At 71.4% G+C, this 53,449-nt stretch carries 58 protein-coding genes and 1 tRNA gene; 32 read left to right on the top strand and 27 right to left on the bottom strand.

Going from position 1 to position 53,449, the window contains the following annotated elements; translation table 11 throughout:
- The first annotated feature begins 138 nt into the window (after positions 1 to 138).
- Positions 139 to 270, top strand: coding sequence for a hypothetical protein (locus KBY90_RS04790; protein WP_254967328.1), 132 nt, complete (start codon positions 139 to 141; stop codon positions 268 to 270).
- 83 nt (positions 271 to 353) lie between these two features.
- Positions 354 to 548, top strand: coding sequence for a hypothetical protein (locus KBY90_RS04785; protein WP_254967327.1), 195 nt, complete (start codon positions 354 to 356; stop codon positions 546 to 548).
- Between the two features lie 105 nt (positions 549 to 653).
- Here the strand turns inward: KBY90_RS04785 and rfbD are convergent, their stop codons facing one another.
- Entirely contained in the window at positions 654 to 1,646 is a 993-nt protein-coding gene (gene rfbD / locus KBY90_RS04780) for a dTDP-4-dehydrorhamnose reductase (protein ID WP_254967326.1), read from the bottom strand.
- Positions 1,647 to 1,735: 89 nt separating this feature from the next.
- Here rfbD and KBY90_RS04775 point away from each other — a divergent pair, with 89 nt between their 5' ends.
- Together KBY90_RS04775 and KBY90_RS04770 are read left to right on the top strand one after the other, a co-directional pair.
- On the top strand, positions 1,736 to 1,927 hold the full coding sequence (locus KBY90_RS04775) for a type II toxin-antitoxin system HicA family toxin (protein ID WP_254967325.1): 192 nt from the start codon (positions 1,736 to 1,738) through the stop codon (positions 1,925 to 1,927).
- Entirely contained in the window at positions 1,924 to 2,136 is a 213-nt protein-coding gene (locus KBY90_RS04770; RefSeq protein ID WP_254967324.1) for a type II toxin-antitoxin system HicB family antitoxin, read from the top strand. The genes KBY90_RS04775 and KBY90_RS04770 overlap by 4 nt, the downstream gene beginning before the upstream one ends.
- Before the next feature lie 6 nt (positions 2,137 to 2,142).
- On the opposite strand, the gene rfbC is transcribed toward KBY90_RS04770, so the two are convergent.
- Together rfbC and rfbA are read right to left on the bottom strand one after the other, a co-directional pair.
- Positions 2,143 to 2,745, bottom strand: coding sequence for a dTDP-4-dehydrorhamnose 3,5-epimerase (gene rfbC / locus KBY90_RS04765; RefSeq protein WP_254967323.1), 603 nt, complete (start codon positions 2,743 to 2,745; stop codon positions 2,143 to 2,145).
- Positions 2,735 to 3,667 (bottom strand): glucose-1-phosphate thymidylyltransferase RfbA, encoded by a 933-nt coding sequence (gene rfbA / locus KBY90_RS04760; protein WP_254967322.1) that lies wholly within the window; start codon positions 3,665 to 3,667, stop codon positions 2,735 to 2,737. Before rfbA ends, rfbC begins: the two co-directional genes overlap by 11 nt.
- A 43-nt stretch (positions 3,668 to 3,710) precedes the next feature.
- On the opposite strand from rfbA, the gene KBY90_RS04755 reads away from it, so the two are divergent.
- The gene (locus tag KBY90_RS04755; protein ID WP_254967321.1) at positions 3,711 to 4,175 is read left to right on the top strand and encodes a GNAT family N-acetyltransferase; all 465 of its coding nucleotides are present in this window, start codon (positions 3,711 to 3,713) and stop codon (positions 4,173 to 4,175) included.
- On the opposite strand, the gene ribH is transcribed toward KBY90_RS04755, so the two are convergent.
- Positions 4,153 to 4,632: a 6,7-dimethyl-8-ribityllumazine synthase gene (gene ribH / locus KBY90_RS04750; RefSeq protein ID WP_254967378.1), complete on the bottom strand. Its 480-nt coding sequence runs from the start codon at positions 4,630 to 4,632 to the stop codon at positions 4,153 to 4,155. The genes KBY90_RS04755 and ribH overlap by 23 nt on opposite strands.
- 82 nt (positions 4,633 to 4,714) lie before the next feature.
- Positions 4,715 to 4,903 carry a photosystem II reaction center protein PsbZ gene (psbZ, locus tag KBY90_RS04745; RefSeq protein WP_254967320.1) on the bottom strand — a complete coding sequence of 63 codons (189 nt, stop codon included), beginning with the start codon at positions 4,901 to 4,903 and terminating at the stop codon, positions 4,715 to 4,717.
- Positions 4,904 to 5,027: 124 nt separating this feature from the next.
- On the opposite strand from psbZ, the gene KBY90_RS04740 reads away from it, so the two are divergent.
- Positions 5,028 to 5,303, top strand: a complete 276-nt coding sequence (locus tag KBY90_RS04740) for a hypothetical protein (RefSeq protein ID WP_254967319.1) — start codon at positions 5,028 to 5,030, stop codon at positions 5,301 to 5,303.
- A gap of 6 nt (positions 5,304 to 5,309) precedes the next feature.
- Positions 5,310 to 8,216, top strand: coding sequence for a DNA mismatch repair protein MutS (gene mutS, locus KBY90_RS04735; protein WP_254967318.1), 2,907 nt, complete (start codon positions 5,310 to 5,312; stop codon positions 8,214 to 8,216).
- Here mutS and KBY90_RS04730 read toward each other — a convergent pair.
- Complete coding sequence (locus tag KBY90_RS04730) at positions 8,180 to 8,908, bottom strand: precorrin-8X methylmutase (protein ID WP_254967317.1); 729 nt, start codon at positions 8,906 to 8,908, stop codon at positions 8,180 to 8,182. The genes mutS and KBY90_RS04730 overlap by 37 nt on opposite strands.
- A 212-nt stretch (positions 8,909 to 9,120) precedes the next feature.
- Between KBY90_RS04730 and KBY90_RS04725 the strand changes: the two genes are divergently transcribed.
- Genes KBY90_RS04725 through KBY90_RS04715 form a run of 3 tightly spaced genes read left to right on the top strand, consistent with a single transcriptional unit; the run spans position 9,121 to position 12,798 of the window.
- Positions 9,121 to 9,858: a type II toxin-antitoxin system Phd/YefM family antitoxin gene (locus KBY90_RS04725; RefSeq protein WP_254967316.1), complete on the top strand. Its 738-nt coding sequence runs from the start codon at positions 9,121 to 9,123 to the stop codon at positions 9,856 to 9,858.
- The gene (gene holA / locus KBY90_RS04720) at positions 9,858 to 10,874 is read left to right on the top strand and encodes a DNA polymerase III subunit delta (RefSeq protein ID WP_254967315.1); all 1,017 of its coding nucleotides are present in this window, start codon (positions 9,858 to 9,860) and stop codon (positions 10,872 to 10,874) included. Before KBY90_RS04725 ends, holA begins: the two co-directional genes overlap by 1 nt.
- A 55-nt stretch (positions 10,875 to 10,929) precedes the next feature.
- A complete protein-coding gene (locus KBY90_RS04715) occupies positions 10,930 to 12,798 on the top strand; it encodes an aspartate kinase (protein ID WP_254967314.1) in 1,869 nt (622 codons plus the stop codon).
- 44 nt (positions 12,799 to 12,842) lie between these two features.
- On the opposite strand, the gene uvrB is transcribed toward KBY90_RS04715, so the two are convergent.
- The 3 genes from uvrB to KBY90_RS04700 all read right to left on the bottom strand — a co-directional run bounded on the left by uvrB (position 12,843) and on the right by KBY90_RS04700 (position 16,200).
- The gene (uvrB, locus tag KBY90_RS04710) at positions 12,843 to 14,852 is read right to left on the bottom strand and encodes an excinuclease ABC subunit UvrB (protein ID WP_254967313.1); all 2,010 of its coding nucleotides are present in this window, start codon (positions 14,850 to 14,852) and stop codon (positions 12,843 to 12,845) included.
- A 54-nt stretch (positions 14,853 to 14,906) separates the two neighbouring features.
- Entirely contained in the window at positions 14,907 to 15,335 is a 429-nt protein-coding gene (locus KBY90_RS04705) for a phage holin family protein (RefSeq protein WP_254967312.1), read from the bottom strand.
- Positions 15,336 to 15,423: 88 nt separating this feature from the next.
- Positions 15,424 to 16,200, bottom strand: coding sequence for a DUF561 domain-containing protein (locus KBY90_RS04700; protein ID WP_254967311.1), 777 nt, complete (start codon positions 16,198 to 16,200; stop codon positions 15,424 to 15,426).
- Between the two features lie 19 nt (positions 16,201 to 16,219).
- On the opposite strand from KBY90_RS04700, the gene tilS reads away from it, so the two are divergent.
- Both tilS and KBY90_RS04690 read left to right on the top strand, forming a co-directional pair.
- Positions 16,220 to 17,260 (top strand): tRNA lysidine(34) synthetase TilS, encoded by a 1,041-nt coding sequence (tilS, locus tag KBY90_RS04695; protein ID WP_254967310.1) that lies wholly within the window; start codon positions 16,220 to 16,222, stop codon positions 17,258 to 17,260.
- Entirely contained in the window at positions 17,257 to 17,844 is a 588-nt protein-coding gene (locus tag KBY90_RS04690; protein ID WP_254967309.1) for a hypothetical protein, read from the top strand. The genes tilS and KBY90_RS04690 overlap by 4 nt, the downstream gene beginning before the upstream one ends.
- A 13-nt stretch (positions 17,845 to 17,857) precedes the next feature.
- Here KBY90_RS04690 and KBY90_RS04685 read toward each other — a convergent pair whose 3' ends face one another.
- From KBY90_RS04685 to KBY90_RS04675, 3 genes are all read right to left on the bottom strand, one after another.
- Positions 17,858 to 19,882, bottom strand: coding sequence for a ribonuclease J (locus tag KBY90_RS04685; protein ID WP_254967308.1), 2,025 nt, complete (start codon positions 19,880 to 19,882; stop codon positions 17,858 to 17,860).
- A gap of 113 nt (positions 19,883 to 19,995) precedes the next feature.
- A complete protein-coding gene (dapA, locus tag KBY90_RS04680) occupies positions 19,996 to 20,886 on the bottom strand; it encodes a 4-hydroxy-tetrahydrodipicolinate synthase (protein WP_254967307.1) in 891 nt (296 codons plus the stop codon).
- Positions 20,883 to 21,959: an aspartate-semialdehyde dehydrogenase gene (locus KBY90_RS04675; protein WP_261353065.1), complete on the bottom strand. Its 1,077-nt coding sequence runs from the start codon at positions 21,957 to 21,959 to the stop codon at positions 20,883 to 20,885. Before KBY90_RS04675 ends, dapA begins: the two co-directional genes overlap by 4 nt.
- 426 nt (positions 21,960 to 22,385) lie before the next feature.
- On the opposite strand from KBY90_RS04675, the gene tig reads away from it, so the two are divergent.
- The 5 genes from tig to KBY90_RS04650 all read left to right on the top strand — a co-directional run bounded on the left by tig (position 22,386) and on the right by KBY90_RS04650 (position 28,818).
- Positions 22,386 to 23,777, top strand: coding sequence for a trigger factor (gene tig, locus KBY90_RS04670; protein WP_254967306.1), 1,392 nt, complete (start codon positions 22,386 to 22,388; stop codon positions 23,775 to 23,777).
- Between the two features lie 146 nt (positions 23,778 to 23,923).
- Positions 23,924 to 24,547, top strand: a complete 624-nt coding sequence (clpP, locus tag KBY90_RS04665) for an ATP-dependent Clp endopeptidase proteolytic subunit ClpP (RefSeq protein ID WP_254967376.1) — start codon at positions 23,924 to 23,926, stop codon at positions 24,545 to 24,547.
- A 174-nt stretch (positions 24,548 to 24,721) separates the two neighbouring features.
- Positions 24,722 to 26,083 carry an ATP-dependent protease ATP-binding subunit ClpX gene (gene clpX, locus KBY90_RS04660; protein WP_254967305.1) on the top strand — a complete coding sequence of 454 codons (1,362 nt, stop codon included), beginning with the start codon at positions 24,722 to 24,724 and terminating at the stop codon, positions 26,081 to 26,083.
- A gap of 6 nt (positions 26,084 to 26,089) precedes the next feature.
- On the top strand, positions 26,090 to 26,836 hold the full coding sequence (locus KBY90_RS04655; protein ID WP_254967304.1) for a lecithin retinol acyltransferase family protein: 747 nt from the start codon (positions 26,090 to 26,092) through the stop codon (positions 26,834 to 26,836).
- A gap of 68 nt (positions 26,837 to 26,904) precedes the next feature.
- Entirely contained in the window at positions 26,905 to 28,818 is a 1,914-nt protein-coding gene (locus KBY90_RS04650; protein ID WP_254967303.1) for a DNA polymerase III subunit gamma/tau, read from the top strand.
- A gap of 10 nt (positions 28,819 to 28,828) precedes the next feature.
- Here the strand turns inward: KBY90_RS04650 and KBY90_RS04645 are convergent, their stop codons facing one another.
- Together KBY90_RS04645 and KBY90_RS04640 are read right to left on the bottom strand one after the other, a co-directional pair.
- Positions 28,829 to 30,169: a glycosyltransferase family 2 protein gene (locus tag KBY90_RS04645; RefSeq protein WP_254967302.1), complete on the bottom strand. Its 1,341-nt coding sequence runs from the start codon at positions 30,167 to 30,169 to the stop codon at positions 28,829 to 28,831.
- A 151-nt stretch (positions 30,170 to 30,320) separates the two neighbouring features.
- The gene (locus KBY90_RS04640; RefSeq protein ID WP_254967301.1) at positions 30,321 to 31,901 is read right to left on the bottom strand and encodes a SpoIID/LytB domain-containing protein; all 1,581 of its coding nucleotides are present in this window, start codon (positions 31,899 to 31,901) and stop codon (positions 30,321 to 30,323) included.
- Positions 31,902 to 32,038: 137 nt separating this feature from the next.
- On the opposite strand from KBY90_RS04640, the gene rpmI reads away from it, so the two are divergent.
- Genes rpmI through KBY90_RS04625 form a run of 3 tightly spaced genes read left to right on the top strand, consistent with a single transcriptional unit; the run spans position 32,039 to position 33,220 of the window.
- The gene (gene rpmI, locus KBY90_RS04635) at positions 32,039 to 32,236 is read left to right on the top strand and encodes a 50S ribosomal protein L35 (RefSeq protein ID WP_254967300.1); all 198 of its coding nucleotides are present in this window, start codon (positions 32,039 to 32,041) and stop codon (positions 32,234 to 32,236) included.
- Positions 32,237 to 32,270: 34 nt separating this feature from the next.
- Positions 32,271 to 32,618 (top strand): 50S ribosomal protein L20, encoded by a 348-nt coding sequence (rplT, locus tag KBY90_RS04630; protein ID WP_254967299.1) that lies wholly within the window; start codon positions 32,271 to 32,273, stop codon positions 32,616 to 32,618.
- A gap of 38 nt (positions 32,619 to 32,656) precedes the next feature.
- On the top strand, positions 32,657 to 33,220 hold the full coding sequence (locus KBY90_RS04625) for a tetratricopeptide repeat protein (RefSeq protein WP_254967298.1): 564 nt from the start codon (positions 32,657 to 32,659) through the stop codon (positions 33,218 to 33,220).
- A gap of 71 nt (positions 33,221 to 33,291) precedes the next feature.
- Here KBY90_RS04625 and KBY90_RS04620 read toward each other — a convergent pair whose 3' ends face one another.
- Positions 33,292 to 33,921 (bottom strand): hypothetical protein, encoded by a 630-nt coding sequence (locus KBY90_RS04620; protein WP_254967297.1) that lies wholly within the window; start codon positions 33,919 to 33,921, stop codon positions 33,292 to 33,294.
- A gap of 67 nt (positions 33,922 to 33,988) precedes the next feature.
- On the opposite strand from KBY90_RS04620, the gene KBY90_RS04615 reads away from it, so the two are divergent.
- The 4 genes from KBY90_RS04615 (at position 33,989) to KBY90_RS04600 (ending at position 37,668) form a co-directional block, all read left to right on the top strand.
- Positions 33,989 to 34,822, top strand: coding sequence for a thiazole synthase (locus KBY90_RS04615; protein WP_315858707.1), 834 nt, complete (start codon positions 33,989 to 33,991; stop codon positions 34,820 to 34,822).
- A 138-nt stretch (positions 34,823 to 34,960) separates the two neighbouring features.
- Positions 34,961 to 35,131, top strand: coding sequence for a photosystem II assembly protein Psb34 (gene psb34 / locus KBY90_RS04610; RefSeq protein ID WP_254967296.1), 171 nt, complete (start codon positions 34,961 to 34,963; stop codon positions 35,129 to 35,131).
- A gap of 159 nt (positions 35,132 to 35,290) precedes the next feature.
- Positions 35,291 to 36,493: an NAD-dependent epimerase/dehydratase family protein gene (locus KBY90_RS04605; protein WP_254967295.1), complete on the top strand. Its 1,203-nt coding sequence runs from the start codon at positions 35,291 to 35,293 to the stop codon at positions 36,491 to 36,493.
- Between the two features lie 26 nt (positions 36,494 to 36,519).
- Positions 36,520 to 37,668 carry a glycosyltransferase family 1 protein gene (locus KBY90_RS04600; protein ID WP_254967294.1) on the top strand — a complete coding sequence of 383 codons (1,149 nt, stop codon included), beginning with the start codon at positions 36,520 to 36,522 and terminating at the stop codon, positions 37,666 to 37,668.
- 1 nt (position 37,669) lies between these two features.
- Here the strand turns inward: KBY90_RS04600 and mrdA are convergent, their stop codons facing one another.
- The 5 genes from mrdA to cbiD form a co-directional block, all read right to left on the bottom strand.
- The gene (gene mrdA / locus KBY90_RS04595; protein WP_254967293.1) at positions 37,670 to 39,427 is read right to left on the bottom strand and encodes a penicillin-binding protein 2; all 1,758 of its coding nucleotides are present in this window, start codon (positions 39,425 to 39,427) and stop codon (positions 37,670 to 37,672) included.
- Positions 39,428 to 39,433: 6 nt separating this feature from the next.
- Positions 39,434 to 39,853, bottom strand: coding sequence for a hypothetical protein (locus KBY90_RS04590; protein ID WP_254967292.1), 420 nt, complete (start codon positions 39,851 to 39,853; stop codon positions 39,434 to 39,436).
- Between the two features lie 56 nt (positions 39,854 to 39,909).
- Positions 39,910 to 40,533, bottom strand: a complete 624-nt coding sequence (locus tag KBY90_RS04585; RefSeq protein WP_254967291.1) for a hypothetical protein — start codon at positions 40,531 to 40,533, stop codon at positions 39,910 to 39,912.
- A gap of 63 nt (positions 40,534 to 40,596) precedes the next feature.
- Positions 40,597 to 42,186 (bottom strand): glutamine-hydrolyzing GMP synthase, encoded by a 1,590-nt coding sequence (gene guaA / locus KBY90_RS04580; protein ID WP_254967290.1) that lies wholly within the window; start codon positions 42,184 to 42,186, stop codon positions 40,597 to 40,599.
- Between the two features lie 26 nt (positions 42,187 to 42,212).
- The gene (gene cbiD / locus KBY90_RS04575) at positions 42,213 to 43,352 is read right to left on the bottom strand and encodes a cobalt-precorrin-5B (C(1))-methyltransferase CbiD (RefSeq protein ID WP_254967289.1); all 1,140 of its coding nucleotides are present in this window, start codon (positions 43,350 to 43,352) and stop codon (positions 42,213 to 42,215) included.
- A 114-nt stretch (positions 43,353 to 43,466) separates the two neighbouring features.
- Between cbiD and KBY90_RS04570 the strand changes: the two genes are divergently transcribed.
- Positions 43,467 to 44,618, top strand: coding sequence for an alanine--glyoxylate aminotransferase family protein (locus KBY90_RS04570; protein WP_254967374.1), 1,152 nt, complete (start codon positions 43,467 to 43,469; stop codon positions 44,616 to 44,618).
- Between the two features lie 44 nt (positions 44,619 to 44,662).
- A tRNA-Gly gene (locus tag KBY90_RS04565) sits at positions 44,663 to 44,734 on the top strand.
- A gap of 145 nt (positions 44,735 to 44,879) precedes the next feature.
- Here KBY90_RS04565 and KBY90_RS04560 read toward each other — a convergent pair.
- From KBY90_RS04560 to KBY90_RS04550, 3 genes are all read right to left on the bottom strand, one after another.
- Positions 44,880 to 45,122 (bottom strand): hypothetical protein, encoded by a 243-nt coding sequence (locus KBY90_RS04560; protein WP_254967288.1) that lies wholly within the window; start codon positions 45,120 to 45,122, stop codon positions 44,880 to 44,882.
- Between the two features lie 380 nt (positions 45,123 to 45,502).
- The gene (locus KBY90_RS04555) at positions 45,503 to 45,649 is read right to left on the bottom strand and encodes a hypothetical protein (RefSeq protein ID WP_254967287.1); all 147 of its coding nucleotides are present in this window, start codon (positions 45,647 to 45,649) and stop codon (positions 45,503 to 45,505) included.
- 262 nt (positions 45,650 to 45,911) lie between these two features.
- The gene (locus tag KBY90_RS04550; RefSeq protein WP_254967286.1) at positions 45,912 to 46,283 is read right to left on the bottom strand and encodes a chemotaxis protein; all 372 of its coding nucleotides are present in this window, start codon (positions 46,281 to 46,283) and stop codon (positions 45,912 to 45,914) included.
- Here KBY90_RS04550 and KBY90_RS04545 point away from each other — a divergent pair.
- From KBY90_RS04545 to KBY90_RS04535, 3 genes are all read left to right on the top strand, one after another.
- A complete protein-coding gene (locus KBY90_RS04545) occupies positions 46,218 to 46,883 on the top strand; it encodes an AbrB family transcriptional regulator (protein ID WP_254967285.1) in 666 nt (221 codons plus the stop codon). The two genes, KBY90_RS04550 and KBY90_RS04545, sit on opposite strands and share 66 nt — an antisense overlap.
- 110 nt (positions 46,884 to 46,993) lie before the next feature.
- Entirely contained in the window at positions 46,994 to 47,416 is a 423-nt protein-coding gene (locus KBY90_RS04540; protein ID WP_315858706.1) for a DUF6554 family protein, read from the top strand.
- 16 nt (positions 47,417 to 47,432) lie between these two features.
- The gene (locus KBY90_RS04535; protein WP_254967284.1) at positions 47,433 to 47,816 is read left to right on the top strand and encodes a hypothetical protein; all 384 of its coding nucleotides are present in this window, start codon (positions 47,433 to 47,435) and stop codon (positions 47,814 to 47,816) included.
- Here KBY90_RS04535 and KBY90_RS04530 read toward each other — a convergent pair.
- Entirely contained in the window at positions 47,779 to 49,410 is a 1,632-nt protein-coding gene (locus KBY90_RS04530) for a DEAD/DEAH box helicase (RefSeq protein ID WP_254967282.1), read from the bottom strand. The genes KBY90_RS04535 and KBY90_RS04530 overlap by 38 nt on opposite strands.
- A 31-nt stretch (positions 49,411 to 49,441) precedes the next feature.
- Between KBY90_RS04530 and KBY90_RS04525 the strand changes: the two genes are divergently transcribed.
- Positions 49,442 to 49,879: an HNH endonuclease gene (locus KBY90_RS04525; RefSeq protein ID WP_254967281.1), complete on the top strand. Its 438-nt coding sequence runs from the start codon at positions 49,442 to 49,444 to the stop codon at positions 49,877 to 49,879.
- On the opposite strand, the gene KBY90_RS04520 is transcribed toward KBY90_RS04525, so the two are convergent.
- Positions 49,825 to 50,172 carry a hypothetical protein gene (locus KBY90_RS04520; RefSeq protein ID WP_254967280.1) on the bottom strand — a complete coding sequence of 116 codons (348 nt, stop codon included), beginning with the start codon at positions 50,170 to 50,172 and terminating at the stop codon, positions 49,825 to 49,827. The two genes, KBY90_RS04525 and KBY90_RS04520, sit on opposite strands and share 55 nt — an antisense overlap.
- A 30-nt stretch (positions 50,173 to 50,202) precedes the next feature.
- Here KBY90_RS04520 and KBY90_RS04515 point away from each other — a divergent pair, with 30 nt between their 5' ends.
- Both KBY90_RS04515 and pdxA read left to right on the top strand, forming a co-directional pair.
- Positions 50,203 to 51,192: an SDR family oxidoreductase gene (locus KBY90_RS04515; protein WP_254967279.1), complete on the top strand. Its 990-nt coding sequence runs from the start codon at positions 50,203 to 50,205 to the stop codon at positions 51,190 to 51,192.
- 90 nt (positions 51,193 to 51,282) lie between these two features.
- Positions 51,283 to 52,311 (top strand): 4-hydroxythreonine-4-phosphate dehydrogenase PdxA, encoded by a 1,029-nt coding sequence (gene pdxA / locus KBY90_RS04510; RefSeq protein WP_254967372.1) that lies wholly within the window; start codon positions 51,283 to 51,285, stop codon positions 52,309 to 52,311.
- Here the strand turns inward: pdxA and accB are convergent.
- Positions 52,298 to 52,789 carry an acetyl-CoA carboxylase biotin carboxyl carrier protein gene (gene accB, locus KBY90_RS04505; RefSeq protein ID WP_254967278.1) on the bottom strand — a complete coding sequence of 164 codons (492 nt, stop codon included), beginning with the start codon at positions 52,787 to 52,789 and terminating at the stop codon, positions 52,298 to 52,300. The two genes, pdxA and accB, sit on opposite strands and share 14 nt — an antisense overlap.
- A 5-nt stretch (positions 52,790 to 52,794) precedes the next feature.
- Positions 52,795 to 53,355: an elongation factor P gene (gene efp, locus KBY90_RS04500; protein ID WP_254967277.1), complete on the bottom strand. Its 561-nt coding sequence runs from the start codon at positions 53,353 to 53,355 to the stop codon at positions 52,795 to 52,797.
- Positions 53,356 to 53,449 lie beyond the last annotated feature (94 nt).

Raw genomic sequence — 53,449 nt, 5'->3', positions numbered from 1 at the left:
TACGGGAGCGGCGGCCATGGAGGGCGTTGAGCGGGTCACAGACAGGAGGACAGGCTGCGCACAGCGGTACACATGTACTAGAGGGGCGTTGCTTCCTGGGGGCCTGGACTTCTTAGGGTGGATGGATCATCTGGTGGTGTGGATTCGGCAACAGCTGCCCATGGGGCGGTTCCCAAGGCCTGGCGCTGGCTGGGCTTCGACATCCAGGCCGTCGTGGAAACCCTGTTTGGCGCCGTCGTTGGCCTGATTGCCCTGTTCTCCTCCTATTGACCACATCAACGTCCCCCACCGCCGAATCGTCCTGCCCCAGCAATGGGGCGTCTGGCTCATCGCGCTCTCGCTTCCGCTCGTTCTTGTCGACGCTCAACTGGCGTCGCGATCCCGACGTCGAGATGAGGCTTGCCGAAGCCAGGAAGCAAGCCGAGCAGCTGAGGAAAGACAACGCAATTCTCGCCTGGATCGAATCCGAGCTCGACTTGATCGAGGCCGGCTTGCCTTCGAGCTCGACCCCAGCCCCAACAACCGACGCAAGCTCCAACGACTGCTGAACCTGCTCAACAGCCCGGAGTTGGCTGATCTCTACCGCCAGCCAGGCCTGTGATGCACCTGGCAGCAACCTGGATCTCGACACAGCGCTGATCATCCCACCGCGTTCATGGCAACGCCCCCAGCACCTGCCGCAGCACCTCCCGCAGGGCGACACGCCAGTGCAGGGGATCCAGCTCCAGCAGTTGCCGCGTGCCGCTGCAGTCCAGCAAGGAGTAGCTGGGGCGCGGTGCCGGCAGCGGATACTCGGCGGTCGTGATCGGCTTCACCGGCGCGGCCTGCTCCAGCAGCCCCAGCTCCAGCCCCAGGTCGCCCACCGCCACGGCCACGTCATACCAGCTGGCGGCACCGGCGTCGCTCCAGTGCAGCACCGGCGGCAGGGTCGCGCCAGCCTGGGTGGCGGCAAGCGACTCGGCACGCGTGATCAGCCGCCAGCAGGCCTCAGCCAGGGTGAGGGTGCTGGTGGGACAGCCCACCTGGTCGGCCACCACGCCGATCGGCGGGCCACCGGCACCCCGCTCGCGGTGCAGCCGCAGCAGCGTGCGCGCGAAGTTCTTCCCCACCGGACCCATCACCCAGCTGGTGCGCAGGATCACGCCCCGGACTCCACCACCGGCATCGGCACTCCCCCCCAGCACCTGCTCCACCGCCTCCTCGCCGGCCGCCTTGCTGGCGCCGTACACCCCCAGGGGCCGGCGCGGCTGCTCCGGCCGGTAGGGGCTGCCCTGGCGGCCGTCGAACACGAAGTCGGTGCTCACCTGCAGCAGCCGGCCGCCCGTCTCCGCCAGGGCTTCGGCGAAGGCCCGCGGCGCGCCGGCGTTCACCGCCCGGGCCAGCTCCGGTTCGCTCTCGGCCCGGTCCACCGCCGTGTAGGCGCCGGCGTTGAGCACCCAGTCGGGGCGGTGCTTCCGCACCGCCGCCCGGCAGGCGTCGGCATCGGCCAGATCCAGCGGCAGCAGTTCATTCCCGAGTGCAGTCCCGCCGCCCGTGCCGTCAGCCCCGCCATTCCGGCTGGTGGCGATCAGCTCCACCCCCTCCGGAACCCGCTGGCGCAGGGCCTGGCCGAGCTGGCCGGCGGCGCCGGTGAGCAGGACTCTCATCGCTGGTTCCCCCAGCGAAGCCTCGGTGATTTCACGGTTGTGACTGCCACCTGGCCACAGGGAAGCTGACGGGGTCTGGGCAGACCGGGATGAAGGTCGGGGAGGTCATCCGGCGGCTGGAACGCGAGGGCTGGTTTGTGGTGGGCACGCGAGGCAGTCATCGGCAGTTCAAGCATCCCCAGCGCCCAGGTCGCGTTACGGTTGCGGGGAAGCTCAGCGATGAGCTGGCACTCGGCACTCTGAAAAGCATCGCGAAACAATCTGGTCTGTCTCTGCCATGAGCCAATCCTTTGCCGTTGTGATCGAGCGGGCTGAGGGCAACTTTTCGGCCTATGTGCCGGATTTGCCTGGATGTGTGGCCACTGGAGAAAGCCAGGAGCAGGTGCTGGACCAGATCCGCGCCGCGATTGCGTTCCACCTCGAAGGCCTCGAAGACGATGCCCAACCGACGCCGGTGCAGCGCACCAGCGTGACCACCGTGACGGTGTAGACGAGCTCACGCGAACACCTCCCCGGCCGCCACCACCTCGGCGAAACTTGGCGCCTCGGCGTCCTTGGCGCTCAGCTGGGGGCCAATGGACTGGGCGGAGGTGCCGGCCAGGCGCTCCAGGGGCCAGGCGATCGCCAGCTGCGGGTCGTCCCAGCGCAGCGAGCGCTCGCAGTCGCGGCTCCAGAAGTCGGTGGTCTTGTAGAGCACCTCGGCGTGCTCGCTGAGGGTGAGGAAACCGTGGGCGAAGCCCGCCGGCACCCACAGCTGGGCCCGGTTCCCGGCGCTCAGCTCGGCCCCCACCCACTGGCCGAAGGTGGGCGAGGCGCGGCGGATGTCCACCGCCACATCGAAGATCGCGCCCAGCACGCAGCGCACCAGCTTGCCCTGGGGATGGGGCGGCAGCTGGTAGTGCAGGCCCCGCAGCACGCCCGCCGCCGAGCGCGAGTGGTTGTCCTGCACGAACTCGGTGGGGCCCGCGGCGGCGGCGAAGGCCCGCTGGTTCCAGCTCTCGTAGAAGAAGCCGCGCGCGTCGCCGAACACCTGCGGCGTGAGCAGCAGCGGCCCCTCCAGCTCCACCCCGGCCGCCGTCCTCAGCCGTTCAGCCTCCATGACCCACCTCCAGACTCGCCTGCAGGGCGCGGTGGTCGCTGCCGCACTCGTTCAGGCAGCGCAACAGGTAGTCGCCGTAGCCGCTCTTGCGCAGCGGCTCGGCCAGCCGCTCCAGCTGGACGCCGTCGATCCAGCCCATCCGCCAGGCCACCTCCTCCGGGCAGCCCACCTTCAGGCCCTGGCGGTGCTCCAGGGTGCGGATGTAACTGGCTGCCTCGTGCAGGGAGTCGCAGGTGCCGGTGTCGAGCCAGGCCATGCCCCGGCCCATCAGCTCCACCCGCAGCAGCCCCTCCTCCAGGTACTGGCGGTTGAGGTCGGTGATCTCCAGCTCCCCCCGCGCCGAGGGCCGCACCCGCCGCGCCCGCTCCACCACCGAGGCGTCATAGAAGTAGAGCCCCGTCACCGCATAGCGCGACTTGGGCCGGGCCGGTTTCTCCTCGATGCTCAGCACGCGGCCGTCGGCGGCGAACTCCACCACCCCGTAGCGCTCCGGGTCACGCACCGGATAGGCGAACACCGTGGCGGCGTCGCCGCAGCCGTTGCTGCCCTGCAGCTGGGGCACGAGGTCGTGGCCGTGGAAGAGGTTGTCGCCCAGCACCAGCGCCGCCGGCGCGCCGGCGAGAAACTCGGCGCCGATCAGGAACGCCTGGGCCAGCCCGTCCGGGCTGGGCTGCACCGCGTAGCGGATGGTCATCCCCCAGGCGCCGCCGTCACCCAGCAGCCGCTCGAAGGCCGGCTGGTCGTGGGGGGTGGTGATGATCAGCACCTCGCGGATGCCCGCCAGCATCAGCGTGCTCAGCGGGTAATAGATCATCGGCTTGTCATACACGGGCAGGAGCTGCTTGCTCACGCCCACCGTGATCGGGTGCAGCCGGGTGCCGCTGCCGCCGGCCAGGATGATTCCCCTGCGTTGCTGAGCCAAGGCGCCGGTGTGGCTGGGAGGATGCTGCCATGAGCCGCGTCTGATGGCCGCGATCCGACTCCTGCGTCACGCCCCCGGCGCCCCCGGCCTGCGCTGGCTCGGCCTCGGCCCCGGCCTGCGGCCCACCCGGGGGCTGTTGAAGCTGCAGCGGCTGTTCAACCACCACGCTTTCTGGGCCCGGCAGCGCAGTTACTCCCAGCTGCGCCGCCTGTTGGGCGGCAGCCCGGTGGTGGTGAGCCTGTGGCGGGGCAAGCGGCTGGTGGGCTTCGGGCGGGCCAGCACCGATGGTGAATGCCGCGCCGTGCTCTGGGATGTGGTGGTGGCCGGCGACCTCCAGGGCCGCGGCCTCGGCCGCCGGGTGGTGGAGGGCCTGCTCAGCCACCCGCGCGTGCGCCAGGTGGAGCGGGTGTATCTGATGACCACCAACAGCGCCGGCTTCTACGAACAGCTCGGCTTCCGCCGGGCGGACAGCCAGGTGCTGCTGGTCAGGCAGGCAGAGCGGCCATGAGCGAGCCCATCTCGATCGCCTGCAGGGCGTAGCTCCAGCCCAGGTTGCTCTTGATCCCGGCCCGCTCCAGGGCCTGCTGCATGGTGTCGGTGGTGAGCACCCCGAAGATCACCGGCACGCCGGTGGATCGGCTCACCGCCGCCACGCCCTTGCTCACCTCAGCCACCACCACATCGAAGTGGGGGGTGTCGCCGCGGATCACGGCCCCCAGGGTGATCACCACCTGGTACCGGCCGCTGGCCGCCAGCTTCTGGGCCACCAGCGGGATCTCGAAGCTGCCCGGCACCCATGCCAGATCCAGCTGGGTGCTGGCAGCGGAGGTGTCGATGCCGTGGCGGTGCAGGCAGTCGAGGCAGCCGCTCAGCAGCTTGCCGGTCACCAGATCGTTGAAACGGGCCACCACGATCGCCAGTCGCAGACCGGCCGCGCCGCTGAACGTTCCCTCGAATGTGGCCACGGGCACCCGCCACTGCCGTGGCGCTGATCGGATGGCCCGAGCCTAGAAGCCGCCCTCCGGGACCATCCCTCGGGGCTGCGCTTCAGACCACGAACAGGCTCATGCCCCAGTTCACCAGCACCAGGGCCAGCCAGGCGATGCCGCCCAGCAGGATCAGGCGGTTGGAACGGCCGCTGTCCTCGCTGCTGGCGTACAGCACCGGCACCGCCACGATCAGGGCGAACGACATCACCACCAGGGCCAGAACGGTGAGGGTGTTGAGGATCTGCATGGATCAGCGGGCAGGCCGGCCGGTCAGTTTCGGGATTCTCACACGTGGCTCCCGGCTCCCCGGCGCACCCCGGGACGTTCCTTCACAAGTTGTCGGGCAGCCGCCCCCGACCAGCCGTGGCCAGGTGGCGGTGGCGGTGGCGGTGGCGGTGGCGGTGGCGGTGGCGGTGGCGGTGGCGGTGGCGATGGCGATGGCGATGGCGATGGCGATGGACCGTGAGCGGAGAGGATCGAGTTCTGTACAGCCTGTACACAACTCGAAAACACCCGCACACCCCCTTCGCTCCCGGGAGCCCGCAGCGCTCAGCCGTGCACGCGACCAGACGCTCAGCCCGGCGCTCAGCCAGACGCTCGGCCAGGCTGCCGACTGCGCCTACGATCCCAGCCTGAGAGTCCTGTGAGCGCCCGTGGCCGCGGAAGCCGAGCAGCAGCTTTCGCTCGTGTCCGAAGCCGCCGTGCAGGGCAGCCTCTTCGGCGACATCCCCGGACCGGCGCGCCGCGCCGCCCCGCAAGCCGCGGCAAAACCAGCCGCCACCAGCGATGGCCTCGATGCCGAGGCCCTGGCGGCCGATGCCGCCGCCCGCCCCCGCCGGCGCCGCCAGGCCAGCCCTGCCGCCGCCGGCCCGTCCTCCCAGTCCGGTGCGCCGTCCGCAGCCTCCGGCGAAACCGCCGCCAACGGCCCCGGCAGCCCCGACTCCGACCTCCCCCCCTGGCACCACCACCGCCTGGTGGAGCCGGATCAGCTCACGCCGATGCTGCGCCACTACGTGGAGCTCAAACGGGCGCATCCCGAGCGGCTGCTGCTCTACCGGCTGGGGGATTTCTTCGAGTGCTTCTTCGAGGACGCGATCGCCGTCTCGCGCCTGCTGGAGCTCACCCTCACCGGCAAGGAGGGCGGCAAGGCGATCGGCCGGGTGCCCATGGCCGGCATCCCCCACCATGCCGCCGAGCGCTACTGCGGCGAGCTGGTGCGCCGCGGCCTCAGCGTGGCCCTCTGCGATCAGCTGGAAACCACCCCCGCCCGGGGCGAGCTGCTGCGCCGCGACATCACCCGCGTGCTCACCCCCGGCACGGTGCTGGAGGAGGGCATGCTCGCCGCCCGCCGCAACAACTGGCTCTGTGCCGTGGTGCTGGACGGCCCCGCCCAGGGCTCGGCGGCCCGCTGGGGTCTGGCCGTGGCCGACGTGAGCACCGGCGAGTTCCGGGTGAGCGAGCGCCGCGGCAGCGACGCCCTGCACCAGGAGCTGCTGCAGCTGGAGGCCGCCGAGGTGCTCTGGCCCGGCGGCGGCGCTGACGGCGCGCCCCATGACACCGCCGCGGCGCCGGCCTGGTGTCCCGCCGGCCTGCGGCTCACGCGGCTGCCCCGCACCCCCTTCGAGCTGCCGGAGGCCAGCGCCACCCTCAAGGAGCGCTTCGGCCTGGCCAGCCTCGATGGCCTCGGGCTGGGGGAGGTGCCCCTGGCCCTGCGCGCCGCCGGCGGCCTGGTGCACTACCTGGACGGTACCCAGAACGGCAGCCAGTACGGCAGCCAGAACAGCTCCGCAGGCGGCGGCAGCGGCGACCCGCCCCGGGTGCCCCTCGACCTGCCCACCACCTGGCACGCCGGCGACGCCCTGGTGCTCGACGCCGCCACCCGCCGCAACCTCGAACTCACCCGCACCCAGCTGGGCGGCAGCCTGCACGGCTCGCTGCTGTGGGCGATCGACCGCACCCACACGGCCATGGGCGGCCGCTGCCTGCGGCGCTGGCTGGAGGCGCCGCTGGTGGAACGCGCCGCCATCCTCGAGCGCCAGGGCAGTGTGAGCGAGCTGGTGGCGGCCCGTCCCCTGCGCCTGGCGGTGCGCCGGCTGCTGCGGCCGATGGGCGACCTGGAGCGTCTCGCCGGCCGGGCCGGCGCCGGCAGCGCTTCGGCCCGCGACCTGGTGGCCCTGGCCGACGGCCTCGAGCGCCTCCCCCAGCTGGCCGCCCTGCTGGCCGGCGCCACCAGCGCACCGCTGCAGGCCCTGGCCCGCCCCTGGCCGGAGCTCGAGGCGCTGGCCGCACACCTGCGCCACACCCTGGTGGAGAGTCCGCCCCTGGCCCTGAGCGAGGGCGGCCTGATCCACGACGGCGTCGACGCCCAGCTCGACGGCCTGCGCAACCAGCTCGACGACCAGGACGCCTGGCTGGCCGGCCAGGAGGCCGACGAGCGCCGGCTCAGCGGCATCAGCACCCTGCGGCTGCAGTACCACCGCACCTTCGGCTACTTCCTGGCGGTGAGCCGGGCCAAGGCCGGCGCCGTGCCTGAGCACTGGATCCGCCGCCAGACCCTGGCCAACGAGGAGCGCTTCGTCACCCCCGAGCTCAAGGCCCGCGAGGGCCGCATCCAGCAGCTGCGGGCCCGCGCCGCCCAGCGCGAATACGAGCTGTTCTGCGCCCTGCGCGGCCGCGTCGGCGAGCAGGCCGCGGCGATCCGCACGGCGGCCCGGCTGGTGGCCGAACTCGATGCCCTCGCCGGCCTGGCCGAGGTGGCCGCCACCGGCGGCTACTGCTGCCCGGAGATCACCGACCCCGGCGGCGCCGACGCCCGCGTGCTGCAGATCGAGGCCGGCCGCCACCCGGTGGTGGAGCAGCTGCTGGTGGAGGAGGGCTTCACCGCCAACGGCATCGCCCTGGGAAGCAGCAGTGACACCGGGGGGGCCCCCGACCTGCTGATCCTCACCGGCCCCAACGCCAGCGGCAAGAGCTGCTACCTGCGCCAGAACGGCCTGCTGCAGCTGCTGGCCCAGATGGGCAGCTGGATCCCGGCGGCGTCCGCCCGCCTCGGCATCGCCGACCGCATCTTCACCCGCGTCGGCGCCGGCGACGACCTGGCCGCCGGCCAGTCCACCTTCATGGTGGAGATGGCCGAGACGGCCAACATCCTTCACCACGCCACGGCCCGCTCCCTGGTGCTGCTCGACGAGATCGGCCGCGGCACCGCCACCTTCGACGGCCTCTCGATCGCCTGGGCGGTGGCCGAGCACCTGGCCACCGCCATCGGCGCCCGCTGCGTGTTCGCCACCCACTACCACGAGCTCAACGAACTGGCCGCCGTGCTGCCCAACGTCGCCAACGCCCGGGTGCTGGTGGAGGAGACCGGCCACGACCTGCGCTTCCTGCACCGCGTGGTGCCCGGCGGCGCCAGCCGCAGCTACGGCATCGAGGCAGCCCGCCTGGCCGGCGTGCCGGCGCCGGTGGTGCTGCGCGCCCGCCAGGTGCTGGGCCGCATCGAGGCCAACAGCCAGATCAGCCTCGGTCAGCCGGAGAAGGGGGACGGGGCGCTCGCCGCCTGAAGCCAGCCGGCCCGCAGCAGGGCGTTGCAGGCCGCGGCCACCAGACCGGCTCCGCCCTTGGAGCCCTCGAGCCGGATGTGGGCCAGGCCACTCGCCGCCAGGCGGCGCTTGCTCTGCTCCACCCCCACGAATCCCACCGGCATGCCGATCACCAGGGCCGGGGCCTCCACCGCGCCGGCCGCCACCCGCTCCAGCAGCACCTCCAGGGCGGTGGGGGCGCTGCCGATCAGCACCACCGGCGCGACGGCCGGCGTCCCGGCACCTCTGCCGCCGGCACCCAGCTCCGCGAGGGCCGCCGCCATGCCGGCCGCCGCGCGCGTGGAGCCCGCGGGCGCCTGCGCCGGGGCCCAGGCCAGGGCGCACGCCACCCGGTTGGCGAAGGTGCGCCCCGCCATCGGCGCCACCGCCGCCGCGGCCATGGCCGTGTCGGTGAGGATCGGCGCCCCGGCCCGCAGCGCCGCCACCCCGGCCGCGCAGGCCTGCGGGGTGAAGCCGAGATCGGCCGCGATCGCCGGATCGCCGCTGCTGTGCACGCAGCGCTCCAGCACATCGCGCTCCTGGCCATCCAGCCCCGCCAGCGTCCGCGCCAGGTGGGCATCGCCGCGGGCCTGATCCGCCAGCAGCTGCCGGATCAGAACGATGCTCTCGCTGAAGATCGGATGGTCGAACCGGTGGTCAGGCAGTGGGTCCAAGCGGAAAGGGGGGTGGCAGTGGCGTCGCCTGGCGGATCCGGGCAACCGACGCCCTGTTTCAGCACCAGTTTCGGCCCGGTTGCAGCTCAGGTTTCAGCCCGACCCTGTGACGACCGGATCGCGCTCCGGCCGAATCGCGTTGAAGCCGGATCCTGATTCTGTACAGCGTGTACAGAATTGGAACAGCCCGCACCACCCTCACCGCTGCGCCGATGACCGAGTCCCTGGGGGTGCAGGAGGCCAGGCGGCGCCTGCCCGAGCTGCTCAGCCGGGCCGAGGCCGGCGAGCAGCTGGTGATCAACCGTCACGGCCAGCCTGTGGCGGCCCTGGTCCCGCTCTACCAGCGGCAGGTGCCCCAGCGCCGGCGGCTGCTGGAGCTGCGCGGCAGTGGCCGCGGATACTGGCCGGATTCGGCAGCAGTCCCTTCGGCCTCCGGGAGCCCGTTTGACCCTCACCAGCTGGCCCATGGGGCCCTGATCGGCTTCGAGGCCTCGGCGCTGATCGCCTTTCTCAGCGGTGCAGCCGACAAGGGCGGGCTGCTCACCCAGCTGCTGGAGGGCATCGGCCGGGGAATCTGGCGCGGGCAGATCAGCAGCCTCTGCCTGATGCGGCTGCTGGAGGGGCCCCTCAGCCGGGGCCACGAGGGCCGGGCCCAGAGCTACCGCCAGGTGTTCGCCGACGGCCAGGCCTGGCAGGTGATGGCGGTGGATGGGGCCGTCGCCGAGGCCGCCGCCCGCCTGCGCCGGCCCCGTCTACGGGCGACCCAGCCATGGGCGACCCAGCCATCCGGAACCCAGCCATGCGGGGGCCACCTCAGCGCCGGGGCCGCCCTGGAACTGGCCGCGGCCATCCAGGCCGGAGCGGCGGTGCTGGTGAGCGACGATGCGGAGCTGCTGCACGGCCGGGCCCTGCTGCCCGCCCTCGACCTGCCCGTGGTGCCCAGCGTCTGATGCCCATCCACCTGCTCTGGGGCGACGACGAAGCGGCCCGCGGCCGGGCGGTGGAGGCCCTGATCGCTGAGCTGGTGGATCCGGCCTGGGCCGCCATCAACCTCAGCCGCCTGGACGGCAACGACCCCGACCAGGCGGCCCGGGCCCTGGAGGAGGCGCGCACGCCGCCCTTCGGGGCCGGCGCCCGGGTGGTGGCGCTGCAGCGCAGTCCCTTCTGCAACCAGTGCCCGGCGGAGCTGGCCGACCAGCTGGAGGCGGCGCTGGAGCTGATCCCCGAGAGCTGCCATCTGCTGCTGGTCAACCCGGCCAAGCCGGACGGCCGCCTGCGCACCACCAAGGCCCTGCAGAAGCTGGTCAAGGCGGGCCAGGCCAGCGAGCGCAGCTTCCCGCTGCCGGCGGTGTGGGACGAGGCCGGACAGGTGGACCTGGTGGCCCGCACCGCCCGCGAGCTGGGGCTGGCGCTGGAGCCGGCCGCCGCCGAGGCCCTGGCCGAGGCGATCGGCAGCGACAGCGCCCGCCTGGCCAGCGAGCTGGAGAAACTCAGCCTGTTCGCCGCCGCCGAGGCCGCCCCCCCGGCGGGCACAGCACCGGCGATCACCGCGGCGGCGGTGCAGGCCCTGGTGGGCGGCCACAGCACCACCGCCCTGGCGGTGGGGGATGCCCTGCTGGCGGGGCGGCCGGCCGAGGCCATCGCCCTGCTCGACGCACTGCTGGCGTCCGGGGAGCCGGCGCTGCGCATCGTCGCCACCCTCAGCGGCCAGATCCGCGGCTGGCTGTGGGTGGCCCTGCTCGATCGCCAGGGGGAGCAGGACGTGACTGCCATCGCCCAGGCCGCCGGCATCGGCAACCCCAAGCGCGTCTACGTGCTGCGCCGCCAGATCCGCGGCCGCCAGCCGGAGCGGTTCCTGGGACTGCTGGGCCAGCTGTTGGAGGTGGAGGTCCAGCTCAAGCGCGGCGCCGATCCCGGCGCCGCCTTCCGCGACGGCTTCCTGCTGGGCACCGCCGGCGCGGGGTGAGGGCAGATAATCGCTGCGATCGATGTGCAGACCGCGGGGGCGCGGTCCCGGTGCCATGGCCCTGCTGGTTCAGAAGTTCGGGGGCACCTCGGTGGCCGACGTGGAGCGCATCCAGGCGGTGGCCCGGCGCATCGCCCACTGCCGGGAAGAGGGCCACGAACTGGTGATCGTGGTGTCGGCCATGGGCCACACCACCGACGAGCTCACCGGCCTGGCGCGGGCGATCTGCAGCGACCCGCCCCAGCGCGAGATGGACATGCTCCTCTCCACCGGTGAGCAGGTGTCGATCGCGCTGCTGTCCATGGCCCTGCACGCCCTGGGGGTGCCGGCCGTGTCGATGACCGGCACCCAGGCGGGCATCGTCACCGAGTCGGCCCACGGCCGGGCCCGCATCCTGGAGATCCGCACCGAACGGCTGCGGCGCCTGCTCGACGACGGCCAGGTGGTGGTGGTGGCCGGCTTCCAGGGCACCAGCAGCGGCGCCGCCGGCACCCCGGAGATCACCACCCTGGGCCGCGGCGGCTCCGACACCTCGGCCGTGGCCCTGGCGGCGGCCCTCGGCGCCGAGGCCTGCGAGATCTACACCGATGTGCCCGGGGTGCTCACCACCGACCCGCGCAAGGTGGCCGATGCCCAGTTCCTGGAGACGGTGACCTGCGACGAGATGCTGGAGCTGGCCAGCCTCGGGGCCGCCGTGCTGCATCCGCGGGCGGTGGAGATCGCCCGCAACTACGGCGTGCCCCTGGTGGTGCGCTCCAGCTGGAGCGAGGCCCCGGGCACCCGGCTCACCAGCGGCGCGCCCCAGGCGATCGGCAGCGGCGGCCTGGAGCTGGGCAAGCCCGTGGACGGCGCCCAGCTCGAGACCCACCAGGCCGTGGTGGCCCTCTCCCACGTGCCCGACCGGCCCGGAGTGGCCGCCCAGCTGTTCGAGGCGCTGGGCGCCGCCGGCCTGAACGTGGACCTGATCGTGCAGGCCACCCACGAGGGCAGCGGCCGCGGCGGGGACGGCTACACCAACGACATCGCCTTCACCCTGCCGGAAACGGACCTCGACCAGGCCCTGCTGGTGAGCCGGGAGGTGCTGATCGGCATGGGCGCCGAGCCGGTGGAGCAGCTGGCGGATGGCGTCGACGGCGGGGCCTGCCTGCGGGGGGAGGGCGGCCTGGCCAAGCTGAGCATCTCCGGCGCCGGCATCATGGGCCGTCCGGGGGTGGCCGCCCGCCTGTTCGACACCCTGGCCCGCTGCGGCATCAACGTGCGCCTGATCGCCACCAGCGAGGTGAAGGTGAGCTGCCTGGTGGCCGGCGAGCAGGGCCAGCGGGCCCTGCGGGCCGCCGCCGAGGCCTTCGAGCTGCACGAGAGCCAGCTGCAGCACAACCCCGAGCTCTGCCGGCTGGAGGCCCCGCCGGTGCGCGGCGTGGCCCTGGACCGCGACCAGGCCCAGGTGGCCGTGCGCCGGGTGCCCGATCGTCCCGGCACCGCCGCCGCCGTCTGCCGCGCCCTGGCCGATGCGGGCATCAGCCTCGATGCGATCGTGCAGTCGGAGCGCACCCACGGCGAGGGAAGCCAGCTCAGCCGCGACATCAGCTTCACCCTCAAGCGTGACGAGCGCACCCGGGCCGAGCGGGCCCTGGCACCGGTGCTGCGCCAGTGGCCGGGCTCGCGCTTCGAGGAGGGTCCGGCCATCGCCCGCGTCAGCGCCGTCGGCGCCGGCATGCCCTGCACCCCGGGCACGGCGGCGCGCATGTTCCGCTGCCTGGCGGAAGCGGGGATCAACATCGAGATGATCGCCACCAGCGAGATCCGCACCAGCTGCGTGCTGGCCGAAGGCGACGGCGTGCGCGCCCTGCAGGCGGTGCACGCCGCCTTCGCGCTGGGTGGCGCCATCACCCACAGGGCCGAAGGCACGGAAGCCCCGGTCTGAACCCGGTCGCTCAGGTCTTGGCGCTCAGGCCTGGTCCTGGTCGCTCAGGCCCTGCCCACCAGCTTCTGGCGCAACCCCTTGATGCGGTCGCGCAGGTTGGCGGCCTCCTCGAACTCCAGATTCTTGGCGGCGGCCTTCATCTTGTCTTCGAGCTGCTGGATCAGCTCGGGCAGGGAATCGAGGGGCACCGCGTTGTGCTCAGCCTGCTCGGTGGCCTGCTCCAGCTGCTCGTCGTTGAGCCGGCGCGACACCTCCAGGAAGGCGAGGATCGAATTGCCGGCCCGCTTGCCCGCCGGGGTGGGGGTGATGCCGTGCTTCTCGTTGTAGGTCTGCTGGATGGCCCGGCGGCGTTCGGTTTCGGAAATCGCCTTGGCCATCGAATCGGTGAGGTTGTCGGCATAGAGCAGGGCCACCCCCTCCACGTGGCGGGCGGCCCGCCCGATGGTCTGGATCAGGGAGCGCTCCGCCCGCAGGAAGCCCTCCTTGTCGGCATCGAGGATCGCCACCAGCGACACCTCCGGTAGATCCAGGCCCTCCCGCAGCAGGTTCACGCCCACCAGCACGTCGTATTCGCCGTTCCTGAGGTCCTGGATGATCTCGATGCGCTCGATCGAGTGGATCTCCGAGTGCAGGTAGCGCACCCGCACGCCGTTCTCGGCCAGGTAGTCGGTGAGGTCTTCGGCCATGCGCTTGGTGAGGGTGGTCACCAGCACCCGCTCCTGCTTCTCGGCCCGCACCCGGATCTCCCCCAGCAGGTCGTCCACCTGGCCGTCGGTGGGGCGCACCTCCACCACCGGATCGAGCACGCCGGTGGGGCGGATCACCTGCTCCACCACCTGTCCCTTGCTCTCGGCCAGCTCCCAGGTCCCCGGGGTGGCGCTCACGAAGATCGTCTGGCGTGCCTTCTGCCAGAACTCTTCCCCCTTGAGCGGCCGGTTGTCGGCGGCGCTGGGCAGGCGGAAGCCGTGCTCGATCAGCACCTGCTTGCGCGATTGGTCGCCGTTGTACATCGCCTGCAGCTGCGAGCACGTGACGTGGCTCTCATCCACCACCAGCAGCCAGTCGTCGGGGAAGTAGTCGATCAGGCACTCGGGCGGCGTGCCCGCCTCGCGGCCAGCCAGGTGGCGGGCGTAGTTCTCCACGCCGTTGCAGTAGCCCACCTGCTCCAGCATCTCCAGGTCGTAGGTGGTGCGCTGCTCCAGCCGCTGGGCCTCCAGCAGCCGGCCCTGGGCGTTGAGCACATCCAGCCGCTCGCGCAGCTCGAGCCGGATCGCCTTGATCGCCTCCTGCAGCCGCTCCTTGGGTGTGACGAAGTGCTTGGCCGGGTAGATGTTGATGGTGTCGAGGCTCTGCAGGATCTCGCCGGTGGTGGGATCCACGTAGCGGATCGCCTCCACCTCGTCGCCGAACAGCTCGATCCGCACCAGCCGGTCCTCATAGGCCGGGCCGATCTCCAGCACGTCGCCGCGCACCCGGAAGCGGCCGCGGGAGATCTCCACGTCGTTGCGGGAATACTGATTGTTCACCAGCTCCCGCAGGGAGCCCCGCAGGTTGAGCGTCTCGCCCACCTGGAACTTCACGGCGGCCTTGAGGTATTCGCTGGGAATCCCCAGGCCGTAGATGCAGCTGATCGAGGCCACCACGATCACATCGCGCCGCTCAAACAGCGACCGGGTGGCCGAGTGGCGCAGCATGTCGATCTCCTCATTGATCGACGCCGTCTTGGCGATGTAGGTGTCGGAGACGGGCACGTACGCCTCCGGCTGGTAGTAGTCGTAGTAGGAGATGAAATATTCGACGGCGTTGTTGGGGAAGAACTCCCTCAGCTCGTTGCAGAGCTGGGCCGCCAGCGTCTTGTTGTGGGCCAGCACCAGCGTGGGCCGGCCGGTGCGGGCGATCACATTGGCGATCGTGAACGTCTTGCCGGTACCCGTGGCCCCCAGCAGGGTCTGGTAGCGCTCGCCGCCCTCGACACCCGCCACCAGCCCGTCGATCGCCTCGGGCTGGTCGCCCTTGGGCTCATAGGGGGCGTGGAGCTGAAAGGGACTGGCCATAGGGCCATTGTCGGCCAGTCCGGCCAGCGGCCGCGAGCCGCACGGCCCCGGGACTCAGCCCACCAGCGATCCGGCCATCAGCGCCGAGGCGCGGGTGAAGTCCACGTCCAGCCCCAGCAGGCGCAGGAGCACCGTGGAGAGCACGGCATACACCACGGCACCCAGGGCGGCGCTGAGCAGGCCCCGCCGCAGCCGGAAGCCCTGAATCAGCCAGGCCGCCAGGCCGAACAGGATCACGGTGATCAGCCAGTTGTAGAGCCAGCTGATCGGCGTGATGATTCCGCCGAGGCTGGTGATCGCCCAGGGCACAGCCATCAGGGCTCTGAGGGGCCAGAGCAGCAGGGTGCCCAGCAGGCCGATCACCACGGCAGCCAGCAGGGCGATGGGGAAGCTGTCCAGCTCCACGCCGAGGGGAAGCCAGGCCACGATCAGCAGCACAATCGCGCGAATCGGCCACTGCAGCAGCCAGACGAGAGAACCCATGACCTCAATAGGGGGCAGGCGCAGTCAAGCTAGGCACAGTTGCCGCACCCGCAACCCCACGGCGGGGCGTCGTTACAGAGGCCTGTCGTTACGGACGCGACGGGACCGAGACGAGCTCACCGAGCGCCTCACGCAGGCCGCGCACCACGGCCACCATGGCAAGCTCGTCGGTCAGCCGGTTGATGGCCGAGCCCACGCCCACGCCGGCGGCGCCGGCGGCGATCGCCATCGGCACGGTGACGGCCGAGAGACCGGAAGCGCAGAGCACCGGAGCCGGAACCGCAGCGGCGGCCAGGGCCCGGCTGATGCCGTGGGCGGCGGCCAGGGTGGGGGCGGCCTTCTCGATCAGGCCGAGGCTGCCGGCGCTGAAGGGGCGGGCGCTGGTACCGCCCTCGGTCTGGATCAGGTCGGCGCCGGCGGCCACCAGATCGATGGCCAGCTGCTCCTGCTGATCCAGGGGCAGCACGTGGGGCACGGTGACGCTCAGCACCACCTCGGGCAGCAGCGAGCGGGTGCGGCGGGTGAGCTCCAGCACCTCGGCGGCGTCGAAGATGCGGCCCAGGGGGTAGAAGGCGTCGTAGTTGCCGATCTCCACCAGGGCAGCGCCGGCCTCCACGGCGGCGGGGAACAGCTCGGGATCCACGGCGCTGACGCAGATCGGCAGGCCGCTCACCCGGGCAGCCAGCCGCACCAGCTCCGGATCACAGGCCACGTCGATCAGGTCGGCGCCACCGCGGCCGGCGGCGCGGCTGATGCGCTCGACTGCAGCGGCGTCGTGGTTGGTGAGGCCGGCGATCACCTTCAGCAGGCGGCCCTGGGCGAGGGCGGAGCGCAGCGGGGCAGGCAGGCGATCGAGACGCGACATGCCGGGGGAAGCACAGTGGATGGGATTCTCCCACCCCAAGCCAACGGCCTCCTGGAGCGGCGACCACCACCGCCTGCACCGCCTGCTGCAGCGCCATCCGCAGCTGCTGCCGGCCGGCGCGCCGCTGCTGCTGGCGGTGTCCGGCGGGCAGGACTCCATGGCCCTGCTGGGGCTGCTGCTGGATCTGCGCGCGCGGCACGGCTGGCGGCTCAGCCTCTGGCACGGCGATCACCGCTGGCGGCCGGAGTCGGCGGAGCAGGCTGCGGCGCTGAGCCGCTGGGCCGCAGACCGCGACCTGCCGATCCTGGTGGAGGGCTGGCAGCGCAGCGCGGAGGAGGTCCCCAGCGAGGCCGCGGCGCGGCGCTGGCGCTACGACCGGCTGGCCCGGCGGGCCCGGGAGCTGGGCTGCACCCGGGTGGTCACCGGCCACACCGCCACCGACCGGGCCGAGACGCTGCTGCTCAACCTGGCGCGGGGCAGTCACCGCCGGGGTCTGGGCAGCCTGCGCCGCCGGCGCACGCTCGAGCCGCCGGTCGAGCTGGTGCGGCCGCTGCTGGACTTCGACCGCGCTGACACGGCGCGCCTCTGCCGCAGCCTGGCGCTGCCGGTGTGGAGCGACGCCAGCAACAGCGATCCGCGCTTCAGCCGCAACCGCCTGCGGCTGGAGGTGGGGCCGGTGCTGAACAGCCTGCACCCCGGTGCGGACCGCCGCATCGCCAGGGCTGCGGAACAGCTGGCAGAGGCGGAGGATGCCGCGGCCGAGCTGCTGCGGCTGGCCCTGGAGCCCCTGCAGGCGCCGGCCCCGCCGGGGGCCGTCGGCGCCGGCCTGCGGCGCGGACGCCTGGCCGGCCTGGGGCGCGGCAATCAGAGCCAGCTGCTGCAGAGCTGGCTCGAGCAGGCCAGTGGCCGGCGCTGGCCGGCCCGCAGCCTCGAGGCCGTGCTCGATCGCCTGCCTCCCGAGCGCGGCCCCGGAGGGGCCGATCTGGGCCACGGCTGGCACCTGCACTGGCAGGGCACCACACTGTGGCTGTGCCGTGACCGCGACCCCTCAGCCCCATGAGCCTCAGTCCCGAGATCCTGCAACAGCGCTACGCCACGATCGAACGGCTCTACAGCGAGCGCGAGTGGCCCCAGGTGGAGGCCCTCGGCGAGGCGCTGCTGAGGGACCTGCCGGCCGATCCGGCCGACCCGGTGCGGCTGCGGGTGGAGCTGCTGCTCGGGCACACCCGGCTCTATGGGATGGGAGCGGTGGGCGATGCCCGCACCCACTACCAGACCGTGCTGGAGAACTGCAGCGAGGTGACCCTGCGCGACATCGCCGAGCAGGGCCTGCAGCAGTGCCTGCAGGTGGAGCAGGGCAACAATCCGGACATGGCCGGAGCCGCCCCCGGCCAGCCCAGCACCGCGGCCATGCCCTGGATGGAGGAGCTGGCGGTGGAGGTGGTGGAGGAACCGGAACAGCTCGATGTGGCCCAGGCCGACCCGGGCCGCCGGCAGGAACTGGAGCTGCAGGAGGTGGGCTCCCTGGGTGCCGCCGGGCGGACGCCACGGGCGGTGGACCCGCTGGCCTTTGATCCCACCCGCCTCAGCGCCCGGGAGATGGAGGAACTCAGCCGGGGGCTGTTGCGGGTGAGCCTGACCTGAACCGCGAGCTCCCTCAGCCCGCCGCCGCCGCTGAACGGCGGCGGCGGGTGCGGCCGCTGAACTCCCGTTCCGGCACGGCGGCGGCGGGCGCGCTGGAGCCGTTGCTGCCGCTGGCACCGTTGCTGCCGTTGCCGCCGTTGGCGGTGGCGCCCACGGTGGCCAGCTGGCGCTGCTGGCGGGGCGCCGCCTCGGTGCGCGCACCAACCGGACGGTCGCTGCGCGCCGGGCGGGCCCCATCACGGCCGCCGCGTCCACGGGGTGCCGGGCGGTTGTCCGGCTCGACGTCGGCACGGCCCTTGTAGACCGGGGTTCCGGCGGGGGCGGGCTGCACCAGGCAGAGGATCAGCGGTTCGACCTGGAGTTCGCGCCGCAGCCGGCGCTGCAGGCCGAGTTCCACCTCGCGCTGCACGCCCACCCAGTCCACGTCGGGGGCCTGGCCGCCGGTGTTGCGGCACAGCTGCTTCCAGCGGTTCTCCAGCACCCAGGTGATCTCCCGCTCGGCCCAGAGGCTGAGCTTGCGGGCATCGGCGCTGGTGACCACACCGCGCAGGTTCACCCGCGGTGGAGCCACCATGGCGCCGTCGGTGCTGATCGCCGCCAGCAGGGTGATCACACCGTCCTCAGCCAGCTGCTGACGCTCCTTCAGCACGCGGGCATCGACGATGCCGTTGCGGGAGGCGTCCAGCAGCTCGATGCCGGCCTTCACCGGTTCGCCCCGGCGGATCGACTCCGGGGTGAGCTCCACCACGTCACCGTTGTCGATGATCAGGATGTTGTCGGCCGGCACCCCCATCGACTGGGCCGTGCGGCTGTGGCACACGAGCATGCGGTGCTCGCCGTGCACCGGCACGAAGAACTTCGGCCTGGTGAGGGCCAGCATCAGTTTCTGGTCCTCCTGGAAGCCGTGGCCGGACACGTGGATGCCCTCGCCCTTGCCGTAGACCACCTTGGCGCCCAGCATCATCAGCCGGTCGATGGTGTTCACCACCGAGATGGTGTTGCCGGGGATCGGGCTGGCGGAGAAGATGATCGTGTCGGTGCTCTTCACCTGCACCTGGGGATGTTCACCGCGGGAGATGCGGCTCAGCGCCGCCAGCGGTTCGCCCTGGCTGCCGGTCATCAGCAGCAGCGTCTCCCGGTCGGGCAGATCGCGGATCTGCTTGATCGGCACGAACAGATCGTCGGGGGCGCGCATGTAACCGAGCTCGCGTGCCTTGGCGATCACGTTCAGCATCGAGCGGCCCAGCAGGCCCACCTTGCGGCCGTTCTTGAGCGCCAGCTCCAGGATCATCGCCACCCGGTGAATCGAGCTGGCGAAGGTGGTGATGATCACCCGGCCCTCTGCCTGGGCGATGTGGTGATCCAGCATGGGGAACACCGAGCGCTCGGGCGGGCAGTGGCCCGGCACCTCGGCATTGGTGGAGTCGCTGAACAGACACAGCACCCCCTGCTCGCCGTAGTGGGCCAGGCGGGCCATGTCGAAGTGCTCGCCGTCCACCGGCGTGTGGTCGAACTTGAAGTCGCCGGTGAAGATCACCGTGCCCACCGGCGTGGTGATGGCCAGCGAGAAGCTGTCGGCCATCGAGTGGGTGTTGCGGATGAACTCCACCGAGAAGTGCTGGCCCACCTTCACCACATCGCGGGGAGCCACGGTCTTGAGGATGGTGCGGTCCATCACGCCCGCCTCCTCCATCTTGCCGGTGAGCAGGGCCAGGGCCAGGCGCGGCCCGTGGATCACGGGGATGTTGAAGTTCTTGAGATGGTGGGCAATGCCACCGATGTGATCTTCGTGACCGTGGGTCACGATCATGCCGCGGATGCGTTTCTGGTTCTCCTTCAGATAGCTCGTGTCGGGCATCACCACGTTGACGCCGTGCATGCCGTCACTGGGGAAGGCCAGGCCGGCGTCCACCAGCATCAGGTCGTCGCCGTACTCGAAGACGCAGGTGTTCTTGCCGATCTCATGCAGGCCGCCGAGGGGAATCACCCGCAGAGCGGGCTGTCTGGAACCGTTGCTGCTGCCGTTGGAACTGGACATGTGGGACTTCAGGAAAAGAGGGGAATGAATGAACGTGAACGGAGACGATCGGGGGGAAACCCGGAAGACGGCACCAGGGCGTTGGCGTTGCCCTCGGCTCAACAGCCTTGGCGTCAGGTCGGACGCAGGGCGGCCAGGGTTTCGGAGAGGCGTTGTCTCACGGCGTCGTCAGCGGGAAGGAGGGGAAGTCTTGGGGCACCCACGGGCCAGCCGCTGAGCTCCAGGGCGGCTTTCACGGGGATGGGGTTGGTGGTGCAGAACAGCGCCCGGCAGAGCGGCAGCAGCTGGTCGTGGAGCTGCAGGGCCGTGGCCTGATCGCCGGCGCAGAAGGCCCGCACCATGGCGCTGATGCGCTCGCCCACCAGGTGACTGGCCACGCTCACCACGCCCACGGCCCCCACGGCGAGCATCGGCAGCGTCAGCGCGTCGTCGCCGGAGTAGATGGCCAGGCGGTCACCGCAGACGGCGCGCAGGGCGCTCACTTCATCGCTGGTGCCGCTGGCCGCCTTGAAGCTCACCACGTTGGGCAGATCCAGCAGCCGCGCCACCGTGTCGGGCGCCAGGCTGGCGCCCGTGCGGCCGGGGATGTTGTAGAGCATCAGGGGCAATTCGGGAGCCGCCCCGGCAACCGCCCGGAAATGGGCCTCCAGACCGTCCTGTGGCGGCTTGTTGTAGTAGGGCACCACCACCAGGGCACCATCGGCGCCGAGGGCCGCGGCCTCGCGGGTGGCCTCGACCGCCTCGGCGGTGCAGTTGCTGCCGCTGCCGGCCAGCAGGCTGGCCCGGCCGCCCACGGCCTCACGCACGGCGGCGAACAGCTGGTGCTGCTCATCCCAGCTGAGGGTGGGCGACTCGCCGGTGGTGCCGCAGATCACCAGCCCATCGGAACCGGTGCTCACCAGATGGTCGGCAAGACGGGCGGCCAGATCCAGATCCACCGCACCGTCACCCCGGAACGGAGTGACCATGGCGGTGAGCACGCGGCCGAAGGGAGCGGCGCTCACCCGTCACCTCCTCCGGCTCCGTCCCCGCGCTGCAGCAGCTCGGCGATCTGCACGGCATTGAGGGCCGCCCCCTTGCGGATCTGGTCGCCGCAGAGCCAGAGCTCCAGGGCGTTGGGGTCGCTGAGATCCTGGCGGATCCGGCCCACGGCCACCGGATCCCGGCCCGTGACGTCGGTGGGCATGGGGAAGCGGTTGTCCTCGAAATTCTCCAGCAGTTCCAGGCCGGGAGCCTGGCCCAGCAGTTCGCGGGCCTCGTCGAGCGGGAAGGGTTCGTGGAACTCGATGTTCACGGCCTCGGAATGGGCCCGCAGCACGGGCACCCGCACGCAGGTGGCCGTCAGACGCAGATCGGGGGCGTCCATGATCTTGCGCGTCTCGTTGAGCATCTTCAACTCCTCCTCGCAGTAGCCGTTGGGCTGCAGGGGCGAGTTGTGCAGGAACAGGTTGAAGGCCAGCGAGTGGGGCAGCACCGCGCTGCGCGCCTCACCGCCGTCGAGCACGGTGCGGCTCAGCTGGCGCAGCTCCTCCATGGCGCGGGCGCCGGCGCCGCTGGCGCTCTGGTAGGTGCTCACCACCACGCGCCGGATCGGTCGCCGGTGGTGGAGGGGCGCCAGGGCCAGGGTGAGCAGGATCGTGGTGCAGTTGGGGTTGGCGATGATTCCCCGATGGCCGAAGGCCGCCTGAGGGTTCACCTCCGGCACCACCAGCGGCACGGCCGGATCCATCCGGAAGGCGCTGGAGTTGTCGATCACCACCGCACCGGCCACCACCGCCACCGGGGCCCACTGCCGGGAGGCGGCACCACCGGCGGAGGCCAGCACCAGATCCACGCCCTCGAAGGCCTCGGCGCTCACCTCGGCGATCGTGAGGTCCCGGTCCTGCCAGCGCAGGCTGTGGCCGGCCGAGCGGGCCGAAGCCAGGGGGCGCAGCTCGGCCACCGGGAAGCGACGCTCGTCCAGCAGCTGCAGCAGCTCCTGACCCACGGCGCCGGTGGCGCCGAGGATGGCCACCCGCAGGGGACGGCGGGGAAGAGCGCTGGGAGCTGGAGCAGGGGCGGTCCGGGCGGTGATCAAGGGAGCGGAAGGGTGGGGATGGCAGCTGGGCCTGGGAGGTGAGCGCGAAGGTGGCCGGTGCGGATCTGCTGGTGCGGATTGCCTGGGCCGAAACGGATTGCCTGGGCCGAAAGGAAAAAGCTGTGAGGAGAGGCGCGACGACCGGTGGCGCTGGGATCCGTCCGTGGTGCGGGTCCGTTAGTGGGGGTGGATGCTGTGGTGGACAGCTGGGGTGGTGGACAGCTGGGGCCTGTAGGAGGCCGGTTCAGGTGCGTCGCCACCGCGCGATGCCCGGAGGTGCCCAGCTGACCCGTCGAGACGGCGAGGTCGAGACGGCCGGGTCGCGAGGGCCGGATTGCGCGGCCTGGTCATCAGATGCACGCACAATACCGCCCGGCGAGGGGGCTGCGACCGCTTTCTTAGGATCGGGGGCTGCGTCGCCCTGTCATGAGTCCAGCCGCCCAAGCCTCCTCGTCGGATCCGGCCGCCAGCGGGGCGTCCGCCCTGAAGGTCACCTCCTCTCCCCGGCCCGGCAGCCGGGTGGCGCTGGAGGTGGCCATCCCCGGCAGCCGCAGCCAGGCCAGCTACGAGGCGGCCGTGGAGCGGCTGAGCCGCAGCGTGAGACTGCCGGGCTTCCGCAAGGGCAAGGTTCCCCGGCCCGTGCTGCTGCAGCAGATCGGCCCGCTGCGCATCCGCGCCACCGCCCTGGAGGATCTGGTGGATGCCGCCTGCCGCGACGCGCTGGAGCTCGAGAAGGTGGCCGCCATCAGCCGGCCCGAGCTGAGCGAGGGCTTCGAGCTGGTGCTGGAGCGCTTCGAGCCCGGCAGCGACCTCACGATCACCGTGGAGCTCGACGTGGAGCCCACCCCGACGCTGAAGCAGACCAGGGGCCTCAAGGCCGAAGCCGAGGCGGTGGCCTACGACCCGGCCCGCGTGGATGAGCTGATCGAGCAGTCGCGCCGGCAGCTGGCCACCCTGGTGCCGGTGGAGGACCGCCCCGCCGCGAGCGGCGATGTGGCGGTGCTCAGTTTCCAGGGGGTCTACGTCGACACGGGCGAGGAGATCCAGGGCGGCAGCAGCGACGCCAGCGAGGTGGAGCTGGAGGAGGGCCGCATGATCCCCGGCTTCGTGGAGGGCGTGATCGGCATGGGCGTGGGCGACACGAAAACGGTGGAGTGCCAGTTCCCCGAGAACTACCCCCAGCAGGATGCCGCCGGCCGCAGCGCCCGCTTCACGATCACCCTCAAGGACCTCAAGACCCGCGAGCTGCCCCCCCTCGACGACGCCTTCGCCCAGCAGGCCAGCGACAAGCAGACCCTGGCCGAGCTGCGGGACGACCTCGAGACCCGGCTGAAGGAGGACGCCGAACGGCGCGCCCGGGCCGCCCGCCACGACGCCCTGCTGGAGGCCCTGGTGGAACAGCTGGAGGTGGAACTGCCCGAAACCCTCATCCAGCAGGAGGTGCGCAACCTGATCGAGCAGACCGCCGGCCAGATCGCCCAGCAGGGCATGGACGTGAAGAAGCTGTTCAGCCCAGATCTGGTGCGCTCGCTGATGGACACCTCCCGGCCGGAGGCGGAGCAGCGTCTGCGCCGCAGCCTCGCCCTGCAGGCCCTGGCCGCGGCCGAGGCCATCGAGGTGGCGGCCGAGGAGCTCGAGGCCAAGGTGAAGGATGTGAGCCGGGGCATCAGCCAGGAGGGACGGATCGATCCGGACCGTCTGCGCCGGGTGGTGGCCGACGACCTGCTGCGCGAGAAGCTGCTGGCCTGGCTGGAGGAGAACAGCACGATCGCCGAGAAGGCCCCCGAGCCCGAGGCCGGTACCCAGACCCCGGCCTGAGCGCCGAGCCCCATAGATTGACGATCCCAGCCCACGCGCGCGTGATCGACGCCTACCCGCTGATCCCCGAGCCCACCGCCCTGTGCCCCCACCCGGTCCACAGCCGCTGGGCAGGGGCGCCGCCTCAGGCGATCACGGGCCGGCCGATGGCCGCCCCCGGCGTGCTGCCCACCGTGGTCGAGCAGTCCGGCAAGGGCGAGCGTGCCTTCGACATCTATTCCCGCCTGCTGCGCGAGCGGATCATCTTCCTGGGCACCGGCATCGACGACGCCGTGGCCGACGCGGTGGTGGCCCAGCTCCTGTTCCTGGAGGCCGAGGACCCGGAGAAGGACATCCAGATCTACCTCAACTCCCCGGGCGGTTCGGTGACGGCCGGCCTGGCCATCTACGACACCATGCAGCAGGTGGCGCCGGATGTCGTCACCATCTGCTACGGCGTGGCCGCCTCCATGGGGGCGTTCCTGCTCTCCGGCGGCACCAGGGGCAAGCGCCTCGCCCTGCCCAACGCGCGGATCATGATCCACCAGCCGCTCGGTGGCGCCCAGGGCCAGGCCGTGGACATCGAGATCCAGGCCCGGGAGATCCTCTTCCTCAAGGACACCCTCAACGGTCTGCTGGCGGAGCACACCGGCCAGCCGCTGGAGAAGATCGCTGAAGACACCGACCGGGACTACTTCCTTTCCCCGGCCGAAGCGGTTGAATACGGCCTCATCGACCGGGTGGTGACCGACACCGGAGCCGCGGCCGCCTCCCTGGCCGCCCCGGCCTGAATCAGGACCGGTCCTTTCCTGGCCTGGTCCCGGAGGTGATCCTTAAGGACGGCTGACGAAGCCGGCGATCGGGGCAATCCTGGTCCTTGGGACTCCCGCGGAGTTCCCCTCCACTCCACCGCCCGACCCAGCGCCCCAGCCCGTCCGGGCTCACCTCTCCGGCTCCCTCACCCAATGGCCAAGTTCGACGCCCACCTGAAGTGTTCGTTCTGCGGCAAGTCGCAGGACCAGGTGCGCAAGCTGATCGCCGGGCCGGGCGTCTACATCTGCGACGAGTGCATCGATCTCTGCAACGAGATCCTCGATGAGGAGCTGGTGGATGGCCACGGCCACGGCGGCGGCGGCGGCAGCCACAGCCACGGCCGCGGCAAGCCGCCCGCCCGCAAACCCTCCAAGCCGGCCCCGACCCTGGCCCAGGTGCCCAAGCCCCAGGAGATCAAGGCCTATCTCGATCTCCAGGTGGTGGGCCAGGACGAGGCCAAGAAGGCGCTCTCGGTGGCCGTCTACAACCACTACAAGCGGCTCGCCTGGCAGGGCGACGGCAACGGCGAAGCCGCCGACACCGCCACCCGCCTGCACAAGAGCAACATCCTGCTGATCGGCCCCACCGGCTGCGGCAAGACCCTGCTGGCCCAGACCCTGGCCGAGCGCCTGGAGGTGCCCTTCGCCGTGGCCGACGCCACCACCCTCACCGAGGCGGGCTACGTGGGGGAGGACGTGGAGAACATCCTGCTGCGGCTGCTGCAGAAGGCCGATCTGGACGTGGAGCAGGCCCAGCGGGGCATCATCTACATCGACGAGATCGACAAGATCGCGCGCAAGAGCGAGAACCCCTCGATCACCCGCGACGTGTCCGGTGAGGGGGTGCAGCAGGCGCTGCTGAAGATGCTGGAGGGCACGGTGGCCAACGTGCCCCCCCAGGGCGGCCGCAAGCATCCCTACCAGGACTGCATCCAGATCGACACCAGCCAGATCCTGTTCATCTGCGGCGGTGCCTTCGTGGGCCTGGAGGACGTGGTGCAGCGGCGTCTGGGCCGCAACGCCATCGGCTTCATCAGTCCCGACGGCAGCAGCCGCCCGCGGCAGCCCCGTGAGCGGCAGGCCACCGAGGTGCTGCGCCACCTGCAGCCCGAGGATCTGGTGAAGTACGGCCTGATCCCCGAGTTCATCGGCCGCCTGCCGGTGAGTGCCGTGCTGGAGCCCCTCGACACCGAGGCGCTGCAGGCGATCCTCACCGAACCCCGGGACGCCCTGGTGAAGCAGTTCCAGACGCTGCTGAGCATGGACGACGTGGCCCTGGAGTTCGAGCCCGAGGCCATCGAGGCGATCGCCAGCGAGGCCCATCGCCGCAAGACCGGGGCCCGGGCCCTGCGCGGCATCGTCGAGGAGCTGATGCTCGACCTGATGTACGAGCTGCCCTCCCGCACGGATGTGAAGAGCTTCACGATCACCCGCGACCTGGTGGAGAAGCGCAGCCGGGCCCAGGTGGTGCCCCTGAGCGGCAGCATGGAAGCGATCCAGCAGGCCAGCGCCTGATCCTCCTTGGCCGCCGCCGACCACCTGCAGGTTCCCCGCCAGCACGGCCTCTTCAACCACCACGGCATCGACCTGGGTGACGGCACCGTGGCCCACTACCTCGAGGGCCGCGAGATCCTGCGCAGTTCCCAGGACGACTTCAGCCGCCACGAACCGGTGAGCGTGGTGGTGTATCCCAAGGGCGGCTGTTCACCCACCGGCGTGACCCTGAGGCGGGCCATGGGCCGCCTGGGGGAGCAGAACTACAACCTGCTGTTCAACAACTGCGAGCACTTCGCCCACTGGTGCAAGACCGGCCGGCACCGCAGCGGCCAGGTGGAGGGCTGGCTGCACACCGGCAGCCTCGGCGCCCTGGCGCTCGGCCAGTGGCTGCCCGCCGCGGTGCTGGCCGGAGCCCGCGCGCTGCTGCGTCAGGGGGTGCCGCTGGATGAGGGCCTCGAGCTGGTGCGGCGCAGCCTGCGGCAGCTGGAGCAGCTGCACCGCACCCTGCAGGCGCGGCTGGATGAACAGCTGGCCAGGGCGGAGTCCCGCTGGGGACAGGGCCAGTTCGAGAGCCTGCGCCGGGCCGCCCAGAGGCTCGCCGACCAGCTGGCGGAGGTGGAGGACCTGGAGGATGCCCTGGAGAGCCGGCTGCAGAGGCTGCTGGAGGGACAGAACACGCCCCACGGGCTGCTGGAGCCGGGCGGGGGTGGGGGGCCGGACGAGGCGGCGGCGGGTCTGCCCGGGCCCTCCGGCCCGCCGATGGAGCCGTGAGGTCCCGGTAGCCTCGTTGGTCTGACCCCTCGCCTCCCCGAGGCAGCCACCGCGCGCCGCTGCCCCGCATGTCCCAGGCCTACCAGCCGCTGCACCACAAGTACCGGCCCCAGCGCTTCGACCAGCTGGTGGGCCAGGAGGCGATCAGCGCCACCCTGGGCAACGCCCTGCGCACCGGGCGGATCGCGCCGGCCTATCTGTTCAGCGGCCCGCGCGGCACCGGCAAGACCTCCAGCGCCCGCATCCTGGCCCGCTCGCTCAACTGCATCGGCTCCGACGGGCCCACACTCGAGCCCTGCGGCGTCTGCGAGCTCTGCACCTCCATCGCCGCCGGCAACGCCCTCGATGTGATCGAGATCGACGCCGCCTCCAACACCGGCGTGGACAACATCCGCGAGCTGATCGAACGCTCGCGCTTCGCGCCCGTGCAGGCCCGCTGGAAGGTGTACGTGGTGGACGAGTGCCACATGCTCTCCACCGCCGCCTTCAACGCCCTGCTCAAGACCCTGGAGGAACCGCCGCCGCGGGTGGTGTTCGTGCTGGCCACCACCGACCCGCAGCGGGTGCTGCCCACGATCCTCAGCCGCTGCCAGCGCTTCGATTTCCGCCGCATTCCGCTGGAGCCCCTGGAGCGGCACCTGGCCTGGATCGCCGAACAGGAACAGATCGCGATCACCCCCGAGGCTCTGCTGGTGGTGGCCCAGCGGGCCCAGGGCGGCCTGCGCGACGCCGAAAGCCTGCTCGATCAGCTCAGCCTGCTGCCGGCGCCGATCGAAGCCGCGGCGGTGTGGGATCTGCTGGGAGCCGTGCCCGAGCAGGAGCTGCTGGAGCTGGCCCGGGCCCTGGCCGACGCTGAACCGGTGGCCGTGCTGGAAACCTCCCGCGCGCTGCTGGAGCGGGGCCGGGAGCCCGCTGCGGTGCTGCAGGGTCTGGTGAGCCTGCTGCGCGATCTGGTGCTGGCGGGGGTGGCTCCCGAACGGCTCGAACTCACCGGCGTGTCGCCCCAGCTGCGCGGGCAGCTGCCGGAGCTCGCCCGCGCCATCGGCAAGGCCCGGCTGCTGAGCTGGCAGGCCCAGCTGCGCGGCAGCGAACAGCAGCTGCGCCACAGCGTCAACCCGCGCCTCTGGCTGGAGGTGCTGCTGCTGGGACTGCTGGCCGAGACCGCAGCGGCCGGCGCCGCCGCCCCGGTCCCGACCGCAGCCCGGCCAGCTCCAGTCCAGGCCCCTGCCGCCGCTCCATCCGCGGAGGAGCCCCCGGTTCAGGCTGCAGCGGCCCGGTCCGGTGCGCCTCAACCCATTGCGAATCAGCCCGTTGCGGGTGAGTCCGTTGCCGGGGCCGGCCGCGATGGCGATGGTGCCGGGGAGACGCCGAGCCTGAGCGACCTGTGGCAGCGCATCCTGGCCGGCCTGGAGCTGCCCTCCACGCGCATGCTGCTCACCCAGCAGGCGCGGCTGGTGCGGCTGGACGAGCGCCAGGCAGTGGTTCAGGTGGCCGGCACCTGGATGGCCATGGTGCAGACCCGCCAGGCGCTGGTGGAGCAGGCGATCGCCCGGACACTGGGCAGTCCGCGCCAGCTGGTGCTCCAGGCCGGCCTGGACACCCCGCCCACCAGCGGCGCGACGCCGGCGGCCGCGCCCACCCCCGCAGCCCCTGCCGCAGCTCCCCCGCAAGCCAGCCCGGCCCGCCAGCAACCGACCGGGCAGCGACAACCGAGCGCAACGCCGCCGCCGGTGCCGCCGCCTTCACCCGCACCGCTCCCGGCCCCCACTCCCGCACCGGCCGCCACCACCACCCCCTCCCCTGCACCTGCGCCAGCACCAGCACCAGCGCCAACAGCCACGGCGCTCGATCAGCAGGCCCGCCGGCTGGCGGAATTCTTCAACGGAGAGGTGATCGATTTCGACGGCCCCCTCGATGACGCCCTGCCGCCTGTGGGCGGCGACGGGGACGGCCCGTCCCGGACGACCCCCACGGCCGCCTGAGGGCATGGCCTCAGGCGGCGGCGGGATCCTCCCCGAGGTGGAGGGTCTTGGCCCACACCAGGCGCTTGGGCAGAAGGGCCATGCGCAGGGTTGTCCAGGGGATCACCAGGAACCAGTGCCCCAGATAGAGGAGTCCCAGGGCGAGATTGAGGGGCCCGATGGCCGGCAAGGGCGGGCCCTCGCCCCGGCGCCGGCAGCCCGCCACGATCGACACCCCCGAGAGGCTGAAGGCCACGAACGAGAGGGGCCAGATGGTGGGCAGGCTGCGGGTGAGGAGGGCCCCGAGCAGATCGGCGGCGGCCACCATCGGCAGCACGTACTGCAGCAGGAAGAAGCAGCCGAGATCCAGCTTCAGGGCAGCGCTCAGACGGGGGGAGAGCAGACCGGGGGTGTAGTCGAGGAAACGCTGCAGCCCGCCTTCGGCCCAGCGCTGCCGCTGCCGCCACAGGGCCCGCAGGCTGAGCACGGCCTCCTCCCCCACCGGCGGATCCCAGACGATGGCCATCGGCTGGCCCTGCAGCAGCAGACGGGTGCTGAGGTCGAGGTCATCGGTGACGGTGGCCTCGTTGAAGCCCCCGGCAGCCAACAGGGCCTCACGCCGCAGCAACTGCCCGTTGCCGCGCAGCTCCACCACGCCGCCATGGATCTGGCGGCCCTCCTGCACCACCGCATCGAGCACCATCTCCATGGCCTGGGCCCGGGTGAGCCAGTTCGCCTCGGGATTGGCCACGGCCTTGCGCAGCTGCACGGCCCCCCAGCCTCCCGCCTCCGCCATCGGGATCAGCCGCTCCAGGGTGTCGGGCTGGAGATCGGCATCGGCGTCGAGCACGAGCATCCAGGGGGCGCGCAGCTGCTGGAGCGCCAGATTGAGGGCACCGGACTTGCCGCCGCCGGCATCCGGCTCCCGCCTCAGCACCTGCAGGAACCGGTGCCGGCGGCGCAGCTCCTCGAGCACCTGGGGCGTGCGGTCGCCGCTGCCGTCATCCACCACCCAGAGGCGCAGCTGCTGCAGGGGGTAGCGCAGGGCGGCGATGCGCTCCACCAGGCGGGCGATCACGGCCTGCTCGTCGCGGGCGGCGACCACCACATCCACGGCCGGCAGCGACTCCCCCGCCGACAGGGACGCGGCAGAGGCCGCGCCGCGCTGGGAACCGACGGCGGGCCAGGTACCGGAGAGTGCCGGCACCAGCACCGTGCGGATGCTGTAGCCCCCCAGGAAGAGCGCCATGCCGATCGCCGGCAGCAGCCGCACGCCCGGCTCGAGCCAGTGGGGGCCGAGACCGGCACAGCCGCAGATCAGCACGAGCAGGGCCGACTTGCCACGGCGGCGATCGCTGGCCGGACTGGTCATGACCGGCACGTCACTGGGCTGAGGGTCACTGGACAGGGCGTCACCGTGCCGGGAGTTGCCATGGTTGCCATGACTGCCATGAGAGGGGGCGGCGGCAGGGTCCGTGACATGGGCGTCGGCAGTCATGGCGAACCCATCATTAATGCGGACTTTAGGGGCCCTCTCCGGTGAAGCCGGCGCCCAGGGCCGTCAGGGGCAGCAGCTGGGTGCCGGGGTAGTAGTGATCGAGGATCCGCTGCAGGCCCCAGCCGCGGCGCGCGAGATCGATGGCGCCGGCCTGCGAGAGGCCGGCGCCATGGCCGAACCCCCCGCCCACGAAGCGCCAGCGCCCGGGACCCTGGGGGTCCACCAGGAACAGCGTGCTCGGCAGCTGCCTGAAGGTGCGGCGGATGGCGTCGAGCCGCAGCACCACGCGGCTGGATCCGCTGTCCCCACCGACAGGGGCCCCGGCGATCTCCAGGGCCAGCACCCGGCCGCTCGGGCCCCGTTCCAGCACGCTCACCCGCTCGGGCGTGCCGAGCTGGGGATTGCGGGACTTCAGGGCCTCATGGATCTGCGCCGCATCGAGGGTGCGGGTCCAGCGGAACCGGGGGTGGTCGGCGCCGTGGAAGCCCGGCGTGCCGAGCAGTGGAGCCACCTGGGACGGGGCCAGGGGCAGCGGGAAGCGCTCCTGCAGGGCACTGCCGGCGTCGACCCGGGGCCTGAGGTAGGGCAGCGGCACACCGCTCCACACCTCCTCGAACCCCGCCGACACGCCGCCGTTGGTGGCGTGGTACACGGCATGGATCGGCCGGCCCTGCCAGGTGAGCACCTGGTGGCGGGTGCTGTCGATGGCCTGCCGCACCGCCGCGCCCGCCGTGCGGGGGTCGGCATACACCTGGCACTGAACGTCAGCGCAGAGGTGGTAGCCGTCCACCGCGAAGCGCTGCAGGTTGCTCAGGGCCCAGGTGCGGGCCAGCACCGCCTGGGCCGCCAGGGCGACCGGCGGCGAACCGGCACCGATCTCGTGGGGCACCACACCCTGGAGATAGCGCTCCAGGGGCACGGCCTCCACAAGACTCCAGCCGCCATGGGCGTCGGGCAGGAGCCGGAACGGCCCGGCAAAGACACCGCCCTGCCAGCGCAGGCCGCCGGGGGCCTCCAGCGTCATCCCTGAGCTGAGCGTCACGGGCCCGGCCTCCCGGCGGAGCTCCAGCACCGCCCGCCGCTCGATCAGCTGCTCCACCTGCCGGGCCGGACCGAGGTCGGGCGGAACGGGGGCATCGGCCGCCGCCCACACCTCCCAGTCGCGGGGGTAGCCGATCACGGGCGCCGCGCCGGCCTGGCGCCAGCGGGCGGCCGCCTCGGCGGCACTCTCGTAGCTGGCGAAGGGACCCAGCACCTGGCGGCTGATGCGCACGGGAGGCTGCACCGGCTCCTCGCGCCAGTGCAGCACGAGGCTCGGCGACTGGTAGCGGGCGCCGTCCGGGGCCACGAGGGTGAGCAGCCCCTGGGCACTGCGCAGTTCGACCGGCTGGGTGGCGCGCAGTCGGGAGGCGAGGGCCACCCACAGCACCGGATTGGCGGCATCCAGCGCCGGCGGGGCAGGCACCGGCCAGTGCAGGGCGGCCGTCTCCGCCTGCGGCGGCAGCGACGCGGCCCGGCAGCCTCCGGCCAGCAGCAGCGGCAGTCCCAGGAGCACGGGCGAGAGGCGCTCGGGGATGGCGAATGCGGCGGGTCGCGGCCTGGGCATGGCGGAGGGCGAAGCGGAGGAGCGGGGGGGGAAGCGCCCCAATCCTGAGGCAGGCGAGAGCGGAGAGCGGCTGGACGGGGTCGAGGGTGACGTCGGGTGACGTCGTAGGCTTTTCGTTTGTGCCAGCGTCAGGAGAGATGCCGAAGCTCAAGACCCGCCGGGCTGCCGCCAAGCGGTTCAAGGTCACCGGCAGCGGCAAGTTCACCCGCCGCCACGCCTTCCGCAATCACCTGCTCGATCACAAGAGCGCCAAGCGCAAGCGCTATCTGGGAACGATGGCCGTCGTCGACGAGCGGGATGCCGACAACGTGAGCGCCATGCTCCCCTACGCCTGAGTTCCCTCCCTTTCCCATCACCTGATTCCCTGCCATGGCCCGCGTCAAGAGGGGCAACGTTGCCCGCAAGCGTCGTCAGAAGATCCTGCGTCTCGCCCGGGGTTTCCGCGGCGGCAACGGCAGCCTCTTCCGCACCGCCAACCAGCGGGTGATGAAGGCGCTCTGCAACGCCTACCGCGACCGGCGCCGCCGCAAGCGTGACTTCCGCCGCCTCTGGATCGCCCGGATCAACGCCGCCGCCCGCATCAACGGCCTCAGCTACAGCCGGCTGATGGGCGGCCTGAAGAAGGCCGACGTGCGCCTCAACCGCAAGATGCTGGCCCAGCTGGCCGTGGTCGACCCCGGCAGCTTCAGCACCGTGGCCGGCGCCGCCAAGAGCTGACGGCTGCCGACAACCCATCTCAGATCGCCGGCCGGTCCTTGGACACTCTCCTTCCCCAGGCCTACCTGATCGGCCTCGTTCTCCTGCTGGGCGTGGCGGCAGTGCTGGTCGGCCGCCAGATCTGGCGCGTGCGCCGCGATGAGGTCACGCTCTCGCGCCTGGAGCGTGGCGGCGACGGCAGCGGCGGGAGCGACGACGCTGCCAGCCTGTACCAGCTCGCTTCCGTGCAACTGCGCAAGCGGCTCTACGGCCAGGCCGCGGACAACCTGAAACTGGCCCTCAAACAGGCGCAGGCCGGCCAGGACCCCGCCGAAGCCCTGGCCCTGATCGAGAACGCCCTGGGCTTCGCCCTGGCGGCCCAGAACAATTACAAGGCTGCCATCCGCCACTACCGCTCCGCCCTGGAGGCCAAGCCGGATTACCCGGTGGCCCTCAACAACCTGGCTTACGCCCTCGAGAAGCAGATCAACCTCGAGGAAGCCCGGCAGACTTACCTCAGAGTGCTGGAACTGGACAGCGGCAACAGGACCGCCCGCAAGCGACTGCAGCGCCTGGAACGCACCCTCGGCACCCCGGCGGCACCCGCCTCAGGGGCCAACTAGGCAAACGCATCAACAGGTTCGCCGGGATGATCCGTGCGATCACCGCTTGCTCCAGCTCACCAGAGGCCGCCTCACCAGAGGCCGCGCACCGGGGCCGCCGGAGCCAGGGCAGGCATCCCCGGCTGCGCACGCTCCACGGGCTGGAGGTCCAGGCGCCCGCCGGGATTGGTGAGCCGTGCTGCCTGCCATCCGGACAGGGACAGACCCTGCAGTCCGGTGAACACCCCGCCCGGTTCCAGCCCGGCGGCGCTCTGCCGGTTGAGCAGCAGCAGATCCAGCTGGTCGCTGCGGGCATTGAGGTTGCCCTGCACCGCGGTCACCAGCTCCCCGATCCGCATCTCACCGCGCAGATCGACCATCTGGCCGATCGATCGGGTGGCCGTGAGCCGCAGCTGCACGGGCTGGCTCTGGGCCGCTCCGAAGGCCTGGTAGGTGCCGACCCAGAGCGGTGGCAGATCCCGGGCCAGCAGCTGGGCCCGGGCCACCGGATCGAAGGTCTCCACCGACTCCGGCAGCGGCATGGCGGCGCCGGGAGCAGCGGCCCCCGGCGGCGTGAACGGCAGGAAGCCCCCGAAGGCATCGGAGCCGAGGGGCACCTGGGCTGCAACCCTGCCGGCACAGACGAGAGCCGCGGCGCCCAGGGGCGGCAGCACCGCCAGCAGCCGACGGGCAACGGCGGCGGGGGACGCAACGGTGGGCACGGGAATGGCCGGTCAGGGAATCTGGTAGGAGGCTAGAGCCCGTCCGCAACCCATCGCCCCCGTCAGCGTGGTCCCGTCCTTCACCAGCGCCGGCTCCCCCGCCGGTGCGGCCGATGAGCTGGTCATCGGCGGCCGCCGCTTCCGCAGCCGCCTGATGACCGGCACCGGCAAGTACCCCAGCATCGAGGCCATGCAGGCCAGCCTGGCTGCCAGCGCCTGCGACATCGTCACGGTGGCGGTGCGGCGGGTGCAGAGCGGAGCCGACGGTCACATCGGGCTGATGGAGGCGATCGACTGGTCGCGGATCTGGATGCTGCCCAACACCGCCGGCTGCGCCACCGCCGAGGAGGCCGTGCGGGTGGCGCGGCTGGGCCGGGAGCTGGCCAGGCTGGCGGGCCAGGAGGACAACACGTTCATCAAGCTGGAGGTGATCCCGGACACCCGGCACCTGCTGCCCGATCCGATCGGCACCCTGGAGGCGGCCGAGCAGCTGGTGAAGGAGGGCTTCACCGTGCTGCCCTACATCAACGCCGACCCCCTGCTGGCCAAGCGCCTCGAGGAGGCCGGCTGCGCCACGGTGATGCCCCTGGGCTCGCCGATCGGCTCGGGCCAGGGCATCCGCAACGCCGCCAACATCGCCCTGATCATCGAGAACGCGGGGGTGCCGGTGGTGGTGGACGCCGGGCTGGGCGTGCCCAGCGAGGCCGCCCAGGCGATGGAGATGGGCGCCGACGCCCTGCTGATCAACAGCGCCATCGCCCTGGCCGGCGATCCCCCCGCCATGGCCCGGGCGATGGCGCTGGCCACCGAGGCCGGCCGGGCCGCCTTCCGGGCCGGGCGGCTGCCGGTGCGGGGCGAAGCGAGCCCCAGCTCACCCACGAGCCACCGCGTGGGCAGCTGACGGCACCACAGCGGCAGGACCTGCCGGTGTCGATGCCCTCCCGGCCTGCATGAACCGGGTCTCCATGAAGAAGCGTGCCTGCACCCAGGCACCGGCACCGATCCTCCATAGGGTGAGCGGAAGTACTCAGCCCGCGGCATGCAGGTCACCGAAGAAGACGGCGGCAAACTCAACGCCTTCGCCCGTGAGCCCCGGATGGTGGTGATGGAGGAGGGGGAGACCCGCTCCGCCGGCAACCGCGGCCTGCTCATCGCCGGGGCCGTGCTGGTGCCGCTGCTGGTGGTCCTCGCAGCGGGGATCAGCCACTAGGAGCCGCCCAGAGTCCGTAGTAGCTTGCGCGTCGCAGTCCTGGGCTGGCCTGCCCCCGCGCCGGTGCCCACGGGTCTCCGAAGGCGTCCGGATACCCGTCCGGAGCGTCCCATAGGAGGATGATCCGCAGTGCAGGATGGTCAGACCTGGGTTTCGGCAATGAAGATCTTCGTTCTCGGTGGCGACGGTTTCTGCGGCTGGCCCTGTGCCGTCAACCTGGCCGACGCCGGCCATGACGTGCTGATCGCCGACAACCTCAGCCGGCGCAAGATCGACATCGACCTGGAGGTCGAGTCGCTCACCCCGATCGCCAGCGTCAGCGAGCGGCTGCGGGCCTGGGAGCAGGTGGGCGGCAAACCGATGCGCTTCGAGCAGCTCGACATCGCCCGGGAGTACGAGCGGCTGCTGGAACTGCTGCGCAGCGAGCGGCCCGATGCGGTGGTGCACTTCGCCGAGCAGCGCGCCGCTCCCTACTCGATGAAGAGCAGCGCCACCAAGCGCTACACGGTCGACAACAACGTCAACGGCACCCACAACCTGCTGGCGGCGATCGTGGAGAGCGGCCTGGATGTGCACATCGTGCACCTGGGCACGATGGGGGTCTACGGCTACGGCTCCCACCGCGGCGCCACCATCCCCGAGGGCTATCTCACGGTGGAGGTGCCCCAGCCCGACGGCAGCCGCTTCACCGAGAAGATCCTGCATCCGGCCGATCCCGGCAGCGTCTATCACATGACCAAGACGCTCGATCAGCTGCTCTTTTATTACTACAACAAGAACGACGGCATCCGCGTCACCGACCTGCACCAGGGCATCGTCTGGGGCACCAACACTGCCCTCACCGAAAGGGATCCCCGGCTCACCAACCGCTTCGACTACGACGGTGACTACGGCACCGTGCTCAACCGCTTCCTGATGCAGGCGGCGATCGGCTACCCGCTCACCGTGCACGGCACCGGCGGCCAGACCCGCGCCTTCATCCACATCCGCGACTCGGTGAAGTGCGTGCAGCTGGCCCTGGAGCACCCGCCGACCGCCGGCGAGAAGGTGAAGATCTTCAATCAGATGACCGAGAGCCACCAGGTGGGCGAACTGGCCCGCAAGGTGGCCGACCTGACCGGCGCCGCGATCAACTATCTGCCCAATCCCCGCAAGGAGGCGATCGAGAACGACCTGATCGTCGACAACCGCTGCTTCATCGAACTGGGCCTCAAGCCCACCACCCTCGATGACGGCCTGATGGCGGAGGTGGTGGATGTGGCCCGCCGCTGGGCCGACCGCTGCGACCGCAGCCGCATCCCCTGCCAGTCGGCCTGGACCAGCAAGCAGGCCCAGGCCATCCAGGCCGTTCCGACCGTCTGACCGCCGCCATCACGGGCCCCCATCCCTTGAAGATCGCCTTCTTCACCGAAACCTTCCTGCCCAAGGTGGACGGGATCGTCACCCGCCTCACCAAGACCGTGCAGCACCTGGTGGCCGCCGGCGATGAGGTGCTGATCTTCTGCCCCGAAGGCGCACCGGCCTCCTACATGGGTGCCCGGGTGGTGGGGGTGCCGGCGATGCCGCTGCCCCTCTATCCCGAGCTGAAGCTGGCCCTGCCGCGGCCGGCGGTGTCGGAGGCGCTCGAGGACTTCGACCCCCATCTGGTGCATGTCGTGAATCCGGCCGTGCTCGGGCTCGGCGGCATCTGGCTGGCCAGGACCAAGGGCTATCCCCTGGTGGCCAGCTACCACACCCATCTGCCCAAGTACCTGGAGCACTACGGCATGGGCATGCTCGAGCCCCTGCTCTGGGAGCTGCTCAAGGCCGCCCACAACCAGGCCCGCCTCAACCTCTGCACCTCCACCGCCATGGTGCAGGAGCTGAGCGAGAAGGGGATCCAGCACACCGACCTCTGGCAGCGGGGGGTGGACACGGAGCTGTTCCGGCCGGCCCTGCGCAGCGACGCCATGCGCCGCAGGCTGCTCGGCGACCACAGCGACACCGGCAAGCTGCTGCTCTACATCGGGCGCCTCTCGGCCGAGAAGCAGATCGAGCGCATCCGGCCCGTGCTGGAGGCCATGCCCGATGCCCGCCTGGCCCTGGTGGGCGACGGCCCCCACCGCCAGCAGCTGGAGGCCCACTTCAGCGGCCTTCCGGCCACCTTCGTGGGCTACCTGGCGGGTGAGGAGCTGGCCTCGGCCTATGCCAGCGGCGATGCCTTCGTGTTCCCCTCCAGCACCGAGACCCTGGGCCTGGTGCTGCTGGAGGCGATGGCGGCCGGCTGCCCGGTGGTGGGCGCCAACCGCGGCGGCATCCCCGACATCGTCACCGACGGCGTGAACGGCTGCCTCTACGAGCCCGATGGACCCGACGGCGGCGCCGCCAGCCTCTCCGCGGCCGTGGAGCGGCTCCTGGGCAACCCCGCCGAGCGCCAGGCCCTGCGGCAGGCCGCCCGGGCGGAAGCGGAGCGCTGGGGCTGGGCCGGTGCCACCGACCAGCTGCGCGATTACTACGGCCGGCTGCTGGCGGGCGAAGGGCTCAGGCTGGTGGCCTGAGTCAGCTCCTCGGCCGGGAACCCTCGGTCCTGCCCGCCTGAAACCAGGTGGCGAAGACGGCCTGGGCCATGGGTGCCGCCACGGTGCCGCCGAAGCCGCCGGTGTTCTCCCCGAAGGCCACCACCACCAGATCCGCGTTCTCGGCCGGCGCGTAGCCCCCGAACCAGGCGTGCACGGGCCTGGGAGGATCCTCGGCGGTGCCGGTCTTGCCCGCTGCCGGAGGCAGTCCGGGCTGATTCAGGACCCGGGCCGTGCCCTGCTGCACCGCCAGGCGCAGGCCCTGACGCAGGGTGCGGATGGAATCCGGCTGGAAGCCGATCCACACCCGCTGCGGTTTCCGCTCCACCAGGTGGGGGGTGACCAGCCAGCCCCCGTTGGCCACGGCGGCATACATGCGCGCCATCTGCAGCGGCGTCACCAGCACGGCCCCCTGGCCGATGGAGGCGGTGATCGTGTCCACGTCGGTCCAGGGCTCCCCCAGCACCTCCTTCTTCCAGGCCTTGTCGCCCAGCAGGCCCTCGCTCTCCTCTGCGCCCAGCTCCACGCCGGTGCGCGCCCCGAAGCCCAGCTTCCGGGCCGTCTTGAAGATCGGATCGGCGCCGATGTTGATGCCGGCCCGGTAATAGAAGCTGTTGCTGCTCAGGGCCAGGGCCATCGGGAAGCCAAGCTGGCCCATGCTCACGTGGTCGCGGTAGCAGAGGCCGGCGCGGCAGTAGGAGGCGGTGGTGAGTTCGGTGGAGGTGGGACCGTAACGGTCGGATTCGAGGGCGGCGAGGCTGGTGACGATCTTGAAGGTGCTGGCGGGCGGAAAGCCCTGGAGCGCACGGTTGAGCAGGGGGGCCTCCGGGCTGTTGAGCGCCGCCCACTGGCTGATGCTCGGGGCCGGGGAGAAGATGTTGGGATCGAAGGCCGGCCGGCTGGCCATCGCCCGGATGGCGCCGGTGTTCGGATCCATGGCCACGATCGCCCCCCTGGCCACGCCGTCGAGGGCCTTCTCGGCCGCCTGCTGCAGCGGCAGATCGAGGGTGAGGCGCAGATCCTTGCCGGCCCTGGCCGGCTTCTCGCCCAGCACCCGCTGCACCTGTCCGGCGGCGTTCACCTCCACCTGCTGGCCGCCCCACTCGCCGCGCAAGTGGGTCTCGTACACCTTCTCCAGGCCGCTGCGGCCGACGCGGTCGCGGATGCGGTAGCCCTGATCGCGCAGGCGCGCGTATTCCTCCTCGGTGATGCCACTGGTATAGCCCAGGGCATGGGCCCCGAGGCGGCCATGGGGGTAGCTGCGCAGCACATCCACGTCCACCTCGGCGCCCGGCAGGCTGCTGGACTGCTCGCGAAAGCGCAGCACCTGATCCGGCCGCAGGCCCTCGGCCAGCTGGATGCGGAAGCCCTCGCTGTTGGCTCCGGCACGGCGCTGGCCATCCAGCTGGTCCGGCGGCAGACCGAGCAGGGCCGACAGGCGGTCGCGCAGGGCCGGCCAGGCCTCGTCGCTCACCTCGCCGGGCTGCACGTAGAGGTTGTAGGTGAGTCGGCTGGTCGCCAGCACCCGGCCCTGGCGATCCAGCAGCCGGCCGCGGATGGGGTTGCGCGGCATCAGGCGGATGCGGTTCTCGTCGGCCCGCTGGCGGTTCTCGGCCCCGTGCAGGAGCTGCAGCCAGGCCAGGCGCGTCACCATGGCGCCGCTGAGCAGCAGCACCACCGCCAGCAGCCACACCGGCTGGCGACCCATGCCGCTGTGGCGCACCCCGGGAGCGAACGCCATCAGGCCCTAGCGCAGTGGAGCGGAGGACCCGGATGAGGAACCGGACGGCGCCTCTGCCAGCAGGATCTGCTCGAGCTGGCCCAGGCGGGTGGCGATCGCCGCCAGGCGCTGCTGCAGCTCCAGCGGATCCCCGGTTTCGCCACCATCCCCGTCCGCGACGGAGGCATCAGGCACGTCGTGCACCTCCACCTTCATCACCGGATTGCCCAGACCGGGGCTCACCTGATCGAGCCGGGCGCGCAGGCGGCTCGCCGCCGACTCCCCCTCCTCGCGCAGCTGCCCGAGGGGGTCGGCGCTGCTGCCGTCGAAGGCGGCCATCACCTGGCGGGGGCCGCCCCTGCGGGCACGATCCACGACGGCCAGTCCGACCGGCAGCACGTCCTGCATCAGGGTGAGCCGCAGGGCGTCGAGGGGGTCGGCGGCCATGGCCGGTGGGGGCAGGAAGGTCCAGTCTGCCCTGCCCGGTTCAGTTCATGCCCGGTTCAGTTCAGCGCAGCCGGGCCGGTGAGCGGCGGGGGAGCCGCGGCTGGGGAGCAGGCCTGGCGGCTGCCCAGCCACCAGCCGGCGGCCGCCGCCACCACCAGCAGAGCGGCCAGCGGCAGCAGCGCCTGCCGGGTGACATCGAGGCCGAACCACTCACCCCAGGCGCGCAGGGCACGGTCGCGGTCGAAGCGGCGCCGCTCCTTCGCCTGTTCCCGTTCGCGGCGCGCCAGAGCGCGGCTCACCCAGCGTTCGAAGGCCACCTTCTTGGTGACCGCCATCTTGCGCTCCACCTCCAGCAGCTGGCCGGCGCTGAGGTCGGGATTGAAGGTGCTGATCAGCTCCAGGCTCTTGAGGAACATCTCCACCGCCCCATCCTTGGTGGCGCGTTCCTCGTCATCCAGCAGATCCCAGTCCAGCTCGGGATAGAAGCGACCACGGTTGGCCGCGATCTGCTCCTCCGGCAGCTGACCGGGCTCGCGCAGCCAGCGGTCGGTGTTGGCGTCGAAGCGTCGCCAGTAGAGGAAGGGATTGAGATAGATGGTCTTTCCACCCAGCTGGATGCTGTCCTGCTGGAGCCGGCGCTGCAGCTCAGGGGCGCTGGATGACGCGGGGGCGGCGCTCACGGCACGACGGAACCGGGACCCCGAAGGTACCGGACGCCCCCCGCAGCCGCCACGGGCCCGGGCTCATTCCCACTCGATGGTGCCGGGGGGCTTGCTGGTGATGTCGAGCACCACCCGGTTCACCCCCTGCACCTCGTTGACGATGCGGTTGGAGATGGTCTCCAGCAGGTCGTAGGGCAGGCGCGACCAGTCGGCGGTCATGCCGTCCTCAGAGGACACGCAGCGCAGCACCACCGGGAAGGCATAGGTGCGCTTGTCGCCCATCACCCCCACGCTGCGCACCGGCAGCAGCACGGCGAAGGCCTGCCAGATCTCGTTGTAGAGGCCGGCATCGCGGATCTCCTCGCGCACGATCAGGTCGGCATCGCGGAGGATGTTGAGCTTCTCGTCGGTGACCTCGCCGAGGATGCGGATCGCCAGGCCGGGGCCCGGGAAGGGGTGGCGGCCCACGATCTCCTCCGGCAGCCCCAGGCTGCGGCCCACCTTGCGCACCTCGTCCTTGAACAGCTTGCGCAGGGGTTCCACCAGCTTGAACTGCAGATCCTTGGGCAGGCCGCCCACGTTGTGGTGGCTCTTGATCTTCACCGCCACCCGCTCGCCGGTCTTGGGGTCCACGTTGGTGCCGGCGCTCTCGATCACATCGGGATAGAGGGTGCCCTGGGCCAGGTAGTCGAAGGGGCCGAGGCGCTTGCTCTCCTCCTCGAACACCCGGATGAACTCGGTGCCGATCAGCTTGCGCTTCTCCTCCGGATCGGTGACCCCGGCCAGCTTGCTGATGAAGCGCTCACGGGCGTTGATGTATTCGACCCGGATGTGGAACTTCCGGTCGAAGAACTCCGTGAGAAATTCGGGCTCACCTTTGCGCATGAAGCCCTGGTCGATGAACATGCAGGTGAGCTGATCACCGATCGCCCGGTGCAGCAGAAAGGCCAGGGTGGAGGAATCCACGCCGCCGGACAGGGCCAGCAGCACACGCCGCTCACCCACCTGGCGGCGCACCTCCTCGATGGCCTCATCGATGAAGGCCGCCGTGGTCCAGTCGGCCTCGCAGCCGCAGATGTGATAAACGAAGTTGCGCAGCATCGCCATGCCGCAGGTGGAGTGCACCACCTCGGGATGGAACTGCACGCCGTAGAGCCGGCGCTGGTGGTGGGCCACCGCCGCTTCCGGGGTGTTCTCGGTGTGGGCGAGGCGCACGAATCCCTCCGGCAGCCGCTCCACCGAGTCGCCATGGCTCATCCACATCGTCGAGCCGTCCTCGACGTTGGTGAGCAGATCCGTGGGATCGTCCACATGCAGGGGCGCCTTTCCGTATTCCGCCTTGCCGGCGGCCACCACCGCCCCGCCCAGCTGCTGCACCATCAGCTGCATGCCGTAGCAGACGCCCAGCACGGGAATGCCCAGATCCCAGATGCCCGGATCGCAGACGGGCGCGCCAGGCTCATACACCGAGCTGGGGCCGCCGCTGAGAATGATGCCCCGGGGGTTGAGGGCCCTGAGCTCCTCGGCACTGGTGGTGTAGCTGATCACCAGCGAGAACACCTCCGTTTCCCGCACCCGCCGGGCGATCAGCTCGGAGTACTGGGAGCCGAAGTCCAGGATCACGATCGCCGGATGGCGGGACGACTGGGAGGCGGCGTCGATCACGGACATGGCGATGGGCGGGCCGGGGCTGAAGCCTAGGGGGCGCCCCCCGGCGCCTCCCGGGCCGGGCTGCCGAGCTCCGTGAGCAGCCGGGAGCCTGCGGGACCGCAGGCCCGGACCCTGCGGCTGCGGTCGAACAGCACCGCCCCCACCGCGATCGCTTCCGGCTGGCCGTGGCTGAGCAGGTAGGCGCGGCTGCGCTGCTCGATGGCGGCGGCGATGCGGGTGCGCAGCCGCTCCGCCAGGGCCGGCTGGCGCTCATCGAGATCGGCGAGCCCCGTCTCCACGCTGGCGGCGCCGTGCAGACGCTCCAGATCGGCGCCCGCCAGGCCCTCCAGGGCTGCCAGGGCGGTGAGCACCTCGGCCCGGCCGTCGGCGAGATGGTGGTGGGTGTGGAAGATGCCGCCGGCCAGCTTGATCAGCTTGCCCTGGACGCCGAACAGCAGCAGCCGCTGGACGCCGGCCGCTGCCGCCGCCACCAGCAGGGGCCCCAGCCAGTTGCCGGCCTTGAGCAGAAGCTGGGGGGGCAGACCCAGCCGGGGCGCCAGATCGAGGCCGTTCTCGCCGATCACCAGCACCAGATCACCAGCGAAATCGGCACAGGCGGCGCGGCGACGCAGCTCCGCCAGGGCCACCTCCAGCTGCTCGGGGGCCGCACTGCGCTGCACCCGGGCCTGGGTGCCGATCAGGGCGAGCCCCTCCACCACCCCGAAGGCGGCATTGCTGGTGCGCTCGGCCAGCCGTCGGCCCTCGGGGATGAACACCTCCAGGCCCAGACGGCGCCCAGCCGGCACCAGGGGGCGCAGATTCCACTCCAGCAGCTGGCGGGCATAGGTCGACAGGCAGGCCTCGCCACTGGCCTGAATCACACCCACGCCTTCCCCGGCCCGCAGCTCCAGCCAGGGGCCCACGCCGCTCAGCCAGCGCGCCTGCACCCACACCAGCAGGCCGCGGGTGAGATCCAGCACGCCTTCGCCGGGATCACAGCGGGCCATGGCCAGGGCACTGCCGTCGGCCAGGGGAGCCGCCGCCTCGATCGGAATCGGCTGGAGCTCGCCCTCCCCATCCAGCCGCAGCGGCTGCTGCGGATCCAGCCGCTCCCCGAGCAGACCCTGCAGCGCCGCCCGCGCCGCGGCGGCGGTCCACACCGGCAGGGTGAAGCCGGCCTCAGCCATGGATGGTTCGTTGAGACACCGAAGGGGGGAGCCTGGGCTGTTTTTTATGGTGGTCGATTGCGCCGCCGCCGGGCCGCGTCCCCATCCACCCGCATCGCCCCCGTCCCCTCCACCATGCAGGACAAGCTCACCCTGATGATCCCCGGCCCCACGCCGGTGCCGGAAACCGTCCTGCAGGCGATGGGCCGCCACCCGATCGGCCACCGCAGCGCCGACTTTCAGAAGATCGTCAGGCGCACCACCGAGCAGCTCAAGTGGCTGCACCAGACCAGAAGCGACGTGCTGGCGATCACCGGCAGCGGCACCGCCGCCATGGAGGCCGGGATCATCAACGTGCTGAGCAGGGGGGACCGGGTGCTCTGCGGTGACAACGGCAAGTTCGGCGAGCGCTGGGTGAAGGTGGCCCGGGCCTACGGCCTGGACGTGCAGGTGATCCAGGCCGAGTGGGGCCAGCCCCTCGATCCGGAGGCCTTCCGCACCGCCCTCGAGGCCGACACGGCCAAGGCGATCAAGGCGGTGATCCTCACCCACTCGGAAACCTCCACAGGGGTGATCAACGACCTGGAGGCCATCGCCGGCCACGTGCGGGCCCACGGCACGGCCCTCACGATCGCCGACTGCGTCACCAGCCTCGGCGCCTGCAACGTGCCGATGGATGCCTGGGGCCTCGACGTGATCGGCTCCGGCTCCCAGAAGGGCTACATGATGCCGCCGGGGCTGGCCTTCGTGGCCATGAGCGAGCGGGCCTGGGCCGCCTACGAACGCTCCGACCTGCCCAAGTTCTATCTGGATCTGGGCAAATACAGGAAATCAGCCCAGGCCGACAGCAACCCCTTCACCCCGGCCGTGAACCTCTACTTCGCCCTGGAGGCGGCGCTGGAGATGATGCAGGCCGAGGGGCTTGAGGCGATCTTCGCCCGCCATGCCCGCCACCGCGCCGCCGCCCAGGCCGGCATGACCGCCATGGGCCTGCCCCTGTATGCCGCCGCGGGCCACGGCAGCCCGGCGATCACGGCCGTGGCTCCCGAGGGCATCGACGCCGAGACCCTGCGCAAGCAGGTGAAGGACCGTTTCCAGATCCTGCTGGCCGGGGGCCAGGATCATCTCAAGGGCAAGGTGTTCCGCATCGGCCACCTGGGCTTCGTCTGCGACCGTGACGTGCTCACGGCCGTGGCGGCCATCGAGGCCACCCTGGAGGGCCTGGGGCTGCACAAGGGCACCCCCGGCGCGGGGGTCGCCGCCTGCGCCGCTGCCCTGGCGGGCTAGGCTTCTGCCATAAGGAACTGCCGGACGGCAGTTCCTTATCTGATGCGGGTGTAATTCAGTGGTAGAATGTCAGCTTCCCAAGCTGAACGTCGCCGGTTCGAGTCCGGTCACCCGCTTTCAGTAGTAGTCCATTGTTCATCCTTGCAGGTGACCTGGCGATGGGCCTGCCGCAGTGCCGGAAGAGCACCGGGCACTCCTGCTGAGCCCTTCTGTTCAGGCACGTTGCTTGCCCACGCTGCAGCCACCTGGATGGCCGAGGGCTCAGGACCGCGGCTTGATCACCTGCAGCACCTGGGGGCCGATGGCGGCGAGACGCCGCTCGCAGTCGAGTATCTGCAGGATGACCCGGGCCGATGTCTCGATCGCGCCTGCGTCAGCGGCCAGGCGAGCCTCCTGGTCCAGCCTGGTGATGCGGTTGCGCAACTCGTCCTTGGGGTCCACGTCGGCGCTGGCCGCGGATCGGCCAACAGGAAGCGGGGTTTTGGCGGGCAGGGTTGCCGTCATGAAACAGTTAAGGAATGACCTTCAGGACTGTCCAGGCTCAGCCGTGTGGTGCACAGCAGAGGCACGAAGCACAGCGGAGGTGGAGCGGTGGTGGGCATGCTGCCAACCTGCCGGCGATCTGGCCGTGCTGGTGACCCGGGATCACAACACAAGTGAAGACACAACCAATCAGTGGCCCTGAAGCCATGCTTGATGGCGCCTCGCATGATGCTGCATCGTTGCGCTGGATGGGTTGATATTGCCTCAACATCCTGGCAGCAGAGGAATTCTATCAGCAGTACACCCTTCTCACTCAGCAGCCGGGATGCATCTTGGAGGACGTCGCCGACCGGCCCGAGCTCAGGATCCGCAGGGATGGGATCGGGTCTCGAGCCGGATGCTCAGGTACCCGGTTCCTCACCGTGGCCCCCGAGGGCAGCAATCTGCTCACGCAGGAACCGTTCCCGCTCGCGATCGCCGCGGGTGAGAGCCACCGCCAGAGCGAACTGGAGCTTTTCCAGCTGATGCTCCCCGTCGCTGCTGGGCACCTGAGGGAATGGTCTTGTTGCCGCACCAGCAGCGGTGTGGTGATGGGCACCCCGGCGCAGGCCATTGGCAACGGCTGGGACAACGGAGGTGGGGGGAGCGGTGGGTGTCGCAGCGCCGGCGGGAGCTGCTGCAGGGGACGCGCCGGGGATGGTCTGCGCGGGATTGGGGTGCGCGGGGCCGGGGAAAGCCATGAGCTCACTTTCTTCCCATTTTGACACCGGCAACCGTCTGAAGCGAGGCCGAGGCAGACCCCGCAGACGATCAGGCCGCAAGCTCTCCTGGACCCTCCATGGCCAGCAGATCTGCAGGGTCTGATTCGAACTCGTCGTCTGTATCTGGAAATGATGAATCCGGGGCTGAACCGGAGACTGGAACCACGGCTGTTGCCTCTGCTGTTTCGGCATCCAGGCCCAGCAGGGAGCGGCAGTCATGAAGCAGCCGTTCCACATTCTCGAGGCTGTTCAGCTCCAGGGGATCGCGTTGGTCGCGTCGTTCCAGCGCATGCTGGATCTGCAGTTCGAGCGCCTCGAGCCGCTGCTCGAGCTTCACCAGCCGCAGGGAGAGGGCGTGGGTGGTCTGCGCCAGGTCCTCGGTGCTGCGGGTGATGCGAAAGGAAACGGAGGCGGAGGTCATCGAGTCGTTGCCGTGACGCCGATGACAGCACATCCGCGCAGGCTGGCCAAGCCATGGGCGCACGCCGCTGGCGATGATGGCCGGATGGCTGCCCCCTGGACCCTGCTGCTGTTCGCCCTGGCGGGAACGGCCGGGGGTGTGCTGGCTCTGCGCACCGGCCTGCCGGCAGCGCCCCTGGCGGGCGCGCTGCTGGCTGCCGGGCTCGTGAGCGCCACGGGACGCCTGGAACCTGCCCAGTGGCCCCTGGGCACCCGCACGGTGCTGGAGATCGGCATCGGCACGGTCATCGGCACCAGCATCACGGCGGCGGCGCTGGTGGAGCTGCGTCAGCTCTGGCGGCCCGCCCTGCTGATCACGGGCACACTCATCCTGGCCGGCCTGGCGGTGGCCCTGATCTGCAGCCGGCTGCTGGGCACCGAGCCGGTGGTCGCCCTGCTGGGCTCGGCTCCCGGGGCGATCAGTGGCATGAGCCTGGCCGGCGCCGAATTCGGGGTTGGGGCAGCCGTGGCGGTGCTGCATGCCGTGCGCCTGATCACCGTGCTGATCGTGCTGCCCCTGGTGCTGCGGCTGGTGCTGCCAGGCGCCCACCCCCCCGGCTGAGCGCGGATCCAGCGCGCCGACCCCTGGGGTCCGGCCACTTCAGCCCGCGGCCCATCTCGACGCTGCCGGAGCGGATCGATACCGTGACGAACGCTTGTGCGCGAGGAACCATGGCCGATCCGAGGTGTTCCCTGCCCGGCAGGCTGCCGCAGTGGGGACTGCGCCTGGCGCTGATTGCCGGCACCTGGGCACCCCTGGCCGCTGCCGCCCAGGACGGCGGCGTGGTGCCGGTGGTGATGTCCACGCCGGGAGGCCGGGGCGCGCAGATCTACTGCTTCATGCGCGGCAGCGGCAACAGCCACCAGGTGAGCTGGGATGCGGCCTATGAGGTGATCAAACGCCAGGGCGGCGGCCTGTTTCGCACCTCCCCCCAGCACGCGGCCGTGATGATCACCGAGGCGGTGGTGCAGAGTCCTGAAGCCTTCCCCAACTGCGGCATGCACCTGGGTGACCTGTTCCGCCGGGATGAGGCGGAAACCGCTCCGCAGACCGCCGGCACCCCCAAGAGCCGTGGCGAGCGCTACGGCTACTGAGCCCTGGCCGGCCCGGTTGATCGGGCCCCTGCTGCTGATCAGCCTGGCACTGGTCGGCTGCAGCGAGGAGCCCCTGCCCCAGGAGGAGGGGGTGCGCAGGGACGACTGCCTGCGCAACGTGACGCTGGATCGGCTCCAGGAGCAGATCAGCCTCTGCGACGAGGTGGTGGCGGCCTATCCCGACGATCCCGGGCCACGCAACGACCGCTATCTCCTCCACAGCCTGGCCGGAGAGGACGCGGCCGCCTGTGCGGATCTGGGCGAGGCCCTGCGCCTGGCCGACCGGTTGCCCGCCGAGCGGCTGGACGCGCAGCTGCGCAGCGACCTGGAGGTGCGCCGCAAGCTCTGCGCGGGCATGCCGGTCACCACTCCCGCAGCACCTCCCGTACCATCGCCGTGAGCCGGCGGCGGCGCAGCTGGGCTTCGCCACGCTGCAGGGTGAGGGCGATGCGCTCGGCCTTGCTGGCGATCAGACCATCCACCAGCTGATCGGCCACACCGAGCTGCAGCCAGTGGCTGGTGAGGCTGCCGCCCATGCCGATGCGGTGGCAGCGGTCCTCCGCCTGCTCGGCATCGCCCGGCGTCCAGGGCCGCTCGATCAGCAGCACATGGCGGGCCCGGTGCAGGGTGAAGCCGAGGCCACCGGTGCCGTAGGTGGCGATCAGCAGCGGCGTGGCACCGGCCTGGAACCGCTCCACCAGCCGCTGGCGCTCGGACACGGGCACCGCCCCGGTGAGCAGGGCGCCGCCGCCGAGATCGGCCTGCAGCAGGCGCGCGGTGGAGACGAAGGCGGTGAACACCACCACGGCCTGGCGCTGCTCCAGCAGACGGCGCACCAGCGACCGCGCCGCCGGCAGCTTGTAGTCGGAGCCGATGCGGCGCAGGGCGGTGAGCACGGCCAGCACCTCGGCATCCCGGCGCACCTCCCCCCGCTCGGCGCGGCGCCGGTAATCGGCCACCCGGCGCTGGAGCTGATGCTCGAACCCGCGCGCCTGCCCGGCATCGAGCTCCACCGGCTGGAGCAGCCGGTGCTTGGGGGGCAGATCCAGGCAGTCCTGCTTGCGGCGGTGCAGCAGCAGCGGACGGGTGAGGCGCTGCAGCTCGCCGAGGTTGCTGGCGCCGTTGGCCTGCCAGATGCGGCGGCCCCGGCGCTCGCACCAGTGGCCCTGGCAGAACAGCTCCTCGAAGGCACGCTGGTCGCGGGTCAGGGGGTGGTCGAAGGCGGCCAGCAACGGATAGAGCTGGGCCGGACGACCGTTCTTCATCGGCGTGCCGGTGAGCAGCCAGACGGCCCGGAGCCGCGGATGCCGGGCCAGGCGCAGCAGTCCCCTGGAGCGGGCCGTTTGCAGGTTCTGGGCGTAATGGGCCTCATCGGCGATCAGCACGGTGCCGGCCGGCGGCAGCGACTCCGGCAAGCGCGCCCAGCTGTGGATCTCCAGCCGCAGCCCCAGGGCCAGGGCCTCGCTGCGCCAGTGGTCATGGAGCCCCACCGGCGCCAGCACCACCACGCGGCAGTCCGCCAGGCGCACCATCGCCCTGGCGGCCGCCAGGGCGGAGAGGGTCTTGCCCAGGCCCATGGCATCGGCCAGCAGGGCACCACGCCGGGCCAGCAACCAGCGCGCCGCGGCGCGCTGGTGGGCGAACAGGCAGCGGCCATCCGCCAGCGGCTCGGCCAGGGCCGCCGCCGCCACCAGCTGGCGGTGGGGCGGCAGGGGCGGCAGGGGCTGCTGGAGCCAGCCCAGCCACTGGGCCAGTTCCGGCTCCACCGGAAAGCGGTCGGCCAGGGTGCGGCGCAGCGCCTCGGCGGCTTCGAGGGGAAACTCCCAGCAGCGCTGCCGTCCATTCCACTGGCCCCGGGGCCGGATGCCGCGCAGCTGGGCCTGGGTGACGGCATCGAAGGGGCTGATCACCTCGATGCGCCCACTGGCCCCGAGCCGCAGGCGGCAACGGAGAGGCCTGACTGCAGCCCCGGACACAGTGCCACCGCTTCCCATGCGGCATAACTGTGCCAACCGAGCCACGCGCATGCAGGCCAGGGATTGGGGTTCGCACCGCGCCGGGGTGCAGGGCCAGGCGCTCAACGCCGTCTCACTCGAGGATCTCTGTCCCAAGCTCAAACACCGCCGCTGGCGCCGCTCCCTGCACGAACTCACGGGCCAGACCTGCGTTTACTGCGGCCAGCGATCCGAGTCGATCGACCACGTGCATCCCCAGAGCCGGGGTGGATCGAGCGTCACCGAGAACTGCGTTCCCGCCTGTCTGGCCTGCAACGGCCACAAGGGGGACGGCGACGTGTTCGTCTGGTACCGGCGCCAGAGCTTCTACGACCCGCGCCGCGCCATGGCGATCCGGGCCTGGCTGGAGGGAGATCTGCAACTGGCGCTGCGGCTGCTGCAGTGGGCGGATCCTCACCAGACCCGGCAGGCCACCGAGCCGTTGTGGCGCTGGCAGATGGCGGCCTGATCCTGGGGTTGCTCCGGAGCCAGCAGAGCAGCCAGCAGCACCAGCGTGCCCACCGCGAGGGCGGTGATCAGTCCTGGGGCGGCGGCCGCCGCCGGATCCGCCCCTGCGGCAGGCTGGGGTGAACGGTGGTGCAGGACCTTGGCAGCGGGGAGGACGGCCGCACGGCCGTGGCAGACGGACAGGGACGCGGAGCCGGCCTTGCAGCCCAGCCGGACCTGCGCCGGGCGGGGCTGCGGCGGACGCAGGGAGAGCACGGAGGTGGCGAGCGCCGGCGAGGAGAGACGGCGGGGCATCGTGGGAATGCAACTGGTACAGGTGTACTGATGCCAGGCCAGGATGTCAAGGGCGCGGGGCGCCTGCTGGTGGTGGGCGGCGGGTACACGGGCCGCCGCTTCGCCCGCGCGGCTCTGCGCCAGGCCATGCCGGTGCTGCTCACCAGCCGGCAGCCGCGGCCGCCCGAGGCGGGCGGGGCCCCGCCGGCCGAGCTCAAGTGGCTGCTCTTTGACAGCGGCGCAGCCGCGCTCCCCCCGGCCAGCGCCCTGGCGGGCGTGACCCATGTGCTGGTCACCGCCCCCCCGGACGGCGGACCGGGGGATCCGACCCTGCGCTGCCTGGGGCCGCTGCTGCGGGAGCTGCCCCTGCAGTGGCTGGGGTATCTCTCCACCACGGGCGTCTATGGCGACACCGGAGGAGCCTGGGTGGAGGAGTCCGCCCCGCCCCGCCCCGGGCCCGGACGCAGCCAGGCCCGGCTGGAGGCCGAACAGGCCTGGCGGGAGAGCGGCCTGCCGGTGCAGGTGCTGCGTCTGCCGGCGATCTACGGGCCGGGCCGCAGTCCCTTCGCGGGGCTGCGCGGCGGCCGCAGCCGGCTGATCCACAAGCCGGGCCAGGTGTTCTCCCGCGTCCATGTCGACGACATCGTCGGCGCCCTGCTGCACTGCCTGTCGCTGCCGGCCGGGCGGCGACCGGCGGTGCTCAACATCACCGACGACCGCCCCTGCCCCTCCAGCGAACTGCTCGGCTTCGCCTGCCATCTGCTGGGCTTGAAGCTGCCGGATGCGGAGCGCTACGCCGACATCGAAGCCGAGCTGAGTCCGATGGCCCGCAGCTTCTGGGCCGAGAACAGGCGGGCCAGCAACCGGCTGCTCTGCAGGGAGCTGGGTTACCGGCTGCGCTATCCCAGCTTCCGGGAGGGGCTGCCGGCCTGCCTGGCGGAGGAGGAGGCCCCGGCCGATGGCCTGCTCGGAGGCGGCTCACCCGCCGGGGGGCAGTCGCAGGGATCAGGATCGGCCACGAAGGGCAGCCCCAGATCCTGAAGCATCCGGCCCCAGCGCAGCTCGATCCATCCCCGGCTGATCCCGGTGCCCAGACCCCACAGCAACCCCAACAGCAACAACCAGCGCAGCATGGGCAGCAGCGGCACCAGCGATCCATCCAACTCGATCCGCGGGCGCCTGGCCATCGCCCTGGGGGACCCCGCGGGCATCGGCGCCGAAGTGGTGCTCAAGGCCCTGGCAGGACCCCTGCCCGAAGGGCTGGAGCCGGTGCTGGTGGGCTGCCGCCGCTGGCTGGAGGCCCACCATGCCCACCTGCGGCGCCACAGCGATGCACCCCTGAGGGATCCCGCCGAGCTGGAGATTGTCGATCTGCCCCTCGATCGAGCGGTGACGCCCGGACACAGCGGCCCCGCCGCCGGAGCCGCCAGCTTCGCCTGGCTGGAGGCGGCCGCCGGCCTCGTGCAGGCGGGCCGTTGCCGGGCCCTGGTCACGGCTCCCATCGCCAAGGCCAGCTGGCACGCGGCCGGCCATCACTACCCGGGCCAGACGGAACGGCTGGCCGAACTGAGCGGCGCCCGGGAGGCGGCGATGCTGTTCACCGCCCGCGCCCCCCGCGGCGCCTGGCGCCTGAACACGCTGCTGGCCACCACCCACATCCCCCTGGCCGCGGTGCCCGGCCAGCTGAACGCCGCGCTGGTGCGGGGCAAGCTCGAGCTGCTGCTCGCCTTCTGCCGGCGCTTCAACCCCGAGCCCCGCCTGGTGGTGGCGGCGCTCAACCCGCACGCGGGCGAGGCCGGCGGACTGGGCGTGGAGGAGCGCGACTGGCTCGAGGGCTGCCTGGAGGCCTGGCGGGCCGACCACCCCGGCGTGCGCGTGGAGGGCCCCCGCCCACCGGACAGCTGCTGGCTGGATGCGGCCGCCGCCTGGCGCGGGCAGGGCAGCGGACCCGATGGCTACCTGGCCCTGTACCACGACCAGGGCCTGATCCCGGTGAAACTGCTGGCCTTCGACGCCGCCGTGAACACCACCCTGGGCCTGCCGTTCCTGCGCACCTCACCCGACCACGGCACCGGCTTCGACATCGCCGGACGGGGCATCGCCCGCTCCCAGAGCATGACGGCCGCGATCGAGACGGCCTGGGAGCTCAGCCGGGCTTGACGCGCATCAGCACCTGGCCGAACTCCACCGGCGTGCCGTTCTCCACCAGGATCTCCACCACTTCGCCGCTCACCTCGGCCTCGAGCTCGTTCATCAGCTTCATCGCCTCGAGGATGCACACCGTCTGACCCTCCCGGATGCGGCTGCCCAGCTCCACGAAGGCCGGCTCCCCTGGCGCAGGGGCGCGGTAGAAGGTCGCCACCATCGGCGCGGTGATCTCCACCAGGTCGCCGCGGCTGGCGGCGGCAGCCGGTGGGGGAGCGGAAGGCACCTCCTGCAGCACCGCGGCGGGCACCTGCGCGGGCGGCAGCGGAGAGACGGCCGCCGGATGGTGCGGCAGGGGCACCAGGGGGGCCGGGGAGGGGAGGTTGCGGCGCACTTCGAGGCGGAAATCGTCCCCCTCGAGCTTGAACTCCTGAATATCGCTCTCTGCCAGCAGAGCCAGGAGCGCCTGAAGCTGATCGTGGTCGAGCTGCATGGCGATCAGTTCTCCCGCCCCAGGTAGGTGTCGGTGCGGGTGTCGATCTTGATCCTGTCGCCGATGGACAGGAACAGCGGCACCATCACCTGGGCGCCGGTCTCCACGATCGCCGGCTTGGTGCCGCCGGTGGCGGTGTCGCCCTTGACGCCGGGATCGGTCTGGGTGATCTCCAGCACCACCGAGTTGGGCAGCTCCACCTCCAGGGGCTTGCCGTTCCAGGCGAGCACGTTCACCTCCATGCCCTCCTTGAGGTACTTGCGGCCGTCACCGATCTGGGCGGCGCTGAGGCGGGTTTCCTCGTAGGTGCCCATGTCCATGAACACGTACTCGTCGCCTTCCATGTAGGTGTGCTGGAGGGTGCTCTTCTCCAGCAGCGCCTGGGGCACCATCTCGCCGGCACGGAAGGTCTTCTCCACCGTGTTGCCACTCTGCACCGCCTTCAGCTTGGTGCGCACGAAGGCCGAGCCCTTGCCCGGCTTCACATGCAGGAATTCAACGACTCGCCAGACCTGCCCATCCAGCTCGATCGAGGTACCGGTGCGGAAGTCGTTGCTGGAGATCATCCCGGCGATGCGGACCGGGCGGATTGTACGGCTGGCTACAGCAAGCCATCGTGAAGATGCGGGGCGGGCTCCAGGGAGCTGTGCCAAAGTCCGG

Source organism: Cyanobium sp. CH-040 (assembly GCF_024346135.1).
Lineage (GTDB): Bacteria > Cyanobacteriota > Cyanobacteriia > PCC-6307 > Cyanobiaceae > NIES-981.
The sequence above is the reverse complement of the archived record's forward strand: the minus strand, read 5'-3'. Positions and strand labels throughout refer to the sequence as shown.

Excerpts from the sequence above, each read along its gene's own strand:
- KBY90_RS04570 (WP_254967374.1), top strand. The coding sequence starts at position 43,467 with ATGCAGGACAAGCTCACCCTGATGATCCCCGGCCCCACGCCGGTGCCG.
- KBY90_RS04640 (WP_254967301.1), bottom strand. The coding sequence starts at position 31,901 with ATGCCCAGGCCGCGACCCGCCGCATTCGCCATCCCCGAGCGCCTCTCG.
- KBY90_RS04705 (WP_254967312.1), bottom strand. The coding sequence starts at position 15,335 with ATGGGTTCTCTCGTCTGGCTGCTGCAGTGGCCGATTCGCGCGATTGTG.
- KBY90_RS04650 (WP_254967303.1), top strand. The coding sequence starts at position 26,905 with ATGTCCCAGGCCTACCAGCCGCTGCACCACAAGTACCGGCCCCAGCGC.
- KBY90_RS04700 (WP_254967311.1), bottom strand. The coding sequence starts at position 16,200 with ATGTCGCGTCTCGATCGCCTGCCTGCCCCGCTGCGCTCCGCCCTCGCC.
- guaA (WP_254967290.1), bottom strand. The coding sequence starts at position 42,186 with ATGTCCGTGATCGACGCCGCCTCCCAGTCGTCCCGCCATCCGGCGATC.
- KBY90_RS04715 (WP_254967314.1), top strand. The coding sequence starts at position 10,930 with ATGGCCCTGCTGGTTCAGAAGTTCGGGGGCACCTCGGTGGCCGACGTG.
- holA (WP_254967315.1), top strand. The coding sequence starts at position 9,858 with ATGCCCATCCACCTGCTCTGGGGCGACGACGAAGCGGCCCGCGGCCGG.
- clpX (WP_254967305.1), top strand. The coding sequence starts at position 24,722 with ATGGCCAAGTTCGACGCCCACCTGAAGTGTTCGTTCTGCGGCAAGTCG.
- mrdA (WP_254967293.1), bottom strand. The coding sequence starts at position 39,427 with ATGGCGTTCGCTCCCGGGGTGCGCCACAGCGGCATGGGTCGCCAGCCG.
- psbZ (WP_254967320.1), bottom strand. The coding sequence starts at position 4,903 with ATGCAGATCCTCAACACCCTCACCGTTCTGGCCCTGGTGGTGATGTCG.
- rfbD (WP_254967326.1), bottom strand. The coding sequence starts at position 1,646 with ATGAGAGTCCTGCTCACCGGCGCCGCCGGCCAGCTCGGCCAGGCCCTG.
- rpmI (WP_254967300.1), top strand. The coding sequence starts at position 32,039 with ATGCCGAAGCTCAAGACCCGCCGGGCTGCCGCCAAGCGGTTCAAGGTC.
- KBY90_RS04550 (WP_254967286.1), bottom strand. The coding sequence starts at position 46,283 with ATGACCTCCGCCTCCGTTTCCTTTCGCATCACCCGCAGCACCGAGGAC.
- KBY90_RS04755 (WP_254967321.1), top strand. The coding sequence starts at position 3,711 with ATGGCCGCGATCCGACTCCTGCGTCACGCCCCCGGCGCCCCCGGCCTG.
- efp (WP_254967277.1), bottom strand. The coding sequence starts at position 53,355 with ATGATCTCCAGCAACGACTTCCGCACCGGTACCTCGATCGAGCTGGAT.
- KBY90_RS04560 (WP_254967288.1), bottom strand. The coding sequence starts at position 45,122 with ATGACGGCAACCCTGCCCGCCAAAACCCCGCTTCCTGTTGGCCGATCC.
- cbiD (WP_254967289.1), bottom strand. The coding sequence starts at position 43,352 with ATGGCTGAGGCCGGCTTCACCCTGCCGGTGTGGACCGCCGCCGCGGCG.
- KBY90_RS04605 (WP_254967295.1), top strand. The coding sequence starts at position 35,291 with ATGAAGATCTTCGTTCTCGGTGGCGACGGTTTCTGCGGCTGGCCCTGT.
- KBY90_RS04685 (WP_254967308.1), bottom strand. The coding sequence starts at position 19,882 with ATGTCCAGTTCCAACGGCAGCAGCAACGGTTCCAGACAGCCCGCTCTG.
- tig (WP_254967306.1), top strand. The coding sequence starts at position 22,386 with ATGAGTCCAGCCGCCCAAGCCTCCTCGTCGGATCCGGCCGCCAGCGGG.
- tilS (WP_254967310.1), top strand. The coding sequence starts at position 16,220 with ATGGGATTCTCCCACCCCAAGCCAACGGCCTCCTGGAGCGGCGACCAC.
- KBY90_RS04645 (WP_254967302.1), bottom strand. The coding sequence starts at position 30,169 with ATGACCAGTCCGGCCAGCGATCGCCGCCGTGGCAAGTCGGCCCTGCTC.
- KBY90_RS04770 (WP_254967324.1), top strand. The coding sequence starts at position 1,924 with ATGAGCCAATCCTTTGCCGTTGTGATCGAGCGGGCTGAGGGCAACTTT.
- KBY90_RS04540 (WP_315858706.1), top strand. The coding sequence starts at position 46,994 with ATGGCCGATCCGAGGTGTTCCCTGCCCGGCAGGCTGCCGCAGTGGGGA.
- uvrB (WP_254967313.1), bottom strand. The coding sequence starts at position 14,852 with ATGGCCAGTCCCTTTCAGCTCCACGCCCCCTATGAGCCCAAGGGCGAC.
- KBY90_RS04525 (WP_254967281.1), top strand. The coding sequence starts at position 49,442 with ATGCAGGCCAGGGATTGGGGTTCGCACCGCGCCGGGGTGCAGGGCCAG.
- KBY90_RS04690 (WP_254967309.1), top strand. The coding sequence starts at position 17,257 with ATGAGCCTCAGTCCCGAGATCCTGCAACAGCGCTACGCCACGATCGAA.
- clpP (WP_254967376.1), top strand. The coding sequence starts at position 23,924 with ATGGCCGCCCCCGGCGTGCTGCCCACCGTGGTCGAGCAGTCCGGCAAG.
- accB (WP_254967278.1), bottom strand. The coding sequence starts at position 52,789 with ATGCAGCTCGACCACGATCAGCTTCAGGCGCTCCTGGCTCTGCTGGCA.
- KBY90_RS04775 (WP_254967325.1), top strand. The coding sequence starts at position 1,736 with ATGAAGGTCGGGGAGGTCATCCGGCGGCTGGAACGCGAGGGCTGGTTT.
- rfbC (WP_254967323.1), bottom strand. The coding sequence starts at position 2,745 with ATGGAGGCTGAACGGCTGAGGACGGCGGCCGGGGTGGAGCTGGAGGGG.
- rplT (WP_254967299.1), top strand. The coding sequence starts at position 32,271 with ATGGCCCGCGTCAAGAGGGGCAACGTTGCCCGCAAGCGTCGTCAGAAG.
- KBY90_RS04520 (WP_254967280.1), bottom strand. The coding sequence starts at position 50,172 with ATGCCCCGCCGTCTCTCCTCGCCGGCGCTCGCCACCTCCGTGCTCTCC.
- KBY90_RS04530 (WP_254967282.1), bottom strand. The coding sequence starts at position 49,410 with ATGGGAAGCGGTGGCACTGTGTCCGGGGCTGCAGTCAGGCCTCTCCGT.
- KBY90_RS04590 (WP_254967292.1), bottom strand. The coding sequence starts at position 39,853 with ATGGCCGCCGACCCCCTCGACGCCCTGCGGCTCACCCTGATGCAGGAC.
- KBY90_RS04515 (WP_254967279.1), top strand. The coding sequence starts at position 50,203 with ATGCCAGGCCAGGATGTCAAGGGCGCGGGGCGCCTGCTGGTGGTGGGC.
- pdxA (WP_254967372.1), top strand. The coding sequence starts at position 51,283 with ATGGGCAGCAGCGGCACCAGCGATCCATCCAACTCGATCCGCGGGCGC.
- psb34 (WP_254967296.1), top strand. The coding sequence starts at position 34,961 with ATGCAGGTCACCGAAGAAGACGGCGGCAAACTCAACGCCTTCGCCCGT.
- KBY90_RS04725 (WP_254967316.1), top strand. The coding sequence starts at position 9,121 with ATGACCGAGTCCCTGGGGGTGCAGGAGGCCAGGCGGCGCCTGCCCGAG.